Origin of the sequence: Actinomyces johnsonii, assembly GCF_006546835.1 — a bacterium.
Taxonomy (GTDB): Bacteria; Actinomycetota; Actinomycetes; order Actinomycetales; family Actinomycetaceae; genus Actinomyces; species Actinomyces johnsonii.
This window is the reverse complement of sequence record NZ_VICB01000005.1, coordinates 172,565-228,511: the sequence shown is the minus strand read 5'-3', so window position 1 is coordinate 228,511 and position 55,947 is coordinate 172,565. Positions and strand designations below refer to the sequence as shown.

52 protein-coding genes (2 of these 52 only partly in view) are annotated in these 55,947 nt (G+C 68.6%); 17 read left to right on the top strand and 35 right to left on the bottom strand.

Going from position 1 to position 55,947, the window contains the following annotated elements; translation table 11 throughout:
• A protein-coding gene (locus FK256_RS05770) for a hypothetical protein (RefSeq protein WP_141424031.1) crosses the window boundary here: on the bottom strand, positions 1 to 392 show its 5' portion. It extends 52 nt beyond the left edge of the window; 392 of the gene's 444 nt are visible here — the first part of the coding sequence; its start codon is at positions 390 to 392; the stop codon falls past the left edge of the window.
• Between the two features lie 180 nt (positions 393 to 572).
• On the opposite strand from FK256_RS05770, the gene FK256_RS05765 reads away from it, so the two are divergent.
• Complete coding sequence (locus FK256_RS05765; RefSeq protein ID WP_141424030.1) at positions 573 to 1,196, top strand: superoxide dismutase; 624 nt, start codon at positions 573 to 575, stop codon at positions 1,194 to 1,196.
• A gap of 99 nt (positions 1,197 to 1,295) precedes the next feature.
• Here FK256_RS05765 and FK256_RS05760 read toward each other — a convergent pair whose 3' ends face one another.
• From FK256_RS05760 to FK256_RS05745, 4 genes are all read right to left on the bottom strand, one after another.
• Positions 1,296 to 2,330: an FKBP-type peptidyl-prolyl cis-trans isomerase gene (locus tag FK256_RS05760; protein ID WP_141424028.1), complete on the bottom strand. Its 1,035-nt coding sequence runs from the start codon at positions 2,328 to 2,330 to the stop codon at positions 1,296 to 1,298.
• Between the two features lie 50 nt (positions 2,331 to 2,380).
• Positions 2,381 to 2,773 carry a HesB/IscA family protein gene (locus FK256_RS05755; RefSeq protein WP_009233880.1) on the bottom strand — a complete coding sequence of 131 codons (393 nt, stop codon included), beginning with the start codon at positions 2,771 to 2,773 and terminating at the stop codon, positions 2,381 to 2,383.
• A gap of 279 nt (positions 2,774 to 3,052) precedes the next feature.
• The gene (locus tag FK256_RS05750) at positions 3,053 to 4,711 is read right to left on the bottom strand and encodes an ABC-F family ATP-binding cassette domain-containing protein (protein WP_211343529.1); all 1,659 of its coding nucleotides are present in this window, start codon (positions 4,709 to 4,711) and stop codon (positions 3,053 to 3,055) included.
• A gap of 48 nt (positions 4,712 to 4,759) precedes the next feature.
• Positions 4,760 to 5,416, bottom strand: a complete 657-nt coding sequence (locus FK256_RS05745; RefSeq protein WP_141424026.1) for a hypothetical protein — start codon at positions 5,414 to 5,416, stop codon at positions 4,760 to 4,762.
• A gap of 442 nt (positions 5,417 to 5,858) precedes the next feature.
• Here FK256_RS05745 and FK256_RS05740 point away from each other — a divergent pair, with 442 nt between their 5' ends.
• Complete coding sequence (locus FK256_RS05740; protein ID WP_141424025.1) at positions 5,859 to 7,988, top strand: glucose PTS transporter subunit IIA; 2,130 nt, start codon at positions 5,859 to 5,861, stop codon at positions 7,986 to 7,988.
• Positions 7,989 to 8,102: 114 nt separating this feature from the next.
• On the opposite strand, the gene FK256_RS05735 is transcribed toward FK256_RS05740, so the two are convergent.
• From FK256_RS05735 to FK256_RS05720, 4 genes are all read right to left on the bottom strand, one after another.
• Complete coding sequence (locus FK256_RS05735; protein ID WP_141424024.1) at positions 8,103 to 8,975, bottom strand: TrmH family RNA methyltransferase; 873 nt, start codon at positions 8,973 to 8,975, stop codon at positions 8,103 to 8,105.
• 144 nt (positions 8,976 to 9,119) lie between these two features.
• Positions 9,120 to 10,433, bottom strand: a complete 1,314-nt coding sequence (locus FK256_RS05730; RefSeq protein ID WP_141424023.1) for an SPFH domain-containing protein — start codon at positions 10,431 to 10,433, stop codon at positions 9,120 to 9,122.
• A gap of 170 nt (positions 10,434 to 10,603) precedes the next feature.
• Complete coding sequence (locus FK256_RS05725; RefSeq protein ID WP_021605197.1) at positions 10,604 to 11,068, bottom strand: NfeD family protein; 465 nt, start codon at positions 11,066 to 11,068, stop codon at positions 10,604 to 10,606.
• Positions 11,069 to 11,160: 92 nt separating this feature from the next.
• Positions 11,161 to 11,982 carry an ABC transporter ATP-binding protein gene (locus tag FK256_RS05720; RefSeq protein WP_141424022.1) on the bottom strand — a complete coding sequence of 274 codons (822 nt, stop codon included), beginning with the start codon at positions 11,980 to 11,982 and terminating at the stop codon, positions 11,161 to 11,163.
• 115 nt (positions 11,983 to 12,097) lie between these two features.
• Here FK256_RS05720 and FK256_RS05715 point away from each other — a divergent pair, with 115 nt between their 5' ends.
• Entirely contained in the window at positions 12,098 to 12,832 is a 735-nt protein-coding gene (locus FK256_RS05715) for a hypothetical protein (protein ID WP_141424021.1), read from the top strand.
• Positions 12,833 to 12,878: 46 nt separating this feature from the next.
• On the opposite strand, the gene glgA is transcribed toward FK256_RS05715, so the two are convergent.
• Entirely contained in the window at positions 12,879 to 14,108 is a 1,230-nt protein-coding gene (glgA, locus tag FK256_RS05710; protein ID WP_141424020.1) for a glycogen synthase, read from the bottom strand.
• A gap of 395 nt (positions 14,109 to 14,503) precedes the next feature.
• Here glgA and glgC point away from each other — a divergent pair, with 395 nt between their 5' ends.
• Together glgC and serB are read left to right on the top strand one after the other, a co-directional pair.
• Positions 14,504 to 15,748 carry a glucose-1-phosphate adenylyltransferase gene (gene glgC / locus FK256_RS05705; RefSeq protein ID WP_009233890.1) on the top strand — a complete coding sequence of 415 codons (1,245 nt, stop codon included), beginning with the start codon at positions 14,504 to 14,506 and terminating at the stop codon, positions 15,746 to 15,748.
• 99 nt (positions 15,749 to 15,847) lie between these two features.
• On the top strand, positions 15,848 to 16,552 hold the full coding sequence (gene serB / locus FK256_RS05700) for a phosphoserine phosphatase SerB (RefSeq protein WP_141424019.1): 705 nt from the start codon (positions 15,848 to 15,850) through the stop codon (positions 16,550 to 16,552).
• Positions 16,553 to 16,621: 69 nt separating this feature from the next.
• Here serB and FK256_RS05695 read toward each other — a convergent pair whose 3' ends face one another.
• From FK256_RS05695 to FK256_RS05685, 3 genes are all read right to left on the bottom strand, one after another.
• Entirely contained in the window at positions 16,622 to 17,122 is a 501-nt protein-coding gene (locus tag FK256_RS05695; protein ID WP_141424140.1) for a SixA phosphatase family protein, read from the bottom strand.
• An 89-nt stretch (positions 17,123 to 17,211) separates the two neighbouring features.
• Entirely contained in the window at positions 17,212 to 18,039 is an 828-nt protein-coding gene (locus tag FK256_RS05690) for an SDR family oxidoreductase (RefSeq protein WP_141424018.1), read from the bottom strand.
• A 29-nt stretch (positions 18,040 to 18,068) separates the two neighbouring features.
• Complete coding sequence (locus FK256_RS05685; protein WP_211343528.1) at positions 18,069 to 18,797, bottom strand: SDR family oxidoreductase; 729 nt, start codon at positions 18,795 to 18,797, stop codon at positions 18,069 to 18,071.
• Positions 18,798 to 18,972: 175 nt separating this feature from the next.
• On the opposite strand from FK256_RS05685, the gene dusB reads away from it, so the two are divergent.
• Positions 18,973 to 20,277 carry a tRNA dihydrouridine synthase DusB gene (gene dusB, locus FK256_RS05680; RefSeq protein ID WP_244936181.1) on the top strand — a complete coding sequence of 435 codons (1,305 nt, stop codon included), beginning with the start codon at positions 18,973 to 18,975 and terminating at the stop codon, positions 20,275 to 20,277.
• A 52-nt stretch (positions 20,278 to 20,329) separates the two neighbouring features.
• On the opposite strand, the gene FK256_RS05675 is transcribed toward dusB, so the two are convergent.
• Together FK256_RS05675 and FK256_RS05670 are read right to left on the bottom strand one after the other, a co-directional pair.
• Positions 20,330 to 21,655, bottom strand: coding sequence for a YibE/F family protein (locus tag FK256_RS05675; RefSeq protein WP_141424015.1), 1,326 nt, complete (start codon positions 21,653 to 21,655; stop codon positions 20,330 to 20,332).
• A 192-nt stretch (positions 21,656 to 21,847) separates the two neighbouring features.
• Positions 21,848 to 23,239: a glycine--tRNA ligase gene (locus tag FK256_RS05670; RefSeq protein WP_141424014.1), complete on the bottom strand. Its 1,392-nt coding sequence runs from the start codon at positions 23,237 to 23,239 to the stop codon at positions 21,848 to 21,850.
• A gap of 218 nt (positions 23,240 to 23,457) precedes the next feature.
• On the opposite strand from FK256_RS05670, the gene FK256_RS05665 reads away from it, so the two are divergent.
• The 4 genes from FK256_RS05665 to FK256_RS05650 all read left to right on the top strand — a co-directional run bounded on the left by FK256_RS05665 (position 23,458) and on the right by FK256_RS05650 (position 26,806).
• A complete protein-coding gene (locus tag FK256_RS05665; RefSeq protein ID WP_170197915.1) occupies positions 23,458 to 24,519 on the top strand; it encodes a metal ABC transporter substrate-binding protein in 1,062 nt (353 codons plus the stop codon).
• 69 nt (positions 24,520 to 24,588) lie between these two features.
• Entirely contained in the window at positions 24,589 to 25,503 is a 915-nt protein-coding gene (locus FK256_RS05660) for a metal ABC transporter ATP-binding protein (protein WP_141424012.1), read from the top strand.
• Positions 25,500 to 26,390 carry a metal ABC transporter permease gene (locus FK256_RS05655; RefSeq protein ID WP_009233901.1) on the top strand — a complete coding sequence of 297 codons (891 nt, stop codon included), beginning with the start codon at positions 25,500 to 25,502 and terminating at the stop codon, positions 26,388 to 26,390. Before FK256_RS05660 ends, FK256_RS05655 begins: the two co-directional genes overlap by 4 nt.
• The gene (locus FK256_RS05650; protein WP_009233902.1) at positions 26,387 to 26,806 is read left to right on the top strand and encodes a Fur family transcriptional regulator; all 420 of its coding nucleotides are present in this window, start codon (positions 26,387 to 26,389) and stop codon (positions 26,804 to 26,806) included. Before FK256_RS05655 ends, FK256_RS05650 begins: the two co-directional genes overlap by 4 nt.
• Before the next feature lie 65 nt (positions 26,807 to 26,871).
• Here FK256_RS05650 and uppS read toward each other — a convergent pair whose 3' ends face one another.
• The 3 genes from uppS to leuA are packed head-to-tail and all read right to left on the bottom strand — an operon-like array spanning position 26,872 to position 30,294.
• A complete protein-coding gene (uppS, locus tag FK256_RS05645) occupies positions 26,872 to 27,693 on the bottom strand; it encodes a polyprenyl diphosphate synthase (protein WP_244936179.1) in 822 nt (273 codons plus the stop codon).
• Between the two features lie 47 nt (positions 27,694 to 27,740).
• Positions 27,741 to 28,490, bottom strand: coding sequence for a DNA repair protein RecO (recO, locus tag FK256_RS05640; protein WP_141424010.1), 750 nt, complete (start codon positions 28,488 to 28,490; stop codon positions 27,741 to 27,743).
• A 22-nt stretch (positions 28,491 to 28,512) separates the two neighbouring features.
• Entirely contained in the window at positions 28,513 to 30,294 is a 1,782-nt protein-coding gene (leuA, locus tag FK256_RS05635; protein ID WP_141424009.1) for a 2-isopropylmalate synthase, read from the bottom strand.
• A 396-nt stretch (positions 30,295 to 30,690) separates the two neighbouring features.
• On the opposite strand from leuA, the gene FK256_RS05630 reads away from it, so the two are divergent.
• Genes FK256_RS05630 through FK256_RS05620 form a run of 3 tightly spaced genes read left to right on the top strand, consistent with a single transcriptional unit; the run spans position 30,691 to position 32,602 of the window.
• On the top strand, positions 30,691 to 31,542 hold the full coding sequence (locus tag FK256_RS05630; RefSeq protein ID WP_141424008.1) for an ABC transporter ATP-binding protein: 852 nt from the start codon (positions 30,691 to 30,693) through the stop codon (positions 31,540 to 31,542).
• Positions 31,539 to 32,375: an ABC transporter permease gene (locus FK256_RS05625; RefSeq protein ID WP_141424007.1), complete on the top strand. Its 837-nt coding sequence runs from the start codon at positions 31,539 to 31,541 to the stop codon at positions 32,373 to 32,375. Before FK256_RS05630 ends, FK256_RS05625 begins: the two co-directional genes overlap by 4 nt.
• Before the next feature lie 2 nt (positions 32,376 to 32,377).
• Positions 32,378 to 32,602: a helix-turn-helix transcriptional regulator gene (locus FK256_RS05620; RefSeq protein WP_009233909.1), complete on the top strand. Its 225-nt coding sequence runs from the start codon at positions 32,378 to 32,380 to the stop codon at positions 32,600 to 32,602.
• A 23-nt stretch (positions 32,603 to 32,625) separates the two neighbouring features.
• Here FK256_RS05620 and FK256_RS05615 read toward each other — a convergent pair whose 3' ends face one another.
• Positions 32,626 to 33,375, bottom strand: coding sequence for a TetR/AcrR family transcriptional regulator (locus FK256_RS05615; protein ID WP_141424006.1), 750 nt, complete (start codon positions 33,373 to 33,375; stop codon positions 32,626 to 32,628).
• A gap of 114 nt (positions 33,376 to 33,489) precedes the next feature.
• On the opposite strand from FK256_RS05615, the gene FK256_RS05610 reads away from it, so the two are divergent.
• On the top strand, positions 33,490 to 34,926 hold the full coding sequence (locus tag FK256_RS05610) for an MFS transporter (RefSeq protein ID WP_141424005.1): 1,437 nt from the start codon (positions 33,490 to 33,492) through the stop codon (positions 34,924 to 34,926).
• Positions 34,927 to 35,062: 136 nt separating this feature from the next.
• On the opposite strand, the gene FK256_RS05605 is transcribed toward FK256_RS05610, so the two are convergent.
• The 5 genes from FK256_RS05605 to FK256_RS05585 form a co-directional block, all read right to left on the bottom strand.
• Positions 35,063 to 38,647 (bottom strand): proline dehydrogenase family protein, encoded by a 3,585-nt coding sequence (locus FK256_RS05605; protein ID WP_141424004.1) that lies wholly within the window; start codon positions 38,645 to 38,647, stop codon positions 35,063 to 35,065.
• A 218-nt stretch (positions 38,648 to 38,865) separates the two neighbouring features.
• Positions 38,866 to 40,158 carry a GTPase Era gene (gene era, locus FK256_RS05600; protein WP_141424003.1) on the bottom strand — a complete coding sequence of 431 codons (1,293 nt, stop codon included), beginning with the start codon at positions 40,156 to 40,158 and terminating at the stop codon, positions 38,866 to 38,868.
• A complete protein-coding gene (locus FK256_RS05595; protein WP_141424002.1) occupies positions 40,151 to 41,437 on the bottom strand; it encodes a hemolysin family protein in 1,287 nt (428 codons plus the stop codon). The genes era and FK256_RS05595 overlap by 8 nt, the downstream gene beginning before the upstream one ends.
• A gap of 7 nt (positions 41,438 to 41,444) precedes the next feature.
• On the bottom strand, positions 41,445 to 41,903 hold the full coding sequence (ybeY, locus tag FK256_RS05590) for an rRNA maturation RNase YbeY (RefSeq protein ID WP_021607846.1): 459 nt from the start codon (positions 41,901 to 41,903) through the stop codon (positions 41,445 to 41,447).
• Positions 41,893 to 43,110, bottom strand: a complete 1,218-nt coding sequence (locus FK256_RS05585; protein WP_211343527.1) for a PhoH family protein — start codon at positions 43,108 to 43,110, stop codon at positions 41,893 to 41,895. The genes ybeY and FK256_RS05585 overlap by 11 nt, the downstream gene beginning before the upstream one ends.
• A 146-nt stretch (positions 43,111 to 43,256) precedes the next feature.
• On the opposite strand from FK256_RS05585, the gene FK256_RS05580 reads away from it, so the two are divergent.
• Positions 43,257 to 44,822 carry a pentapeptide repeat-containing protein gene (locus FK256_RS05580; protein ID WP_141424001.1) on the top strand — a complete coding sequence of 522 codons (1,566 nt, stop codon included), beginning with the start codon at positions 43,257 to 43,259 and terminating at the stop codon, positions 44,820 to 44,822.
• Positions 44,823 to 45,494: 672 nt separating this feature from the next.
• Here the strand turns inward: FK256_RS05580 and FK256_RS05575 are convergent.
• The 7 genes from FK256_RS05575 to FK256_RS05545 form a co-directional block, all read right to left on the bottom strand.
• Positions 45,495 to 46,367: an EamA family transporter gene (locus tag FK256_RS05575; protein ID WP_141424000.1), complete on the bottom strand. Its 873-nt coding sequence runs from the start codon at positions 46,365 to 46,367 to the stop codon at positions 45,495 to 45,497.
• A gap of 87 nt (positions 46,368 to 46,454) precedes the next feature.
• Complete coding sequence (locus FK256_RS05570) at positions 46,455 to 47,201, bottom strand: ABC transporter permease (RefSeq protein ID WP_141423999.1); 747 nt, start codon at positions 47,199 to 47,201, stop codon at positions 46,455 to 46,457.
• Positions 47,201 to 48,034, bottom strand: a complete 834-nt coding sequence (locus FK256_RS05565) for an ABC transporter ATP-binding protein (protein ID WP_244936177.1) — start codon at positions 48,032 to 48,034, stop codon at positions 47,201 to 47,203. The genes FK256_RS05570 and FK256_RS05565 overlap by 1 nt, the downstream gene beginning before the upstream one ends.
• Before the next feature lie 209 nt (positions 48,035 to 48,243).
• Positions 48,244 to 48,861, bottom strand: a complete 618-nt coding sequence (locus FK256_RS05560; RefSeq protein WP_141423997.1) for a TetR/AcrR family transcriptional regulator — start codon at positions 48,859 to 48,861, stop codon at positions 48,244 to 48,246.
• Between the two features lie 147 nt (positions 48,862 to 49,008).
• Positions 49,009 to 49,353 carry a type II toxin-antitoxin system PemK/MazF family toxin gene (locus FK256_RS05555; RefSeq protein WP_231681138.1) on the bottom strand — a complete coding sequence of 115 codons (345 nt, stop codon included), beginning with the start codon at positions 49,351 to 49,353 and terminating at the stop codon, positions 49,009 to 49,011.
• A complete protein-coding gene (locus FK256_RS05550) occupies positions 49,344 to 49,568 on the bottom strand; it encodes a hypothetical protein (RefSeq protein WP_021605979.1) in 225 nt (74 codons plus the stop codon). The genes FK256_RS05555 and FK256_RS05550 overlap by 10 nt, the downstream gene beginning before the upstream one ends.
• Before the next feature lie 86 nt (positions 49,569 to 49,654).
• On the bottom strand, positions 49,655 to 50,467 hold the full coding sequence (locus FK256_RS05545) for a 16S rRNA (uracil(1498)-N(3))-methyltransferase (protein ID WP_141423996.1): 813 nt from the start codon (positions 50,465 to 50,467) through the stop codon (positions 49,655 to 49,657).
• A 60-nt stretch (positions 50,468 to 50,527) separates the two neighbouring features.
• Between FK256_RS05545 and FK256_RS05540 the strand changes: the two genes are divergently transcribed.
• Entirely contained in the window at positions 50,528 to 51,337 is an 810-nt protein-coding gene (locus tag FK256_RS05540) for a YggS family pyridoxal phosphate-dependent enzyme (RefSeq protein WP_141423995.1), read from the top strand.
• Positions 51,338 to 51,371: 34 nt separating this feature from the next.
• Here FK256_RS05540 and dnaJ read toward each other — a convergent pair whose 3' ends face one another.
• The gene (dnaJ, locus tag FK256_RS05535) at positions 51,372 to 52,496 is read right to left on the bottom strand and encodes a molecular chaperone DnaJ (RefSeq protein ID WP_021605975.1); all 1,125 of its coding nucleotides are present in this window, start codon (positions 52,494 to 52,496) and stop codon (positions 51,372 to 51,374) included.
• A gap of 104 nt (positions 52,497 to 52,600) precedes the next feature.
• Positions 52,601 to 53,683 (bottom strand): heat-inducible transcriptional repressor HrcA, encoded by a 1,083-nt coding sequence (gene hrcA, locus FK256_RS05530; RefSeq protein WP_021605974.1) that lies wholly within the window; start codon positions 53,681 to 53,683, stop codon positions 52,601 to 52,603.
• A gap of 182 nt (positions 53,684 to 53,865) precedes the next feature.
• On the opposite strand from hrcA, the gene FK256_RS05525 reads away from it, so the two are divergent.
• Positions 53,866 to 54,963, top strand: coding sequence for a DUF3097 domain-containing protein (locus tag FK256_RS05525; RefSeq protein ID WP_141423994.1), 1,098 nt, complete (start codon positions 53,866 to 53,868; stop codon positions 54,961 to 54,963).
• Between the two features lie 41 nt (positions 54,964 to 55,004).
• Here the strand turns inward: FK256_RS05525 and FK256_RS05520 are convergent, their stop codons facing one another.
• Positions 55,005 to 55,619, bottom strand: a complete 615-nt coding sequence (locus FK256_RS05520) for a VOC family protein (RefSeq protein ID WP_141423993.1) — start codon at positions 55,617 to 55,619, stop codon at positions 55,005 to 55,007.
• Between the two features lie 77 nt (positions 55,620 to 55,696).
• A protein-coding gene (locus FK256_RS05515; protein ID WP_141423992.1) for a sodium:proton antiporter crosses the window boundary here: on the bottom strand, positions 55,697 to 55,947 show its 3' portion. Its footprint extends 1,171 nt past the window's final position; the window shows 251 of its 1,422 coding nt (coding positions 1,172-1,422); the start codon falls outside the window, past its right edge — the gene reads right to left on this strand; the stop codon is at positions 55,697 to 55,699.

The following is a 55,947-nucleotide window of genomic DNA, read 5'->3' as shown; positions in this document are numbered from 1 at the left end:
CCCTCCTGGAGGCTCAGCGGGTCCAGGGGGCGGGGCACGACGACCTCGGCCTTGGCCCAGGCGGCCAGCCAGTCGTCCTGGGGTCGGGCAGTCAGCAGCACAACGGCGGGGCGCTCGTTGAGCTCGATGAACAGCTCGTGGGCCAGGCCCATACCGCCGAGCTTCTTGGCCTCGGCGTCCAGGACGAGCGCGTCGAAGGGGGGCTGGTCCTTCTTCTCGCGGTCCTTGATGGCCATGCGCACGCCCTCGGCGGTGGCCGCCTCGGTCCAGGTCACCAGCGGCAGGCCCTTGGCCGGTCGGCGCCCGACGCCGTCGATGACCTCCCGGCGCACGGAAGCGTCGTCGGAGAAGACAAGGAGCTCGAGGCGGGTGGAAGCAGCCTGGTCGGTCATGGCGAATCCTTCGTGGACGAGTGCGGACGGCAGTGTTTCCGCGGTCAGTGTAATCACACAGAGGCTCACTACCCCTCTTCCAGCCCTCGCGTCTAGCATGAACCGCGTTCAGGACTTCAGTCCTATGAGCCCTGCTAAGTCGGGACTGGAGCCATGTCACCCACCGAAAGGCAGTCCTTGATGGCCGTGTACACCCTTCCCGAGCTCCCCTACGACTACGCCGCCCTGGAGCCCCACATCTCGGGCAAGATCATGGAGCTCCACCACGACAAGCACCACGCCGCCTACGTCGCCGGCGCCAACGCCGCTCTGGAGGCCCTGACCGCCGCCCGTGAGGCCGGCAACCTGGGCGCGATCAACCTGTGGGAGAAGAACCTCGCCTTCAACCTGGGCGGTCACACCAACCACTCCGTCTTCTGGAAGAACCTCTCCCCGGCCGGCGGCGGCCGGCCCGAGGGCGAGCTCGCCGAGGCCATCAAGGACGCCTTCGGCTCCTTCGAGAAGTTCCAGGCCCAGTTCACCGCCACCGCGCTGGGCATCCAGGGCTCGGGCTGGGCCGTGCTCGCCTACGACTCGATCTCCGGCGGGCTCGTCATCTTCCAGCTCTTCGACCAGCAGGGCAACGTGCCCGTGGGCACCATCCCGCTGTTCATGGTGGACATGTGGGAGCACGCCTTCTACCTCGACTACCTCAACGTCAAGGCCGACTACGTCAAGGCCGTCTGGAACATCGCCAACTGGCAGGACGTCGCCGAGCGCCTGGCCGATGCCGTCGCCAGGACCCAGGGACTCATCGTCCGCTGACGCTCGTCTTCGGCAGCGCATCGTACGGACTGTGGCCCGCCCCCTTCACGGGGTGCGGGCCACAGTTGTGTTGTCTGGCGGACGCCTGCGCGGATCGTGCTAGAGGACTTTCTCCACGTCCATGACGTAGGCCGACGCTGGTGTCCCCTGCTGCTGGCCTGTTGCCTGAGTCGGAGGTAGGAGGACCACGATCCGGGATCCCTCCGGGATGCCGATCAGTCCCGGCAGCGTCTGCTGCGCCTGGGCCATGCTGATCGTCTCGGCGGTCTGCTGTTCCCAGGTGTTGGAGGGGCGGGAGCCGTCCCAGAAGTTTCCGGCCACGTTCATCATGATCGTGGAGGACTCCGTGATGGCGGGACCGGAGCCGCGGGCCAGCACGATGATCTCGGACTGGGTCGGCTGGGCGGCATCGGCGCCGATGGAGATCGTCGCCGGCTGACCGAGCTCCCCGCTGATCGTCATGCCGCGCTGGCTGACGGCCTCCTCGCCCTCCATCGTGGCCGTGGCCGAGGAGCCGGAGATCTTGCTGCTGGCGCCGTCGACGATCTCGACGACGAACACGAGCGTCCCGGCCGGGTTGTTCTGCCGCTTCCGTGCGCCACCTGCCTGGGCGGCCTGAGCATCCTGGGCCGCTTTGTTGCCGTAGGCGAGCTCAGGAGGGATCGACATGACCACCCGGTCGCCCACGTGATGCCCGGCCAGGCCGCACTTCCAACCCTGAATGACGTTCTCAAGGGGGAAGGCGACCGGGGCGCCGGTCTTGAAGGAGGTGTCGAAGGGCTCTGCGCCGTCCCACTGCCAGCCCGTGTAGTGGGCCTTGACCGCGCCGGCGGCGTCGATCTCGGCTCCCGTGCCTTGCGTCAGTGTCTTGACGGTAAGGTTCTTGGGCGCCTGGGCGCCCTTCTTCCAGGTCACGGTGGGCTGTGCGCCGGCGTCGCCGCCGATGGTCGGCAGCGACTCGGAGTCGGAGTCGATCGTCAAGGTCGAGCAGTCCACGGGCGTCGTCGCCGCCGGAATCGGGGTCTCGGAGGCGGATGCCTTGGAGGCCGACGACGAGGACGACCCCGAGCATCCGGCCAGCGCGAGGCAGGCGGCCATGGCCAGGGCGGTCAGACTGAGGGATGTGCGACGCACATGAGCTCCTTGTTTGAGGGAGGGTCTGCTCGGGAAGGATCGAGAAGGATTCAGTGGAAGGACTCGCCGCAGGCGCAGCTTCCGGCGGCGTTGGGGTTGTCGATGGTGAAGCCCTGCTTCTCGATGGTGTCGGCGAAGTCGATGGTGGCGCCCGACAGATAGGGCACGCTCATGCGATCGACGACGACCTCGACGCTATCCATCTCACCGCCCGCTGTGGGGAAGGCGCGCACGGCGTCGCCGTCCAGGAGCCGCTCGTCGAAGTAGAGCTGGTAGACCAGGCCGGAGCAGCCGCCGGGCTGGACGGCCACGCGCAGGCGCAGGTCGTCGCGTCCCTCCTGGATCAGGAGGCTGGCGACCTTTGCGGCGGCGGTCTCGGTGAGGACGACTTCGTGCTCCGGGGCCTCGGTGTCAGTGGGGTTGGTCAGGGCGGTCTCTGCCATGGTCATCTCCTGGTCATCTCGTGGTCGTGGTGTGTCTGCTTTTGTCTATGGTGTTCGCGTTGGCCGCAGCACCTCGTGCGGCGCTACCCGCGTAGTGATGGTCCGCCGCCGGTTCTCCGGGCGAGGGCTACCGATCTCCACCGGAGCCAACGCTCCAGTTAGACGCCTTGTTCCTGGTGACAACCCTACGCGGTTCCCACGCCGGGACTTCAGTGACGGGACTCACTGTGTCCGACAGCGTCCAATCATCCGAAACGGGCGAGGCGGACATCGCCCGTCTCAGGCCAGGGCCACCAGCTCCAGGTACTCCGGCCCCCACAGGTCCTCATCGCCGTCGGGCAGCAGGAGGACCCGGTCGGGACCCAGGGCTTCGACGGCGCCCTCATCGTGGGTGACCAGGACGACCGCTCCGGCGAAGGTGCCAAGGGCTCCCAGGATTTCCTCGCGGCTGGCGGGATCGAGGTTGTTCGTGGGCTCATCGAGCAGGAGGACGTTGGCGCTGGAGACCACGAGCATCGCCAGGGCGAGGCGGGTCTTCTCCCCGCCGGAGAGGACCCGGGCGGGCTTGTCGGCGTCCGCCCCGGAGAAGAGGAAGGAGCCCAGGACGCTGCGCACCTGGGTGTCGTCCATGCCGGGGGCGGCGCGGCGCAGGTTCTCCACGACGGTGGCCTCGGTGTCGATGGTCTCGTGCTCCTGGGCGTAGTAGCCGATCTTGAGGCCGTGGCCGGGGATGACCTCGCCGGAGTCGGGCTCCTCCACTCCGCCGAGCAGGCGCAGGAGCGTCGTCTTGCCGGCGCCGTTGAGGCCCAGGACCACGACCCGGCTGCCGCGGTCGATGGCCAGGTCCACCCCGGCGAAGACCTCCAGAGAGCCATAGGCCTTCGACAGGCCCGCGGCGCGCAGAGGGGTCTTGCCGCAGGGTGCGGGGTCGGGGAAGCGCAGGTGGGCGACCTTCTCCACCGCGGCCTCGTCCTCCAGGTCCGCCATGAGGCGCTCGGCCCGTTTGAGCATCTGCTGGGCGGCCACGGCCTTGGTGGCCTTGGCCCTCATCTTCTCCCCCTGGGCGCGCAGGGCCGCGGCCTTCTTCTCGGCGTTGGCGCGCTCGCGACGCCGTCGGTGCTCGTCGTCGGAGCGCTGCTTGAGGTAGGCGTCCCAACCCAGGTGGTAGACGTCGAGGACCCCGCGCCCGGCGTCGAGGTACATGACCTGGTTGACGGTGTCGCGCAGGAGTTCGACGTCGTGGCTGATGACGATGAAGCCCCCGGCGTAGGTGCGCAGGTGGTCACGCAGCCACAGGATCGAGTCGTGGTCGAGGTGGTTGGTGGGCTCGTCGAGCAGGAGCGTGTCGGGCTGCTGGAACAGGACCCGGGAGAGCTCGACCCGACGGCGCTGGCCGCCCGAGAGCGTCCCGATGGGCTGGTCAAGGACGCGGTCGGGCAGGCCCAGGGCGGCGCTGATGCGGGCGGCCTCCGAGGCGGCCGCGTAGCCGCCGGCCATGGTGAACTCGTGGTCCAGGCGCGTGTAGCGGTCCAGGGCTTTGGCCTGGGCCTCGCCCTCGGTGATGGCGATGCGCTCCTCGGCTTTGCGGATGCGGGCCAGGAGCGCATCGATGCCGCGGGCGGACAGGATGCGGTCGCGGGCGATCTCGCTCAAGTCACCGACCTTGGTGTCCTGGGGCAGGTAGCCCACCGAGCTCGTGCAGGTGATCGTGCCCTCGTGCTCGACGGCTTCCAGCCCGTGGCGCTCATCGGCGTCGTTGACGGCGCGTCCGGCCCCCTGCTCCACGGAGGCGGCGGCGAGCAGCTTGGTCATGGTCGTCTTGCCGGCGCCGTTACGGCCCACGAGGCCGATGCGCATCCCCTTGTCGACCCTGAAGCCGGCGTGGGCGACGAGTTGGCGGGCACCGATACGCAGGGTGAGGTCCTGGACATTGATCACGCGCGCCATCGTACGGGTCCACCGCTACCGCCCACCGCAACGGACCTATCAGTCCCACCACATCCACCAACCGACCCCGCCGCCAGCCCACTCGGGGCGGGTGCGCACGATGTCGTCCGGAAGGTACCGAGCGTCGAGATCGTATCGCTCCTTGACCCGCTCCCACAGGGCGGAGCACTGACAGGCGCGACTGTGCTCGGCGAAGACCTCATAGCCCTGCAGGTCGGGGTCGGCAATCCACAGGGCCTCGGCGCTCAGACGCTCGTCGTCGCGCTGGGGGCCGATCCCGTATCCGGACAGGCGCACCCGCCCGTCGGCACGAGCGCAAGCGGTCAGCATCGACTCCAGGCTCGGGGAGAGGTTCTGCCGGTCGGCCAGTGCCGGGACCGGGAGGCGAGCGAGCAGGTCGGCCGCCGTGGCGGCATCCATCCCGCGGAAGGGCACGTAGTCGCTCGTCGGGGCGCCGACGGCGTCCACGCGCAGCGCCGTCTCCCCCGGCAAGCGGCGCGGAGCGTCGAGCCAGGGCTCCAGCAGGTGCCACAGGCCGATGCGCACAGTCCAGCCCGGTGGGCCGTACAGGCGCTCTGAACCGGTCGCACCCGTCGGGGGCGGAACGGGAGGCGGAGTCGCGGCGGGCGGGCGGACGGGAATGGTCGATGCGATCGCGGGTGCTGGCGACGATGCCAGGGACGTCTGTGCGCTCATGTCGAGCTCCTTCGCTTGAGACGGGTCGTGCTCCCAGCGTGCGAATACCGTTGAGTCGGCGCACCCGCTGGCCCGGGCGGCTGTGCCTAAAGGAAGCCTCATCTGCACGAACTGACCTCAGTGGACCCGCGGGTGCCGCGGGCTCACGAGCGTTGATCATCTCGGGGCGGGGCAGGCCATTGGCTCGAGGTGCTCATCCCCAACCGGCCGAGAGCGCCTCGAACCGGCGTCGCGCCGGAGACTGGCACCTACTGGACGGATTCTCGCCTTTCAGTTCTGGGCCTTAAGGCAGTAGCCTCTTCCCCAAGCACCTCCGCTGCACCTGCGTAGCACTGAAGGTGACAGATCCCCCCACCACCGAGAGCGAGCCCATCGAGGACCCGGAGCGCACCGGCGTGCATCCACCGTCGTCGTCCACCTCGCTCAGTAGGAAAGGGCCCGAATGGCAACCACGACCTCAACCCCTGAGGCAATCCTCGACGCCGTCGGCGGCGCCGAGAACATCATCCATTTCACCCACTGCGCCACCCGACTGCGCTTCGAGCTCAAGGACGCCTCCAGCATCGACAAGGCGACCGTCGAGGCCATCCCGGGCGTCATGGGCGCTGTCCCCCAGTCCGGAGACCGCTACCAGATCGTCATCGGTGGTGCCGTACAGAGCGTGTACGACGAGATCAACAACCTCCCGGCAATGAAGAGCCAGGGCGGTTCCTCGAGCTCGGGACAGTCCGACGCCGACGTCAAGGCGGCCGCTCGGGCCAAGGCCCGTGGCAAGAACGCACTGGTCGACGCCTTCTTCGAGTACCTCTCGGACTCCTTCCGCCCCCTGCTGCCGGCGCTGCTGGGCGCCTCGCTCATCATCGCGGGCGAGGCCATCTGTGAGGCCTTCCACCTCATCAACACCCACGCGGACGATGCGGACAAGCCGGCCATGCTGCTGTTCGTCGACGCCATGTTCCGCAGCGTCTTCTACTTCCTGCCGATCATGGTGGCCTACAACGCCTCCAAGAAGCTCAAGATCGACCCTTGGGTCGGTACCGCGATCATGGCTGCACTGCTCACGCCCGAGTTCCTCAAACTAGAGACGCACCCAAGCACCACCTGCGTCCAGAACGCTACGCTGAACTCGAAACTGTGCACGGCTCATATCGCCGGACTGCCCATGCAGCTCAACGGCTACGGTGGTCAGGTCTTCGTCCCCCTCATGATGGTGGCCATCCTGGCCCTGGTCTACAAGGGACTGGTCAAGATCGTTCCGTCCAACGTGCAGATGGTCTTCGTGCCCTTCCTGTCCTTTGTCATCATGATGCCGGTAACGGCCTTCCTCATCGGCCCCCTGGGCGTGTGGATCGGTACCGCCCTGGGCACGGGCCTGTTCTGGCTCAATTCTCACGCCCCGATCATCTTCGCGATCCTCATCCCCATGGTCTACCCCTTCCTGGTGCCGCTGGGCCTGCACTGGCCGCTCAACGCCCTCATGCTGGCCAATATCGCCTCGGACGCCACACACCACACCGATTTCATCCAGGGCCCCATGGGCGCATGGAACTTCGCCTGCTTCGGCGCCACCGCCGCCGTCCTCGTGTGGTCCGTCCGAGACAGGGACAACGAAATGCGCCAGACCGCCACCGGTGCCCTCTTCGCCGGTCTGCTCGGCGGAATCTCCGAGCCCAGTCTCTACGGTATCCACCTGCGCTTCAAGCGCATCTACCCGTTCATGCTCGTCGGCTGTGCCGTCGGCGGCCTCGTCGAGGGCATCGGCAGCATGATCGGAGGCATCGAAGGCGTCACAACCAAGACCTTCGCCTTCACCTCGCTGCTGACCATTCCGGTCTTCAACCCCATGGCTCTGTACGGCATCGCCGTCGCTGCGGCCTTCGCCACCTCTTTCTTCCTCATCGTCACCTTCGGATACCGCACCAAGGAGGAGCGGGCCGAGGCACTCGCCGCAGCGGGCGTCGTCGAGGCCAGCGAGGCCACCGTCTCCGCCCCGGCTGAAGCCGCTGAGGAGCCCAAGGTCGGCAGCACCACCTCGACTGCTACTACTGAGGAGGGCGACCGGACCGCCAAGGCCCCCACGCCCAAGCCGGCCCTCGTTCCCGGCGCGGTCACCGAGATCGCCTCGCCGCTCAAGGCCACGACCATGGAGCTGGACAAGGTTCCCGACCCGGTGTTCTCCTCGGGCGCCGTCGGCCAGGGCGTCGGTCTGGAGCCCGAGGGCGACATCGTCGTCACGGCTCCAGCCGATGGCACCGTCGTCGTCGCCCCCTCCTCAGGGCACGCCTTCGGCATCACCCTGGACAATGGCGTGGAGATCCTCATCCACGTGGGTCTGGACACCGTCAACCTGGAGGGCAAGGGCTTCGATGTCAAGGTCTCCCAGGGCGACCGCGTCAGCGAGGGCCAGGAGCTAGTGCGTGTGGACCGCTCCGTCATCGAGCAGGCCGGCTACCCGCTGACCACGCCGGTGCTCATCACCAACACCGCCTCCTTCGCCTCCGTCGAGGTCGTCGGTGGCGACTCGGTGGAGCCCGGTGACGCTCTCATCAAGGTCACCGCGCCCGAGGCCTGAGCCTTCAACGCCGCCGGTCTGATCGGCCGCTGATACGACGTCGGGGCCGGATCCGTCAACGTACGGATCCGGCCCCGACGCGTCGCCTCCGCCCGTCACCGGCAGCGCAGCAGGTCAAGTGCCAGGTCGTGGCAACCGCAGCGCCCAGAAGGCCACGGCCGCGGCGGCCGCCACGTTGAGGGAGTCCACTCCCCCGGCCATCGGGATGCGCACCACCTCGTCGGCCGCCGCGATCGTCCGGCGGGACAGGCCATCGCCCTCCGTGCCCAGGACGACGGCGACCCGTGAGTCCGGGGCCGTACAGGCCGGTGAGGCCGCGAATTCGTCCAGAGCCACCGACTTCTCCGACAGCGCCAGGGCCGCCACGGTGAAGCCCTGCGCGTGGAGCTCGTCCATGGCGGGCCAGCGCTCGATCCGGGTCCAGGGGACCTGGAAGACGGTACCCATGGAGACGCGCACGCTGCGCCGGTAGAGCGGGTCCGCGCAGCGCGGGGTGACCAGGACGGCGTCGATCCCCAGGGCCGCCGCGCTGCGGAAGGCGGCCCCCACATTCGTGTGGTCCACCAGGTCTTCCAGGATGGCGACCCGTCTGGCACCCGCTCCCCCGCGGGCGGCCGACAGCAGCTCGGGGACGGCGGCGAGCTCGGGCCGGTTCATGGCGGCCAGCGCCCCGCGGTGCAAATGGAATCCGGTGATGGACTCCAACACCTCCTCGGAGGCGACGAAGACGGGCACCTCCCCGCCGTCGTCATGTCCTCCGCAGCCAACTGCGGAAGCGATGACCGGGCGCATCTCATCGAGGTGGCGCGGGGCCATGAGGAAGGAGCGCGGGGCGTGCCCGACGGCGACGGCCCGCGTGATGACCTTGGAGGACTCGGCCATGTACAGGCCGCGCCGGGTTTCCAGCCGGCGGCGCAGCGCCACGTCCGTCAGCCGGGTGTAGTCCGCCAGGCGCTCATCGGCGCCATCGGCCAGCTCAATGATCATCGCCCGTCACCTTCTGGGGCTTTCCCCGCTCAGCACAGCAGTACGGCGGGAAGAATAGGCCGATCCGCCTGGATCACCTAGTCTTCCCGCCGCAGCGTGCCGTGAGGCTCACCTGAGGCCGGTGGCCGACGTCAGGGATGTGTCTCAGGCCCCGTAGGGTCCCTGGGGCGCACCGGGAGGCGTGCCGTAACCGGGCTGGGCCTGGATCCCGTAGCCGCCGCCCCTCGGGGGCACGGTGCCGGGTTGACCGGACTGCTCAGCGGGTCCGGCCGCGTGGCTACCGTGTGCGGAGTGATTCCCCTCGACGCCGTCGGAGGTCGGGACGGTCACCGTCGCCCCGTCGTCCACGTCGTCGGCGGGAGGCTTCGGAGCGGCATTCCCCTTGGGAGCGGGCTCCTCACTGGCCTCCTGGGAGGCCGACTCGACCTCGCCGCGAGCCTGGGCAAGGGCCTCCTCGGGGGCCTGGAGGCTGGTGCTGGCCAGGTCCGAGGCGATGCCCAAGTCGAGTTCGCTGCCCGAGAGGTCGACACCGGCACTGGAGTCGTCATCGCCGTCGGAGCCGCTCGGGCCGCCACCGGGACCGCCGTCCTTGCCACCGCCGAGGGCGCCGGCAATCCCGTCGAGGGCCGCGGTGAACTCGGTGGGCACGATCCACATCTTGGAGGAGGAGCCGTTGGCGATCTTGGGCAGGGTCTGGAGGTACTGGTAGGCCAGCAGCTTGGAGTCGGCGTTACCGCGGTGGATGGCGTCGAAGACCTGGAGGATGGCGCGGGACTCACCCTGGGCCTTGAGGATCGCGGACTGCGCCTGACCCTCGGCGCGCAGGATCGCAGACTGCTTGTCACCCTCGGCAGTGAGGATCTGGGACTGCTTGACACCCTCGGCCGTCAGGATCGCGGCGCGGCGATCGCGCTCGGCGCGCATCTGCTGCTCCATGGAGCCCTGGATGGAGGCGGGCGGGTCGATGGATTTCAGCTCGACGCTGTTGACGCGGATGCCCCAGCGGCCGGTGGCCTGGTCCAGGACGCCGCGCAGCTGACCGTTGATCTGGTCGCGGCTGGTCAGCGTCTGCTCCAGGTCCATGGAGCCGACGACGTTACGCAGCGTGGTGACCGTCAGCTGCTCGATGGCCTGCAGGTAGTTGGAGATCTCGTAAGTGGCGCGCGTCGGGTCGGTGATCTGGTAGTAGACCACCGAGTCGATGCTCACGACGAGGTTGTCGGAGGTGATGACCGGCTGGGGCGGGAAGGAGACGACCTGCTCGCGCATGTCCATGACGTTGCGCACCCGGTCGACGAAAGGCACCAGGAAGTGGAGCCCTGCAGTGTAGGCCGCCTGGAAGCGTCCCAGGCGCTCAACGATGATCGCGGTGCTCTGCTTGACGATCCGCACCGCCCGGAAAATGATGACGATGACCAGTACAGCCAGGAGAAGCAAGATGAAGGAGATGACGGGCACGAGTTTCCTCCTGCGGGGTTGAACGGGTGGTCAGGGCGGCTGCGAGCCGTCCACAGTAATTGAGAACTAGTAGGGTACGGGCGCACGGATGTGACGCCATCGATGCCAACACAGTAGGACACCGCCAGAGGGGTCGAAACCGCTTCGGACTTCTCGGGTGGATCCCGATGTCAGGACCCGGGGGCATCGGCGGGTGTAGTCGCCGGGGCGACGACGGCCACGGCCCCGTCGATCTGGGTGACGGTGACTCGGGCTCCGGCCTCCAGACGCCCTGTCCCCTGAGCGCTGGGGGCGAGGCGGGCGCTCCACTCCTCGCCTCCCAGGCGTACCCGCCCACCGCCGTCGTCCACTGCGGTGATGGTCGTGGCCGGCCGGCCGATGAGGGCATCGACGTTGGTCTTCATCTGGGGTGTGGTGGCCGCCAGACGCCGCTTGGCCCAAGGGCGCACGGCGAAGAGCAACAGGGTGGAGATGCACCCGAAGACCACCACCTGGGCCCACAAAGGACCGCCGAGGAAGGCCGTCAGTCCTCCTCCCAGGGCGCCACCAGCGATCATGAGGAAGGTGAGATCGGCGGTTACCGTCTCAACGACGACGAGGAGCAGGGCCCCTCCGATCCAGAACAGCCATTCCATGTGAGCCTCCTGATGAACGCGGTTGATGAGTCGTGGCCCGGTATGGGCGGAATTATGGTGCGCTCCGGCGCGGCCGATCGTGCTCGGTGACGTCAGCCCCGGGCCTCGGCGACGCGCCTGCCGTGACCGCGCCGCAGGCCTCGGGCGGTGTATCGGCCGCGGTCGTGGGTGACCTCCAGCGGCATGCCGAAGGTCGCACTGATCGTGTCCTCGGTGAGGACCTGCTCCAGTGGTCCGGAGCCCACGACCTTCCCCTCGCGCAGCGTGAGCGCGTGGGTGAAGCCCTCCGGGATCTCCTCGAGGTGATGGGTCACCAGGATCATGGAGGGCGAGTCCGGCGAGGAGATGATCTCCGTGAGCGCAGACAGGAGCTGCTCGCGGCCGGCCAGGTCCAGACCCGAGGCCGGCTCGTCGAGGAAGAGCATCTCCGGGTCCGGCATGAGGGCGCGGGCCAGCTCGACGCGCTTGCGCTCCCCGGAGGACAGCGTCCCCCAGACGCGGTCGGCCAGGTGCCCGGCGCCCAGGGCGCCCAGCAGGGCGTGGGCGCGCTCCAGGTCTAAGTCGTCGTATTCCTCGCGCCAGCGCCCAATGCGACCGTAGGAGGCCGACAGGACCACGCCCAGGACCCTTTCACCACCCTCGATACCGGCGGCCAACGCCGAGGATGACAGGCCAATGCGAGGATGGAGCTCAGAGACGTCCACGCGCCCGAGCCGCTCGGAGAGGATGTCCACCGTCCCGGAGGAGGGGAAGAGCCTGGCCGAGGCGATACTGGCGATCGTGGTCTTGCCCGCACCGTTGGGTCCCAGCAGCACCCAGTGCTGGCCCTCCTCAACGGTCCAGCCGACGTGACTGAGGATCTGGTTGCTGCCGCGGTGCAGCGAGACGTCGTCAAGGTGCAGGACACTGGTCATGAGTCGATCCTATCGTGCCACCGGCGTCACACCGGGCAGATGAGGGGCGGCCGAGCGGGACCGGTCCCCATTCGGATCCGAGCCGGAACGCCGCCATTCACTATGGTGGAGTTCCGTGGAGCCCCTCAACCTGCCCGTGAGCATCGTGCTGGCCCTGTGGGCACCGGTCCCCTCTTCTCACGGACTGTCGCTCGTTCAGGGACCCGACGGCGTCCATGACGTCATCGGCGCCACCTCCGACGGCATCGATGCGTCGATCGGTTCCGCAGACGATCCCGAGCGCGTCGGCCTGGAGCAGTGGCTCACCGGTGCCCGCCCGCTCACCCGGGTGACGGCGGTCCTCCCCTCCCCCGTCTCCAGCGCCGGCGCCTGGGGCATCGTCCCGGACATCGAAGAGGGCGTCGTCGTCGAGGGCGCGACCGGGCGGGTGCTGCTGGTGCCCGAGGGCTCCGGCGCCTCCGTGGCTTGGCGGGCCGAGCCGATGGCCAGCCCACTGCCGCCGTTGGATGCCGCCCATGCCCGCAGGCGGGTGCACGCCGCCACGGAGGAGGCGATCGACTCGCTCATCGAGCTCGACCTGGCCCGCGAGCGCCCGGAGATGGCTGATGCGCTCAACGATCTGCTCACGGCCGTGGTGGAGCCGAGTCTCATTCCTCCCTGGCTGTCTGGGCGCAACAGGGAGCTGCTGGAGCGCTCTTTGCGGCTGGCGGAGATCTGCGAACTGGCGCTGGGTGACGACGGAGCGGCCATGACGGCCCTCCAGGCGCAGCGGCGTTCCGGTGTCCTGCGCCCGCTGCTGGCGGTGGCTCGTCACGGCGCCGCGGCGGCCACCGAGTGGTGGGCCCGATAGAGGGGCCGTATTACTCGGTGGCGCGGCCGGGCGGGAACCGTCCCGTTCAGCCCTGGGCCAGGACCCAGTTGTAGACGTCCATGGTGCGATGAGCGATGGCTTCCCAGGCGAAGTGCTCCTCGACGCGGCGTCGGGCGGCCTTGCCCATGGTCTTGGCGGCCTCGGTGTCGGTGACCAGGGTGGTCAGGCGCTCGGCCAGGTCGGCCTCGAAGCGGGCCGGGTCGATGGGGGTGCCGGTGCCGTCCTGGACCTGCTCGATGGGGACCAGGAGGCCGGTCTCGCCGTCGACGATGACGTCGGGGATGCCGCCGGTGGCTGAGCCGACGACCGGCAGGCCCACGGCCATGGCCTCGAGGTTGACGATGCCCAGGGGCTCGTAGACCGAGGGGCACACGAAGACGTCGGAGGCGGCCAGCACGGCGATGAGCTCGGGGCGCGGCAGCATCTCCTCGATCCAGACCACGCCGGTGCGCTTCTCGCGCAGGCCGGCCACGAGGCCCTCGACCTCGGCCTTGATCTCGGGGGTGTCGGGGGCGCCGGCGCACAGGATGACCTGGACGTCGGCGGGCAGCTGCTCGCAGGCGCGCAGCAGGTGGGGAAGGCCCTTCTGGCGGGTGACGCGTCCGACGAAGACGACGGTGGGGCGGTCGGGGTCGATGCCGAGCCGCTTGAGGGTGGCGGCGGCCGCGGCGTCGGCCTCCTCGCCCTGCGGGTGCTTCCAGGCCTCGAGGTCGATGCCGTTGTGGACGACCTTGACGCGCTCGGGGTCGACGGCCGGGTAGGAGCGCAGGATGTCCTCGCGCATGCCGTTGGACACGGCGATGATGCCGGAGGCGGCCTCGTAGGCGGTCTTCTCCGCCCAGGAGGACAGGGCGTAGCCGCCGCCGAGCTGCTCGGCCTTCCAGGGGCGCAGGGGCTCCAGGGAGTGGGCGCTGATGACGTGGGGGACGCCGTGGAGCAGGCCGGACAGGTGACCGGCGAGGTTGGCGTACCAGGTGTGGGAGTGGACGAGGTCGGTTCCCTCGGTGCCCTGGGCCATCTCCAGGTCGACGCCGAAGGTGCGCAGGGCTGCATTGGCGCCGTCGAGCTCGGCGATCTCGGGGTAGCCGGTGACGCCGTCCTCGGCGCCCTCGGTGCCGGGCTCGCGGGGGCCGCCGAAGGCGTGGACGCGGACGTCGGCAAGGGGGCGCAGGACCTTGGCGAGCTCGTTGACGTGGACTCCGGCGCCGCCGTAGATGAAAGGTGGGTACTCCTTGGTCAGCAGGTCGACCCTCATGGGTGTGCCTCTCCTCTGTCTGCTGGATGGACTGACCGCGCCTTCCTCGGCGCAGGACGGGCGCCTGCGGTGGAGCGGGCGCCACATCCGACGGTATACGTACACCGGACCGGGTGGGACCGTTCGACGTCGGTGGTTTCCACCGAACTCTCGCGTATGGAGCCTTCGGAGGACTGAGACGGGGGCGGATCTAGATCGAAGGTCCGGGTTGAGGACCAGCCCCTCGTCCTCCTCCGAGGCTCTGTCAGGGTCGCCAGGCTCGGCTGTACCCGCCAAGACCGGCGAAGATGCGCCCCGCCCGCCCTCTCGGGCAGCGGCGGCGGCCGGCTCGGGATTGGTCCGAATTGTGATCTGTTTGTCCCCGTAAGTGCCCTAAGCAACGTAAGGTAGGCCACATGGCTCAACCTCGCGTACTAGCAATCGTCCTCGCCGGCGGTGAGGGCAAGCGTCTCATGCCCCTGACCGTCGACCGCGCGAAGCCCGCCGTTCCTTTTGGCGGCATCTACCGGCTCATCGACTTCTCGCTGTCCAACATGATCAACTCCGGCTTCCTCAAGGTCGTGGTGCTCACCCAGTACAAGTCTCACTCGCTGGACCGCCACATCTCCAAGACGTGGCGCATGTCCGACATGCTGGGCAACTACATCGCCCCGGTGCCGGCCCAGCAGCGCGTGGGCAAGCACTGGTTCCTGGGGAGTGCCGATGCGATCTACCAGTCCCTCAACCTGCTCGACGACGAGCGGCCCGACTACGTGGTCATCACCGGTGCGGACAACATCTACCGCATGGACTTCTCCCAGATGCTGGATCACCACATCGCCTCCGGGCTGCCCTGCACCGTGGCGGGTATCCGTCAGCCCCGGTCCCTGGCGGATCAGTTCGGCGTCATCGAGACCGACCCGTCCGACCGGGGCAAGATCAAGGCCTTCGTCGAGAAGCCCAAGGAGACCCCTGGCCTGCCGGACTCCCCCGATGAGGTTCTGGCCTCGATGGGTAACTACATCATGAATGCCGACGCGCTCCTTGAGGCCGTCACGGTGGACGCCGCCGACGAGTCCTCCAAGCACGACATGGGCGGCAGCATCGTGCCCTGGTTCGTGAACCAGGGTGCGGCGGGCGTCTACGACTTCAAGGATAACGACGTTCCCGGCTCCTCCGAGCGCGACCGCGACTACTGGCGCGACGTGGGGACCGTGGACGCCTTCTTCGAAGCGCATCAGGATCTCATCTCGGTGACGCCCGTGTTCAACCTATACAACGACCGCTGGCCGCTGTTCGCCGGGTACCAGGCGGCCATGCCTCCGGCCAAGTTCGTCTACGGGCACCACGAGCGCCTGGGGCACGCGGTCGACTCGATCGTCTCGCCGGGCGTCATCGTCTCCGGCGGTGAGGTGATCTCCTCGGTCCTGTCCCCCGGCGTGCGAGTCAACTCCTGGTCCTCGGTGCGCGAATCGGTCCTCATGGACGGCGCCGAGGTCGGCCGTAACACCGTGGTCAACCGCGCGATTCTGGACAAGTACGTCCGGGTCGAGGAGGGCGCCATGGTGGGTATCGATCCCGAGCACGACCGTGAGCGCGGCTTCACCGTGACCGAGTCCGGCATCACGGTGGTGGCCAAGGGGCAGGTCGTCACCCGCTGATCCGAGCGGCCTCCAGGCCCGTCTCCTCAAAGCAGCTGCGCCGTCTCCCGGTTCATCCCGGGGAGACGGCGCAGTCGCGTGCGCGGCTAGCATGACGCCATGAGCAGTACTTCCCCCACCCCTGCCGGTCCGTCGGTCAGCGGCGCGCTGACCGACGGACCGCTGATCACCGAGGGCCCCGGCCTGCTGGTCATGGACGTGGACTCCACCCTCATCGAGCAGGAGGTCATCGAGCTCATCGCCGAACGGGCCGGGACGCGTGAGCAGGTCGCCGAGGTCACGGCCCGGGCGATGCGCGGGGAGCTGGACTTCGCCGCCTCGTTGCGCGAGCGGGTGGCGACGCTGGCCGGGGTCTCCGACGGCGTCTTCGCCGACGTCCTCGCCGAAGTGCGCCCCACCGAGGGTGCGGCCGAACTCATCGAGGCGCTGCACGCGCGCGGCTGCCGGGTGGGAGTTGTCTCCGGCGGCTTCGAGGAGGTCGTGGCGCCCCTGGCCGAGCGGCTGGGGATCGACCATGTGGCGGCCAACCGCCTGGAGGTGGCCGGCGGCGTGCTCACCGGCCGGGTGCTGGGGAAGATCGTGGACCGTCAGGAGAAGGTCCGCTGCTTGCGCACCTGGGCCGAGCAGGACGGGGTGCCCATGGAGCGCACCATCGCCGTCGGGGACGGGGCCAATGACCTAGGGATGCTGGCGACCGCTGGGCTGGGAGTGGCGTTCTGCGCCAAGCCGGTCGTCGTCGAGCAGGCCGACGCCGCCGTGCACGTGCGCGACCTGCGGGCCGTCCTGCAACTGATCCAGAGCTGATCGGAGCCTGATCCGAACCCGGCCGAGGGACGGCGCTACCGGCCGATGGCCCACCGCGGGCCATCTGAATCAGCCGCGCCGGCGAGCGGTGAAGATCTCGCGGATACGGGCGCTACTGGGCCCCAGGTCGGTCCAGCGGCCGGGAACATCGATGATGACGGCGGTGGCCGTGGGCACGCCGAAGGAGATTTGGGAGGCCATGTCGTCGTCGGTGTCGTGGAGGATGTGGGCCAGCACGGAGATCGTGGGCTCGTGGCCGACGACGACCACCGTGCCCGCGTCTCCGCCGTCCTCGGACAGGACCCTCAGGATGCCGTTGGGACCCAGGTTGTAGATTTCCTCGCGCACCAGGGTGTCGGTAGGCTCGAGGCGGTCGCGCAGGGGGCGGGCGGTCTCGCGGGCGCGGGCGGCAGGGGAGACCAGGAGCAGGTCGGTGGCCTCCAGGCGCTTGCGCAGTTCCTTGGCCAGCAGGTCGGCCAGGGCGGCGCCCTTGGGCGTCAGAGGACGTTCCAGGTCGGTGACGGCGTCGTGGGAGGCCTTGGAGTGTCGGACGAGCACGAGCCGGCGCATGGGATCCGTTGTCACGGTCCTACCCTACGGCACGGCGGCGGTCCAGACATGGCTGTCGCGCATGGCTGTCGCGGCGCGCTCGAGTACGGTCAGCCGACGACGCACGCCCCGCCGTCGACGTGGATGGTCTGCCCGGTAGTGGCGGGCATCCAGGGGGACAGTAGGGCGACGGCGCTGCGGGCCACGGCGGTGGCATCGCCGGCGTCCCATCCCAGAGGGGCGGTGGCGTCCCAGCGCTGGGAGAGCTCCCCGAAGTCCGGGATGGCGCCCGCGGCGGTGGTCCTCAAGGGGCCCGACGAGATGGCATTGACCCTCACGCCACGTTCTCCAAGCTCGACGGCGAGGGCGCGCACTGCGGCCTCCAGCGCCGCTTTGAGGGGGCCCATCCAGCCGTAACCGGGCCAGGCGCGGGCGCTGTCGAAGGTCAGGGTCACGATGCTGCCGCCGCGGTCCAGCAGTGGGGAGGCGGCGTGGACGAGGGCGGGCAAAGAGGCCGCTGAGACGGTGAAGGCGCGTTCCAGGTTGCGCATTCTGCCCGCCTGCTCTGGTTGATCAGCGCTCTGCGGATCGGTGCCGGGGGGCTCGGGTGGGAGGACGGTTCCCAGCAGGTCGGGGTCTGCGCGGGCGATGGAGTGGACCAGACCGTCCAGGCGGGTGATGCCCAGTTCCCGTAAGGCGGGGGCCAGGGCGGCCAGTGAGTCGGCGTCGGCCACGTCCAGGGGCGTCACAGGGTCGGGCAGACCGAGGCCGCGAGCCACCGAGGCGGTGGCCGCCAGGGTGCGGGGGTGCCCCGTCAGCAGGACACGTGCGCCCTGCTGCGCGGCCACCTCTGCGACTCGGGTGGCGATCGAGCTGGGCCGTAGGACGCCGGTGACGAGCACTGTGCGGTCACTGAGCAGTCCCATGGGAGGGTTCATGCTCTCATCGTCCCACGCCTGCCGACTGTCTATCGCCCTATGCCCATGCCGCCGTCGACGCCGAGGATCGCGCCGGTGACGTAGGAGGCCGCCGGGGAGGCCAGGAACAGGACGGGGCCGGCGACGTCGGCGACCTCGGCGAAACGCCCCAGGGGGATCTGCTCGAGGTAGGCGGTGCGGATGTGGTCGGGCAGGGAGGAGGTCATGGTGGTGCGCACGAATCCGGGCGCCACCGCGTTGACGGTGATGCCGCGCGGCGCGAGCTCACGGGCCAGGGATCGGGTGAGGCCCTCCACCCCGCCCTTGGCGGCGCCGTAGGCGGACAGGCCCACGCCTCCGCGGGCGGCAATCACCGAGGAGACCAGGATGATGCGTCCCCGGCGGGCCCGCATCATGGCGGGGGTGACGGCACGCACCGTGTTGAAGGTGCCGGTCAGGTCGGCTGAGATGACCTCGTCCCACATCTGGGAGGAGGTGCGGGCGGCCAGGGACTCCCGGTTGATGCCGGCCGAGGCCACGAGGACCTCGATGGTGCCGTGCGCCTCGGTGGCGGCGCTGAGCGCTTGGGCCAGCGCCTCGGGGTCGGTGACATCGGCGGCCAGCCCCAGGACTCCCTCGGGGGCCTCACCGGAACGGGAGATACCTGCCACCCGGTCGCCCTGTGCGAGGAATGCCTTCGCGACTGCCTCCCCAATCCCCCGGGAGGCACCGGTCACGACGACGGAACGTGGTATTGACGGCTCGGTCTCTTCGTTCATCAGCACAAACACACAAGGTAACGCGCGCGAGCATTCATCATCAGTAGTTCGTCACGCAGCACCCTCGATTAACCTGTGTTATCTCTCCCACAGGTGGTCCATACCTGTGCCTGTGCGGGGCCGAACGGCACGGCGGGTCAACATCTTGACACCCGTCGTGTGTCAGCATGTCAGGGTGACCACGACCGAGACCATCTCCTCCTCCCACGGCGCCGACGCATCCGGTCGCGCACCCGCACCGCTGCGCATCGGCCCATTGGAGGTGTCCACCCCGGTCGAGCTCGCCCCCATGGCGGGCGTCACCAACGCCTCTTTCCGCCGACTGTGCCGCGAGATGGCTGAGGCGGCCCTGCCCGAGGCGCTTTCACCCGCCTCCCCAGGCCCGGTGGCGGCGCCGGGCGCTGGCCTGCTGGCCCCGGCGGGCCTGTACGTCACCGAGATGGTCACCACCCGGGCCCTGGTGGAGCGCAACGAGCGCACCCTGGCGATGGTGCGCACCGACCCGGCCGAGCGGGTGCGCTCCATCCAGCTCTACGGGGTCGATCCGGCCACGGTGGGCGCCGCGGTGCGGATCCTGGTGGAGGAGGATCTGGCCGACCACATCGATTTGAACTTCGGCTGTCCGGTGCCCAAGGTGACGCGCAAGGGCGGCGGGGCGGCGCTGCCCTGGAAGCGCGACCTGCTGGCGGCGATCCTCACCGAGGCCGTGCGTGCCAGCGAGGCGGCCGTCCGCGCCACCGGCCGGGCACGGGAGGTCCCGGTGACCATGAAGATGCGTCTGGGCATCGACGAGGAGCACGAGACCTTCCTCGATGCCGCTCGGGCCGCCGAGAACGCCGGGATCGCGGCCGTGGCCCTGCACGCCCGCAGCGCGCACCAGCACTACTCGGGCCAGGCCCGGTGGGAGGAGATCGCCCGACTCAAAGAGGCCACCGACCTACCGGTGCTCGGCAACGGGGACATCTGGCTTGGCGACGACGCGGTGCGCATGATGGAGGCCACCGGCTGCGACGGCGTCGTCGTGGGGCGCGGCTGCCAGGGGCGGCCCTGGTTGTTCGCCGACATCGTGGCGGCCCTGCACGGCTCGGACGCGCGTACCCGCCCGGACCTGGATACCGTCATCGAGGTGATCCGCTGCCACGGGCGCATGCTGGCCGCCGAGATGGGCGAGGACCGGGGAGTGCGCGACCTGCGCAAGCACGTGGGCTGGTACCTCAAGGGCTACCCGGTCGGCGGCGCCGCGCGCGCCGATCTCATGGGGATCAGGACGCTGGCCGAGCTTGACGCCGGCCTGGAGCGGATGCGCTCGCGCCTGCCGGAGATCGTCGACTACCCCGGCGACATCGTCGAGGGCCCCCGGGGCCGGGCCGGCAGTCCCAAGACCCCGCGCCTGCCCGACGGGTGGCTGGACTCCCCCGTCCTGGATGAGGCCCACCGCGAGATGCTCAGCCAGGCCGAGTCCGACGTCTCCGGCGGCTGAGCGAGTCTGACTGCCGTCCTCCGGTCTGCCTCGTCAGTCAGTCGTCCGTCAGTTAATCGTCCACGACCGGGGTGACGCGGCATAGGGCCGCCGCGATCGCCGTTGTCGCCGGGATCGCTAGGACCAGGCCGATGGAGGAGATGAGGGTGCGCACGATCTCCTCGGCGATCTCGCCCGAGAGCATGGTGTCCAGCACCGCGCGGTCCATGAGGGCCGCGGCCAGGATGAGCGGCAGCGCCGTGCCGGCGTAGGCGAAGGCCAGGGTGTAGACGGTCGAGGCGATGTGGTCCCGGCCGATCCTCATCCCGCCGGTGAACAGGCGCGTGCGCGACAGCAGCGGGTTGGCGGCGTGCAGCTCCCACACCGAAGAGGCCTGGGTAATGGTGACGTCGTTGAGGACGCCGAGGCCGGCGATGACCATGCCGCAGGTCAGCAGCGTCTGCAGGTCAATGTGCGTGCGGGAGGCCAACAGGCGGGCGGTCTCGTCGACATCGCCGGTCAGGTGGGCGGCGTCGGTCCCCCACAGGGCGAGCAGGACGGTGAGCACGATACCGGCCACCGTTCCCAGCAGGGCCGTCGTGGTGCGGATGGACACGCCGTGGGCCACGTAGACAGCCGCCAGCATCATCGCCATCGAGCCGACCAGTGTCACCGCCAGCGGGTGGGAGCCGGACAGGAGGGCCGGGATCATGAAGAAGGCGAGCACGCCGGTAGCCACCAGCAGGCCCAGGACGCTCAAGACGCCCTTGCGCCCGGCCACCGCCACGACGAGCACGAGGTAGACGATCGTCAGGGCGCCGACCGGGAGCTGGCGATGGTAGTCGATGAAGGAGTAAGGGGAACCGGACAGGATCGCCTGGGGTGAGTAGAGGACGACGAGGCGATCGCCAACGTGGGCGAGCTTGCGGGGCTCACCCACCAGCTGGACCGGCATGATCAAGTCCTTGCCCTCACCCTCCGTGATGCGGGCGCACACGTGGCCCTTGGCGAAGGCGTCCTGCGTGACGCCGTTGACCTCCGTCAGGGCGCTGACGGCGCTCTGGCAGCTCGACAGGTCCAAGGAGGTGATGGTGGCCCGGCCCACCGAGCCGCCCTCGGCGGTGAAGGAGCGCGAGCCGATCAACGAGCTCTTGCCCGGCCACAGCATGAACAGCCCGACGACGGTGGCCAGCACCAGGGCGCCGACGATCACGCCGAGTACGATTCTCACCCGGCGGACCTCGCCCGCCTCCAGGTCCAGGGGCCCGGAGTGGGAGTGGCTGTGCCCGCTATGGCCGTGGCCACGGCTACGGTCGTGACCGGTTTCCTCGGCCGGCTGCCCGGGAGGGTCCTCTGAAGGGATGGTCTCATGGCTCGGGGAGGTTGAGTTGGTGCTCACCGTCCCATCATGCCCGCCCCGCGCCTCTGAGGTGAGCCAGGGACACGGGGCGGCTTGGGGGATGCCCTGCACCCCGTCCAGGGGTCTGGCCGCTGAGTGCCGGAGCTGGGAAGGCATCGCTGCCTCATGGTGCCTGAGGACGCTCCGCCGTCGGAGCCGGATCCGACGGCGGAGCGCAGAGTAGGACGGGCCTCAGCAGCCCACGAGCCGCTCGGCCAGGTAGCGCTCGACGCCCTCGAGCGGGATGCGCTCCTGGGTCATGGTGTCGCGCTCGCGCACGGTGACCGCGCCGTCCTCGGGCGAGTCGAAGTCGTAGGTGAGGCACAGGGGCGTGCCCACCTCGTCCTGGCGGCGGTAGCGGCGGCCCACCGCGCCGGCGTCGTCGTAGTCCACGTTCCAGGAGCGGCGCAGGCAGGAGGCCAGCTCCTTGGCCGGGCCGGTGAGCTCCTCCTTGCGGCTCAGCGGCAGGACGGCCGCCTTGACCGGGGCGATGCGCGGGTCGAGCCTGAGCACGATGCGCTTGTCCACCCCGCCCTTGGTGTTGGGGGCCTCATCCTCGGTGTAGGCCTCCACCAGGAAGGCCATGAGCGAGCGGGTCAGGCCGGCCGAGGGCTCGATGACGTAGGGGGTCCAGCGCTCGTTCCTGGTCTGGTCGAAGTAGGACAGGTCCTTGCCGGAGTGTTCGGCGTGGGTGGACAGGTCGAAGTCGGTGCGGTTGGCGATGCCCTCGAGCTCGCCCCACTCCGAACCGGCGAAGCCGAAGCGGTACTCCAGATCCACAGTGCGCTTGGAGTAGTGGGAGAGCTTCTCGGCGGGATGCTCGTACTCGCGCAGGTTAGCGGGGTCGATACCCAGGCCCACGTACCAGGCCTTGCGGTAGTCGATCCAGTACTGGTGCCACTCCTCGTCCGTACCCGGCTCGCAGAAGAACTCCAGCTCCATCTGCTCGAACTCACGAGTGCGGAAGATGAAGTTGCCGGGCGTGATCTCGTTGCGGAAAGACTTGCCGACCTGGCCGATGCCGAAGGGCGGCTTCTTGCGGGCCGCGCTCATGACGTTGGCGAAGTTGATGAAGATTCCCTGAGCGGTTTCGGGGCGCAGGTAGTGCAGGCCGGACTCGTCATCGACCGGCCCCAGGTAGGTCTTGAGCAGGCCAGAGAACTCGCGCGGCTCGGTCCAGGAGCCCGGCTGGCCGGTGACGGGGTCGGGCACCATGTCGAGGGTGACGGCCTCGGGTTCGAGGCCCTTGCGGGCGGCGTAGTCCTCAATGAGCTGATCGGCGCGGTAACGCTTGTGGGTGTGCAGGGACTCCACGAGCGGGTCGGTGAAGGCGCCGACGTGGCCGGAGGCGACCCAGGTCTCGCGCGGCAGGATGACCGAGGAGTCCAGCCCGACGACGTCGTCGCGGGAGCGGACCATGGACTGCCACCACTGGCGCTTGATGTTCTCCTTGAGCTCGACGCCCAGCGGCCCGTAGTCCCAGGCCGAGCGGGTTCCGCCGTAGATCTCGCCGCAGGGGAAGACGAATCCGCGACGCTTGGCGAGGTTGATGACGGCGTCAAGGCGTGAAGGGGTGGATGCCAACGGAGTGCTCCTTCAGGAGTAGTCGTGGTCCCGCCTGGTTGGTGGGGACGAGTGGGGACAGTCTAGGCCGAGGGCCGTCATGAGTCGGTGAGGGGCCCGTCGCACCGCGACCTCGCGGCGCAGATGCGCCGATTCCCCTGGCAAATCGGCTCTCAGCAGCGCACACGCATACTCGCCGTGGTTTGACGCACGAGATCAAGAGTATGAGAATGATTCGCATGAGTGTTTCACAGACTCGTTCTCATCACCTCCGTCGCATCGCGGCGTTCGGAGCGGCCCTGATCCTCGCTGCCGGCATGAGCGCGTGCAGCGCCCTGAAGAGCGAGAGTTCGTCGGCATCCTCCGCCCATACGATCGCACCGGGCAAGACCCTGACGGTCTCGACGTCCTTCTACCCGATCGCTTACCTGGCCGAGGCCATCGGCGGCCCACTCGTCAAGGTCTCCACCGTGACCCCTCCCAACGTCGAGCCGCACGACTTCGAGCTCTCCGGCAAGGAGACCGCCGAGCTGGGCAAGGCCGACCTCATCGCCTACGTCCCCGGCTTCCAGCCCTCCTTGGACAAGGCCGTCAAGGAGGTCGGCTCCGGGCCCACGGTGCTGGACCTGAGCAAACCCGCCAACCTCGTCCACCACGAGGGGGTCGAGGAGGAGCACGAGCACGGTGACGAGGCCGCAGACGGTGCTACCGCCGAGTCCAGCGGGACCAGCCATGACGAGCACGGGCATGACGAGCACGGCCACACCGAGGGCAAGGAGCACGGCAACGACCTCGACCCGCACTTCTGGCTCGACCCGCAGCGCATGATCGCGGTGGCCGAGACCATGGAGGCCTCCTTCGCCAAGATCGACCCGGCCAACGCCAACGACTACAAGGCCGGACTGGACAAGCTCAAGACGGCGCTGACCAACCTGGACACGCAGTACACCCAGGACCTGTCCAGCTGCCAGCGCACCACCTTCGTCACCTCCCACGCCGCCTTCGGCTACATGGCCGACCGCTACAAGCTGACCCAGGCCTCCATCTCCGGCATCGACCCCGAGACCGAGCCCAGCCCCGCCGAGCTGGCCAACATCAAGACGGTGGTCGAGAGCACGGGGACAACGACGATCTTCACCGAGGAGCTCGTCTCCCCCACCACGGCCCAGACGATCGCCGCGGAGACCGGGGCGCAGACCGATGTCCTCAGCCCCCTGGAGTCCAAGCCCGAGCAGGGTGACTACACCGACGCCATGACCACCAACCTGGGGCGGCTCAAGGCCGCCCTGGCCTGCCAGTAGAGTCGGGGCCGGCCGAGCCCGGCGACCCGAGCAGATGACATCCAACCAGATCGGCATGATCACTTAGGTATGACCTCCTCATCTCCTTCAGCAGCATCATCTCCGACGACGCCGTCCGGCTCGCCCCGGGCGGCGTCGTCCGCGCTCACCATCGTGGTGCGGGACCTCAGTGTCGTCCTGGGCGCCTCCCTCATCCTGGACGACGTGAGCCTTGCGGTGGGCGGCGGCGAGTCCGTGGCACTGCTGGGTGCCAACGGCTCGGGCAAATCCACACTCGTCAAAGCCATTCTGGGGCTGGTGCCCACGGCCAGCGGCCATATCGAGGTGCTGGGCACCCCCATCAGCCGGCGCCGCAGGGTCTCCTGGGAGCGCATCGGCTACGTCCCCCAGCGGATCGGTGCGGGCTCGGGCGTCCCGGCCACCGCTCTGGAGGTGGTGCGCTCCGGGCTCCTGGGGCCGCGCCGCCCCTGGGCGGACCGCGGCAGGACCGCCAAGCGGCGGGCGATGGCAGCGCTCGATGCCGTCGGGCTGGCCCACCGGGCCGGCGACCACGTCCAGGTCTTCTCCGGCGGGCAGGCCCAGCGGGTCCTCATCGCCCGGGCCCTGGTGCGCTCCCCCGAGCTGCTCATCCTCGATGAGCCCCTGGCCGGGATCGACCGCGCCAGCCGCGAGTCCCTGGCCGAGATCCTGCTGGGGCTGCGCGAGCGGGGACTGACCCTGGTGACGGTCCTGCACGAGATGGGCGAGCTGGCCGACGTCGTCCAGCGGGCGATCATGCTTCAGGACGGACGCCTCGTCGCCGACGGGCCGGCCGCCGAGGTGGCCCGCCTGCGCGACGGCAGGACCGGCGCCTCCATCAGAGGCGATGGTGACCACTGGGACCACCACCCGGATGCCGGCGGTCCCCCGGCGCACCACGCCCCCGTCCTCGACCACCGGCTGCCCAACGCGCGGCCCCGCACCGGCAGGAGCACCCGACCATGATCGAGTTCATCTCCGACATGCTCGCCAGCCCCCTCATGCAGCGGGCCTTCATCGTCGCGGTGCTCGTGGGACTGGCCGCGCCGGTGGTGGGCACCTACCTAGTTCAGCGAGGCCTGGCACTGCTGGGCGACGGGATCGGACACATCGCCTTAACCGGTATCGCCCTGGGCTGGCTGGCGGGGGCCGCCGCCAACGTCACGCCCCACGACGCCTGGGCCGTGCCCGGGGCGATCATCATCAGCGTGCTGGGCGCCGTGACGATCGAAGTCATCCGCGCCGGCGGCCGCACCCGCGGCGACGTCGCCCTGGCGATCCTGTTCTACGGGGGCATCGCCGGTGGCGTCATCCTCATCCGCCTGGCCGGGGGCACGACGACCAATCTCAACTCCTACCTGTTCGGCTCGATCTCCACGGTCTCGGTCTCGGATGCCTGGTTCACCATCGCCCTGGCGACCCTGGTGCTCCTGGTGGGGCTGGGGCTACGCGGGCCGTTGTTCGCCCTGTGCAACGATGAGGAGTTCGCCCGCGCCTGCGGCCTGCCCACCGGCGCCCTCAACGTGCTGGTGGCGGTGGTCGCGGCGCTGACGGTCTCGGTGTCCATGCGGGTGGTGGGCGCCCTGCTGGTCTCGGCCGTCATGATCGTGCCGGTGGCCATCGCCCAGCTCGTCTCGCACTCGTTCTCGCGCACCATGTACCTGGCGATGGGGCTGGGGGTGGTGGCCTGTGTGTCCGGGTTGACGATCACCTACCTGGTTGCGGCCTCCCCCGGCGCCATGATCGTGATACTCCTGGTAGGGGGGTACGCCGTCGTCGCCCTCTTCTCCGGCCTGTGGCAGCTCATCGGCCGCTCCCGACGGCACCGCATCACCTCAGGAGGTAGCTCATGAGCGCACGCAACACGGCGCAGCGACCCCGTGCCACGCGCCAGCGCGCCGCCGTCGCCGATATCCTGGCGCGCACCGACGAGTTCCGCTCGGCCCAGCAGATCCACTCCGCCTTGGAGGCGGAGGGCACCAAAGTGGGGCTGGCCACCGTCTACCGCAACCTGCAGACCCTAGCGGAGACCGGCGCCGTGGATCAGGTGCGCAGCGCCGAGGGAGAAGTCCTCTACCGGGCCTGCGAGAAGCAGGAGCACCATCACCACATCGTGTGCCGCCGCTGCGGGCACACCGTGGAGGTCGCCGGCGGCGAGCTGGAGGAGTGGATCCGGCGGGTCTCGGCCCAGCAGGGCTTCACCCAGATGGAGCACACCGCGGAGTTCTTCGGCCTGTGCACCAGCTGCTCGGCCCGGGAAACCGCCTGAGACGCTTCGCAGGACTGAGCCTGGGGCAGCCGGTGAGGCGGTCTCGCCGGGCCGTTACTGCTCCGTTACTGCTCGTCGTCCTGCGGATCCCCGGTGCCGCCGGGCTCCTCGTGCAGCACCTTGTCCACGGCTCCGCCGTAGCGGCGCTCGCGCCCGGCGTAGGTCTCGCAGGCCCTCCACAGCTCGGTGCGGTTGAAGTCGGGCCAGGGCAGGGGCGAGAAGTAGAGCTCGGCGTAGGAGGAGGACCACATGAGGAAGTTGGAGGTGCGCTGCTCGTCTCCGGTGCGGATGAATAGGTCCACGTCCCGCATGGTGGGCGAGTACAGGTAGCGCTGGATGGTCTTCTCGTTGATGGAGCCGGCCTTGAGACGGCCCGCGGCGACGTCCTCGGCAATGGCGCGAGTGGCGTCGGCGATTTCGGCGCGTCCGCCGTAGTTGATGCACAGGTTGAGGACCAGTCCCGTGTTGTGGGAGGTGAGGCGCTCAGCCTCGCGCAGCTCGTGCAGCACGGACTTCCACAGGCGCGGGGTGCGCCCAACCCAGCGCACCTTGACGTTCCAGGAGTGGAGGATGTCGCGCTGGGCGCGCAGGACCTTGCGGGCAAAGCCCATGATGAAGCGGACCTCGCCGGGTGAGCGCCGCCAGTTCTCGGTGGAGAAGGCGTAGGCGCTCAGCTCGCTCACGCCGATCTCGACGGCGCCGGCGACGACGTCGAGCAGGTTGGCCTCCCCCACCCGGTGCCCCTCGGTGCGGGGCAGGCCGCGGGCGTTGGCCCAGCGCCCATTGCCGTCCATGACGACGGCGACGTGCTGGGGCAGGGAGGTCGGCGACAGCACCGGCGGGGTCAGGCCCGGGCGGTGCAGGGGCGGGGCCTCCTCAATCGTCATGTCCCGAGTCGCACCTGCGGCCGCATCTCTCGTACCGTCTGTCATGGTTATGCCCTTTCCACCAGTGCGAGGGAGCGCAGGCGCCGCTCCAGGTACCAGGTCGTGTAGGCCGAGACGAGGCCGGAGGCCTGCGAGCGCTCGCGCCGGCCGGAGGCGTCGGCTACGGCCCAGTCGCCGGAGAGCAGGGCGCCCAGGAGCACCATCGTGGCCGGCTCGACCTCGACGGCGCCGGCCGAGCGACAGGACTCGCACACCGCGCCGCCGACCTGCACGTGGAAGGCCCGGTGCGGTCCGGGCGCGCCGCACCGGGCGCAGTCGTAGCACGAGGGCGCCCAGCCGCCCAGGGCCAGGGCGCGCAGCAGGTAGGAGTCCAGGATGAGTCCGGGCGCGTGCCGCCGGTGCGACATGGCGGCCAGGGCCCCGGCCAGCAGCAGGTACTGCTGGGGGCTGGCCTCGGTGCCGAGGTCCCCGTCGTCGGCGCTGAGGCGCTCGGCGGTCTCCACCATGGTCGAGGCGCAGGTGAACATGGCGTAGTCGGCGCAGATGGGCCGGCCGAAGGGGTCGATGATCTCGGCCTGGGTGACGACGTCGAGGTTGCGTCCGGCGTGGAGCTGGACGTCGATCATGGAGAAGGGCTCCAGGCGTGCACCGAAGCGGGAGCCGGTGCGGCGCACGCCCTTGGCGACGGCGCGCACCTGCCCGTGGTGGCGGGTGAGCAGCACGATGATGCGGTCGGCCTCGCCCAGCTTGTAGGTGCGCAGGACGATCGCCTCGTCCCGGTACAGCCTGCTCATCACGGAGGCAGTCTCTCACGCCCCCTCAGCGCAGGGCGCGATTGAGGGCGGAGATGACGGCCTTGAAGGAGGAGGTCGTGATGGAGGGGTCGATGCCCACGCCCCACAGGATCTGGCCGTCGATCTCGCACTCGACGTAGCTGGCGGCCTTCGCGTCGCGGCCCTCGCTCAGGGCGTGCTCGACGTAGTCCAGGATCCGCACGCTCAGGCCCGTGCTCTCTAGAGCGGTGACGAAGGCGTCCAGGGGGCCGTTGCCGGCGGCGGCCAGGTGCTTCTCCTGGCCGTCGTCGACGAGGGTGATGGTGAGGGTGGAGTCCTGGTCGTCGCCGGTGGAGGTCAGGGTGGCCCCCCGCAGCTCGAAGCGGCCCCAACGGCTGAGCTCGACCTCAGGGGCGGCCGCGGCCGGCAGGTACTCGTCGGCGAAGATCGACCACAGGCGGGCGCCGTCGACCTCGCCGCCGTAGGTGTCGGTGTGGCGCTGGACGATGCGGGAGAACTCGATCTGGAGGCGGCGCGGCAGCTCGAGCTTGCGGGTGGTGCCCAGCAGGTAGGCGACCCCGCCCTTGCCGGACTGGGAGTTGACGCGCACGACCGCCTCGTAGGAGCGGCCCACATCGTGGGGGTCGATGGGCAGGTAGGGCATGGACCACGGCACGGCGGTCTCGGCGTCGGCACTGGGGAGTCCCTCGGCCTTCTTGGCGTCGACCTGCTTGGCGCGCGCGGCGAAACCCTTCTTGATGGCGTCCTGGTGGGAGCCGGAGAAGGAGGTGTAGACGAGCTCGCCGGCGTAGGGGGTGCGCGGGGGCACGTCCATGCCGGTGGCCCGCTCGACGATGCGGCGGACCTCGTCGATGTCTGACAGGTCGAGCATGGGGTCGACGCCCTGGCTGAAGAGGTTGAGGGCCAGGGTCACCAGGTCCACGTTGCCGGTGCGCTCGCCGTGGCCGAACAGGCAGCCCTCGACGCGCTCGGCGCCGGCCATGAGGCCGAACTCGGCGGCGGCCACGCCCGAGCCGCGGTCGTTGTGGTTGTGCAGGGACAGGCACACGGACTCGCGGTGGGGCAGGTGGCGGCTCATCCACTCGATCTGGTCGGCGTAGATGTTGGGGGTGGCACGCTCGACGGTGGCGGGCAGGTTGAGGATGATCTCGCGGTCCCCCTCGGGCTCCCAGGCGTCCATGACGGCCCGGCAGACCTCGAGGCTGTACTCCAGCTCGGTGTCCACGAAGATCTCCGGGGAGTACTCGAAGCCGAAGATCGTGTCCTCATCCAGGACCTTCTCGGCGCGGGCCATGATCTGGCGGGTGCCGTCGACGGCGAGCTCGCGGATCTGGTCGCGGTCCATACGGAAGACGACGTTGCGGAACAGGGGCGACAGGGCGTTGTAGAGGTGGACGGTGGCCCGCGGGATGCCGATGCAGGCGTCCAGGGTGCGGTCGATGAGCTCGCCGCGCGACTGGGTGAGCACGGAGATGGTGACGTCTTCGGGGATCGCGCCGTCGTCCACCAGGGAGCGCACGAAGTCGAAGTCGGTCTGGGAGGCGGCGGGGAAGCCGATCTCGATCTCCTTGAAGCCCATGTTCACCAGGAGATCGAAGATGGCGCGCTTGGCCTGGGGGCCCATGGGCTCGATGAGGGACTGGTTGCCGTCGCGCAGGTCGGTGCTCAGCCAGCGGGGGGCCTGGGTGATGCGCTTGTCCGGCCAGGTGCGGTCGGGCAGGTCGATGCTGACGATGTCGAGGAAGGGCCGGTACTTGGCAAACGGCATACCGGAGGGCTGCTGGGGGGCGGGGCGGGCGTTACGCATCGGGGGTTCTCCTGGATTCAGGTGCTTCGTGGTTCCGACGACGGTTCCGGCGAGAGCCCGTGAGGACTCCGGGGAAGCAAAGGGGAACGGTCGGGAACGTGGCCGAGCAGGACGAGTCAGCCGCGGTCGGGGTGCCGGCCTGTCAGGCCCCGCCGCGGCGACTAAGCAGGAGGCTTGCCCGCTGCCAGGCCTGAGGCCGTGGAGTCGCTCGCACGACGTAGACCCTACCCCGATGACGCCCCGTCGTCAGGTAAGGCGACCACGCGGGACCGCAGTATGAGACAAACTCCGAGGCGATCAACCACGCAGCACGTTCCTCGATCTACCGAACACCAACACCATAATGTAGTATGTCTACTACATTCAGTTGCTGTTCTACTGAGGAAGGTTTGTGCGATGCCTCCAGTCATCACGACGGAGAACCTCGAGTTCTCCTACGGGGACGCCCCGGTCCTGCGTGGCATCGACCTGTCGGTCGAGGTCGGCGAGGTGGTCTGCCTGCTCGGCCCCAACGGCGTGGGCAAGACGACCCTCGTGGAGAACCTGCTGGGTTCGCTGACGCCGACGAGCGGCTGGGTCCGTGTGCTCGGCACCGATCCGCGCCGGGCGGGCGCCGACTTCTGGGCGCGGGTCGGGCTGGTGCAGCAGAGTTGGACCGACCATGCCAAGTGGCGGGTGAGGGATCAGCTGGAGTGGATCCGCTCGGTCCAACTGACGGCGACGAACCGGGTGAGCGGCGTCGAGGAGGTGCTCGACGCCGTCGGGCTCAGCGAGAAGGCCAACTCCCGACTTTCTCGGCTCTCCGGCGGGCAGCGACGCACCATCGACTTCGCGGCCGCCCTCATAGCCGCGCCCGAGCTCCTCGTCCTGGATGAGCCGACCACGGGCCTGGACCCAGCCTCGAAGGCGCGTCTGCACGATCTCATCCTGGCCCGGGTCGACGACGACGCCACCATCGTCATGACCACCCACGACCTGGCCGAGGCCGAGCACCTGGCCTCACGCGTGCTCATCATGAACGAGGGGCGGATCATCGCCGACGGCACGGTCACGGCGCTGCGCGAGCGCCTCGACCGCGGCGCCGAGGTCACCTGGATCCAGGACGGCGCCCACCACGTCCACACCACCCACTGCCCCGAACGCTTCGTCAAGGAGCTCGACCTCGACGCCATCACCGGGCTGACCATCACCCGCCCCACCCTGGAAGAGACCTACCTCTCCCTCGTCAGTGAGGAGACCCACGCATGACCGCCCACACCATCCAAGCCGTCCTGCGCGCGGCCTGTCGCCAGGCCGCCGCGGACCTGCGAGCGGGCCTTGTCGGAACGAGCATCGCGCTGCTGGCATCCGTGAGCGCCATCGTGCTGGCCAGCAGGAGCACCCAGGCGACCGCCGAGGCCCACGCGACCTTCGGCCCCATGTTCCTCGCCAGCAGCATCGGCACGATCAGCTGCTTCATCACCTTCCAGATCGCCAGCGAGACCTACTCCGACCGCATCGGCGGCGCCCTGCTGCGGGTGCGCATTCTCCCCCACGGCCCACTGACGTGGGCGATCGGTAAGACGATGTCCTCGATCACTCAGACCGTCGCGTTCCAGGGAGCCATTCTTCTCGGCGGGGCTCTGTTCGTCGAAGCCCTGCCTCTGAGCCCGCCCCAGGTACTGGCCTGTCTGCCGCTCATGGTGCTGTCAGCCGTTGCGACGGCCCCACTGGGCTTCCTCGTGGGCACCTTCGTCCGCGGCGTCTACAGCTTCATGGTCTCCTACCTGCCCATCTTCGCCCTCGTCGGAACGAGCGGTTTCTTCATGCCCATGGACCGACTCCCCTTCTGGGTACAGGCGGTTCAGCTGGCGCTGCCCACGTACTGGTCGGGGCACCTGACGCGGTGGGCGCTGGTGGGCGATCCCTCGTGGGAGGTGGGGCGAGCCTTCTCCCCGGCGCTCGCCGTCGGGGTCCTGGCGGCCTGGACAGTTCTCGGCTTCGCAGGGGCCTCGTTCGTCGTGCGGCACAGCTTCCGCAAGGAGACGATCGGTACTCTGGCGCGCATGCAGTCCACCATCCGTTCCCAGACCGGCCTGTGACGATGTCCGACGACGTCGTCCACAACCGGATCGCGGTCCTGCGCGCCGACCGCCGGGTGAGCCGCCGCGGGCTCGCCGAGGCACTCGGCGTCCACTACCAGACGGTGGGCTACCTCGAGCGCGGCGAGTATGCGCCCTCGCTGCACCTGGCCCTGCGCATCGCCCGCTACTTCGACGTGCCCGTGGAGTCGGTTTTCTCCCTTGAGGAGTTCCCCCGACTGACGTGAGGCACCGCCCCCACCCTCACGCTCTACCCCGCGGACCGGCCGTTACCTGAGGTGCTATCGGCCTCGATTCCAGCGATGATCCGATCGAGGCCGTAGTCGAGCTCGTACCCCTGCCCATCATCGAGAGCTCCGGCCTTGAGCACCTGCGCCATGGTGGCCAGGCCGTCGGCTTCGAGGCGGGTCAGGAGCCAGTTCGCGGATGCACCGCGGCGCGCATCGTGCACCGCGGTCGCCAGAGAGCGCTTCAGCGCGGCGACGGTGCGCACATGTCCGTCGATAAGCAGCGCAGCATTGAGCCGCTCCTGCAGATCGAGCCCCGCACCGGCGAGCACCCGAAGGACTACTTCCATCCATCGCAGACGATGCGGCCCGGTTGGCATGCCGTGGACCGGGGCGTCCAGGAGCCAGGGGTGCGCGTCATAGCGGGCGTAGACGGCCAGCGCCCAGCGGCGCAGTCCGCCCGACCAGTCCTCAGAAAGATCCGAAAGGGCCGGAGGCGGTCCGAAGGCGACATCGACCATGGCGGCGATGACCTCGTCCCGGGAGCTGATGTGCCGATACGCCGCCATCGTGCTCACGCCCAGACGCTGGGCGAGCTTGCGCACCGACACGCCTTCCAGACCTTCATCGTCCGCGAGCGCGACACCCGCACGGACGATCTTGCCGATGTCCAGCCCTTTGCCCCCCTCCCGTTCTTCCGCCGCTTCGGATGCATTGACTTCCCAGAGCCACCGCACCCACTTGGGCGGGGCGTCCGGATCGGTGTGCGCCACTTTCCCTCCTCGTCCACTGGGGATCGGATTGCTCCGACCACAACACATGCGTACAGTGTACTCATGATCAACGTGTACGGCGTACATATTTCAGAGTCATGAGAGGACAACAGCATGAAGAACGAGGAAAGCTCCCCGGACCGAGGCGCCACAAGGTCACGCGCCGTCGCCACTACCGTGCTCATGGTGGCCACGTTCATGGATCTGATGGACTCGACGATCACCAACGTCGCACTGCCCACGATCGGCAAGGACCTCCATGCGACACCGGAACAGCTGGAGTGGACTCTCGCCGGTTACGTCATCGCGTTCGCGACGCTGCTTCTCACGGGCGGACGGCTGGGCGATATCTTCGGGCACCGGCGCATCTTCGTGATCGGGATCGTGGGATTCACCCTCGCCTCCCTCGGGGCGGCGCTGTCGCAGACAGGCGACCTGCTCGTCGCGGCCCGCGTGCTCCAGGGCGGGTTCGCCGGGATCATGGTGCCCCAGGTGCTCTCCAGCGTGCAGGTGATGTTCGCGCCGGAGGAGCGCGCCCCCGTCCTGGGCATCATTGGAGCGCTGAGCTCGCTGGGGGCCATCGGGGGACTGATCCTCGGCGGCTGGCTCGTCACGGCCGACCTTCTTGGTATGGGCTGGCGCAGCATCTTCCTCGTCAACGTGCCGGTCGGAGTCGTGCTTGTCGCTGCGGCGCTCCTGTTCGTACCGAGGAGTCGTTCGGAACATCCGCTCAAGCCCGATCTGGTCGGGGTGCTGCTGGGCGGTCTCGGCGTCTTCCTGGTCGTCTTCCCGCTCACCGACGGCCGCGCCGCGGGGTGGGCATGGTGGATCTGGGCCATGCTGACAGCGGCTCCCCTCGTCATCGCCGCATTCGCGTGGCAGCAGAGGCGCATGCTCAAGGCTCACGGATCCCCGCTGCTGCCGCTCCCACTGTTTCGCGATCGAGGCTTTGCGAGCGGACAACTGGTGCAGGTGCTCTCGTCGATCGGCAACGGCGGGTACGTGCTCATCCTGCTGTACTACGTTCAGAGCGCACTCGGCTTCACCGCATTGGCGGCAGGGCTCACGCTTCTGCCTTTCGCACTGGGCTCCATGGTGGCCACGCCCTTGGCGATCCTCGCCACGAGGCGGATCGGCAAGTGGGCCGTGTTGCTCGGCGGGCTAGTGCAAGCAGCTGCGCTGACCTGGGTCTTGTGGACGATCTGGACCGCCGGAGCGTCCCTGACGGGCTGGGACCTCACCGCCCCGCTGGCGCTGACGGGAGCCGGGCTGATGACCCTCATCATGCCGCTGACGAGTATCACGCTTGAGTCGGTGCCCACCCAGGACGCCGGAGCGGCATCCGGCACCCTGACCACCTTCGGTCAGATCGGTATGGTGCTCGGAGTCGCTCTTGCCGGGGCAGTGTTCTTCGGAATCCTTCAGGACACGGCCGACGCCCGCGACGCCGTCACAACCGCTCTGCGGGTGCCTATCGTGGCATACGGACTCGCCGGCATCGCCTCGGTGACGATGCCCGATCCAGCCAAGGCGTTACCGCAGGACGCCTGAGTCCTGTCTCCGTCCCGTCCCCCCTGATCCCTTGCGATATGGAAGCCGTGTGGAGCCCTCCCCGGAACGGGGAGGGCACCACACGGTGACCGGCTCTACCACTCGGTCCCGATCCGGCGCCGCGGCGCCGGCCGGCCTACAGGAGGCCTTCGGCCAGGTCGAGAGGGGTGCCGAAGCGGTGGTTGGTGATGGCCACCGCCTGCTCGCGCAGGAAGGGCAGCAGCTCGGAGTGCGGGCAGGCCGTCACGGCGCCCGTGTACAGGGCGATATCGGGGCTCCCACCGGTGATCCGGCTGGCGTGGCTCCAGCGGGCGGCTGAGGTCTGCTCACGCGGACCTATGACGCGCACGCGCGTACCCAGTCCGCCGGAGGCGGACAGCTCGGCCAGGCGGGCGTCCCAGGCACCCTGATCCTCGACCGCCACCTGGACGCCTGCGGCCAGCAGCGCGTTCTGCAACGGCTGGGGCAACCGGTCCGCAACCGACAGGCTGATGAAGCCGCTGGCGCGCACCCCGGCCGCCATGACGCGTACGAGGTCGGCCAGGGCGGTTCCCTGCCCGGCGCGCACGACGACGTCGACTGCCCGGTAGCGCAGGATGTTTCGTTCGCAGGCCAGGCCCGTCACGTCGCGGTTGGCGCCGTAACCGGCTCTCCAGGCGGAGGCGTCGGCCACCATGGCGCGGCGCAGCTCAGCCAGATCGGCGGCGTCCAGCTGACCGCTGACGGCGTCGCAGAGGCTGGCCACACGCGGGTCGAGGGCAGAGGTCCCCTGGTCGCCCGGGCCACCGGGCTCCCCCTTGTCCTTGCCGCGGGCGGGCTCGACCTCCCCCAGCCCCAGCAGGTAGGAGGGGCCGCCCGCCTTGGTGGTGGAGCCGATGGCCGAGCGCTTCCAGCCGCCGAAGGGCTGGCGGCGCACGATCGCCCCGGTGATCCCGCGGTTGACGTAGAGGTTGCCGGCCTGGACTCCCTCGAGCCAGATCGCCAGCTCGGTGGCGTCCAAGGTCTGCAGCCCGGAGGTGAGCCCGTAGTCGACGGCATTGACCGCCTCGATGGCCTCCTGAAGCGTGTCCACGCGCATGACGCCGATGACGGGGGCGAAGTACTCGGTGAGGTGGAACTCGCTGCCGGGCACGACCCCGGCCCGAATGCCGGGCGTCCATAGCCCGTCCCCCAGGTAGCGGGGCTTGAGGACCCAGTGCTCGCCCGATCCCAGGGTGGTCAGGCCGCGCACGGCCTTCTCGTCGTCGGGCACGACGACGGGCCCCATCTGGGAGTCCAGGGACAGCGGCAGGCGCACCCGCAGGGAGGCGGTGGCGTCCACGAGCTGGCGGGCGATGCGCTCGGAGGTGCTGGCCGAGGAGACCAGGACCAGCAGGGAGGAGGCCGAGCACTTCTGACCGGCGTGGGCGAAGGCCGAGTAGACGGCGTCGCGCACGGCGATATCGGGGTCGGCCGAGGGGGTGACGATGATGGCGTTCTTGCCGCTGGTCTCCCCCAGCAGGTGCATATCCGGCTTCCAGGAGCGGAAGAGGCGGGCGGTGTCGTAGGAGCCGGTGAGAACCACGCGGTCGACATCCTTGTGGGTCACCAGGTGGCGCGAGACGTCGCCGTCCTCCAGCGGGGCGAGCACCACGAGGTCCTCGGGGATCCCGGCGTCATGGAAAGCGCTCACGAGCTCGGCCGCGCAGCGCCTCGCGGGCGGGGCGGGCTTGAGGATGACGGCGCTGCCTGCCGCCAGGGCCGCGGCCACGCCCCCGGTGGGGATGGCCAGCGGGAAGTTCCAAGGGGAGGCCACCACGGTGACGTCCACCGGGGCGAAGCGCGCCCCGACCATGTGCTCGCTATCGTGCAGGAGCAAAGAGGACTCGGCGTAGTGGTGACAGAAGTCGATGGCCTCGCTGACCTCCGGGTCGGACTGGTCGATGGTCTTGCCGGCCTCGGAGCCGGCGACCTCGATGAGCTCGGCGCGCCGGGCGGCCAGGACGTCGCCGACCCGGTGCAGGGCCGCGGCCCGCTCGGCCGGGTCCAGGGACTGCCAGACGCCGGCAGCCTCGGCCGTGGCGGCCACGAGGGTGTCCACCGCGGCGTTCGTGGCCAGGCGGGCGGCTCCGGCCTCCACCTCGGCCATGCCCCGCGTGGAGTCCGGGATAGCGGCGGCGATGTCCCGGGCCCACTGGCGGTTGGCGGCCAGGGCGGGGTCGGAGTCCGGCTCGGAGACGAAGCGGCGGTGTGCGCGCTCCTCCAGGGTGCCGGTTTCCTCGGGCACGCCGGCCTCCCGCTCGGCCAGGCGGTCCTGGCGGCGGTTGGGCTCGGGCACCGGGGCGTCCGGGTCGAGATCGGCCAGGGCGGCCAGGAAGCGGTCGCGCTCGCGGTCGAAGACCGCCTCGTCAGCGGCCAGGTCGAAGACGCCGGACATGAAGTTCTCGGGTGCTGCGTTTTCCTCCAGGCGGCGCACCAGGTAGGAGATGGCGACGTCGAACTCGTGGGGGTCGACGACGGGCACGTAGAGCAGCAGGTGGCCGGTGTCGCGGCGCACGACCTCTTGCAGACCGGTGGCCATCCCGGAGAGCATCTCGAACTCGACGCTGTCCTCGACACCGCGCGCGGCGCGCAGCTCGTAGGCGAAGGCGATGTCGAACAGGTTCTGGCCTGCCACCCCCAGGCGGATCGCGCGGGTGCGCTCGGGCGTCATCGCCCAGGAGAGCATGCGCTTGTAGTTGGTGTCGGTGGCCTGTTTGGAGGGCCAGGTGGTCAGCTCCCAGCCGTGGATCTCTGCGTCGACCTTCTCCATAGACAAGTTGGCGCCCTTGACAACGCGGACCTTGATGCGCGAACCGCCCGCGGCCACGCGCCGGGAGGCCCACTCCTGGAGGCGCTGCATGGCACCCAGGGAGTCGGGCAGGTAGGCCTGCAGGACGATGCCGGCCTCGTAGCCGCGCATGTCCTCCTGGTCGAGGATCGCGGTGAACACGGCGATCGTCAGGTCCAGGTCCTTGTAGTCCTCCATGTCCAGGTTGAGGAAGGTGCCATGGTCGCGGGCCAGGCGGTAGAGGGGCAGGAAGGCCTGGACACCGTGGGCGACAACCTCCTCGAAGCCCCATGGATTGTGCGGTCCGGTGACGGCGGAGACCTTGACCGAGACGTAGTCGACGTCGTCGCGGGTCACCAGGCGGGAGACCTCGGCCAGGCGGCGGGCGGCCTCCTTCTCCCCCAGGACGGCTTCGCCCAGGAGGTTGACGTTGAGGCGGTTGCCGCCCTTGCGCAGGCGGGCGAGCGCCGGGCCCAGTCTCTTGTCGGTAGCGTCGACGACGAGGTCGCCGACGATCTCCCGGAAGACCCTCCGAGCGATGGCCGTGACCGTGCGCGGGGCGAGGCGGGAGGCCGTCGACCCCATGCCCATGGCCCCGGCCAGGGCGGGAGGCAGGAAGTCTGTGCGGCCTGCGGACAGGCGCTTGAGGGCGTCGCCGGCGACGTCGAGATCCGTCGGGCGCACGACGTCGTCGACAAAGCGGGTGGTGAAGGTCAGGCCGTCGGGGTCGGCGAGGATACGGGACAGGAGCTTGGCCGAGCGGGGTGTGGGCTCGGAGGCCGACTCGTCAGCCCATCGGCGCGCTCGGGCGACGGCCTTCTCCCCGAGTTGCCACAGGTCATCGGGGCAGCGGCGCCTTTCAGTGGGCGCGTCAGTGCGTTGGGGCGGGCTGGGAACGGCGGTGTTCGGCATGCGTGGGCCTCCAGACTCGGATCGGTATCAGACACTCATAGTGTGCGGTACAACACCCTTTGTGCGCGACCGATTCGCAACACGAGCCGCTGGCATTCCGCAAGACACTTAAGTCCTAAGCAAGCGTTAGACGGGTCCTATGGCGGTCCGTCGTCGCCCACGGTGTTCCCGCAGGAGCGGCGGCGGGTCTCGGCCTCCCCTGTGGGAAACCGGGAATCCTAGAACCCGAGGCGGGCCAGGGCCTTGGGGTCGGACTGCCAGTCCTTGGCGGTGCGCACGTGCAGGTCGAGGTAGACCTTGCGGCCCAGCAGCTTCTCGATGCCCTTACGGGCGTTGACGCCCACCTCCTTGAGACGCCGGCCGCCCTTGCCGATGACGATGGCCTTCTGGGAGTCGCGCTCGACGACGAGGCTCACGCGCACCTGGAGGCGCCCGCCCACCCCCTTGATGCGGCCGACCTCGCGTTCATCGTCGGGGTCGGCGATCTCGTCGACGATGACGGCCAGGGAGTGGGGCAGTTCGTCGCGCACGCCCTCCAGGGCGGCCTCGCGCACGAGCTCGGCGATCATGACCTGCTGAGGTTCGTCGGTGATCTCGCCCGTGGGGTACAGCGGCGGGGACAGCGGCATGTGCCCCAGCAGGACCTCCTCCAGGACGTCGATCTGCTCGTCGCGCTTGGCCGAGACCGGGACGATGTCGGCCCACTCCCCCAGCTGGTCGACGGCCAGGAGCTGGGCGGCCAGGGCCTCTCGGGTAACGGTGTCGGCCTTGGTGACCACGGCGACCACGGGGGTGCGCAGTTCGGCGAGGTCGCGGGTGATGAAGCGGTCGCCCGGGCCGATCTTCTCGTTGGCGGGGATGCAGAAGACGACGACGTCGACGTCGGTGAGGGTCTCGCGCACCAGGTCGTTGAGGCGCTTGCCCAGCAGGGTGCGGGGTCGGTGGAGGCCGGGGGTGTCGACCAGGACGATCTGCGCTTTCTCCTTGTGGATGACGCCGCGCACGTTGTGGCGGGTGGTCTGGGGGCGCCCGGAGGTGATGGCGATCTTGGTGCCGACCATGGCGTTGGTGAGGGTGGATTTGCCGGCGTTGGGGCGTCCCACGATGCAGGCGAAGCCGGCGCGGAAGTCCTCCGGGAAGTCGGGGACGACGATCTCGCCCCGGGTCGATTCGGCCGGGTCGAGCGCGGAGTCGGCGTCCTCGTCGTCCAGGATCGGGAAGCCGTCTGCGTCCAGCCGGGCGGCGACGTCGGAGTCGTCGGGCTCGCCCTCAGTCTCGTCTCCGGTCTCGTCCTCGTCGTCGACGTCGTCCTCGTCGGGATCAGTGAGGGGGTTGGGGCCGTCCATGAGCTCGGCATCCGTGGGGAAGCGGAAGCCGGCCGGGGCGGGGCCGGGCTCGGGCATCTCGAGGGGCTCGGCTAAGAGCGCCTCGGCGGCTTCCTCGGGCGCCTGGGGCTGGTCGTCGCGGGCTGCGGGGGCGGTGTGTTCGGTGCGATCGGCGGTGTCAGTCATCGGTGTCCTCTTCGGGGGCGGGTGTGCGGGAGGCGAGAATGGTGGCCACCTGGCGGCGGCGCCCGGCGGTCTCCTCGGCCAGGAGGTGGACGCCCTGGATGTCTCCGGCGGCGCCGGGCAGGGGGACGCGGCCGATGGCCTTGGTGAGCAGGCCGCCGGCGGTGTCGACGTCGTCGTCGTCGATCTCGAGGTCGAAGAGCTCGCCGAGCTCGTCCAGGGCGAGGCGGGCGGGGACACGGTAGGTGCCGGGGACGACCTCGACGACCTCGGGCAGCTCGGGGTCGTGCTCATCGGTGAGTTCGCCGACGACCTCCTCCAGGAGGTCCTCCATGGTGACGAGCCCGGCGGTGCCGCCGTACTCGTCGACGGCCAGGGCCATGTGGAAGCGGCCGGTCTGCATCTCGCGCAGGAGGTCGTCGGCGGGTTTCATCTCGGGGACGTACTCGGCCTCCCGGACGAATCCGGCCACGGCGAGGGCCTCGTGCTCGGGGTGGGCGGCCAGGCGGCGCAGGACGTCCTTGAGGTAGAGGATGCCGCGCACGTCGTCGGCGTCCTCCCCGATGACCGGCACGCGTGAGTAGCCGGAGCGGATGAATAGGCGCATGGCGGCGGAGGCGGGCTTGTGGGCGTCGATGGTGACCATGTCGGTGCGCGGGACCATGACCTCGCGCACGAGGGTCTGGCCGAGCTCGACGACCGAGCGCATCATCTCGCGGTCCTCGTCCTCGATGGTGTCGGTCTCGCCGATCTCGTCGATCATCTCGCGCAGGTCTTCGTTGACGGCCTCGCGGGTCTCGGCATCGGTGGGAGCGGACTCGGGGCGGCGGGTGCGCGAGAGGAGGCGGCGCTGCGGGACGGCCAGGACGTCGACCCAGGTGAGCAGGCCGCCCAAGGCAAGCAGGGTACCGGCGGGGTTGCGCCGGCCGTAGGTACGTGGGGAGAAGCCGACGACGACGCCCAGCAGGATGATGTTGGCCAGCAGGGCCAGGGCCAGGACCTGCCACCAGGCGCGCACGAGCCCGGAGGCGGCCAGGGTGATGAGGACGGCGGCGAGCATGTCGACGGCGACGCGGGCGACGCTGAGTGAGGCCAGGACCCGGGTGCGGTGCTCGGCGAGGTGGCGCACACGGGCGGCTCCGCGGCGGCCCTCCTCGACGAGGTCGTCGGCGGCGGCGCGGGTGAAGCGCAGGAGGGCGGACTCGCCGGCTGACAGGAGGGCACCCAGGGCCAGGACGATGACCGCGCAGGCGATGAGAGCGGCGGTGGGGATTCCGGTCACGCGGGTCTCACTTGCCGCGCTCGGCCAGGAAGGTCAGCAGGAGGCGGCGCTGGAGGTCGAACATCTCCTTCTTCTCCTCGGGCTCGGCGTGGTCGTAGCCCAGGAGGTGGAGGATGCCGTGGACGGTGAGCAGGAGCATCTCCTCGACGGCCGAGTGCCCGGCGGCCAGGGCCTGCTTGGCGGCGACCTGCGGGCACAGGACGATGTCGCCCAGGGTCCCGGCGGGGGTGGGCGAGTCGGCTGAGCCAGGGCGTAGCTCGTCCATGGGGAAGCTCATGACGTCGGTGGGGCCGGGCAGGTCGAGCCAGCGCACGTGGAGCTCTTCCATGGGCTCGGGGTCGATGAACATGATGTTGAGTTCGGCGGCGGGGCTGACGTGCATGGAGGTCAGGACGTGGTCGGCGAGGTCCGCGAACTCGGCGGCGTCGATGACGGTGGTGGTCTCGTTGATGACCTCAGTGGTCATGCGGGTTCCTCTCCGAGTAAGGCCGGGCGGGGCGGTTGCTGCTCCCCCGACGGTACTGGCTGTTGCGGCCGCTACGGCCAGGCGATCCGGCGGGTCGGGTGGCGGCGGCCTGGGCGGCGGACTCGGCGTCGTGGCGGGCGTAGGCCTCGATGATGCGGCCCACGAGGCGGTGGCGCACGACGTCGGCCGATCCGAGCTCGCAGAAGCTGATGCCCTCGACGCCGGCGAGGATCTTGCGCACGACGATGAGGCCGGACTCGCGTCCGCCGGGCAGGTCGACCTGGGAGATGTCTCCGGTGACGACCATGCGCGAGCCGAAGCCGAGGCGGGTGAGGAACATCTTCATCTGCTCGGGGCTGGTGTTCTGGGCCTCGTCGAGGATGACGAAGGCGTCGTTGAGGGTGCGTCCGCGCATGTAGGCCAGGGGCGCGACCTCGATGGTGCCGGCGGCCATGAGGCGGGGCAGGGCCTCGGGCTCGAGCATGTCGTGGAGGGCGTCGTAGAGGGGCCGCAGGTAGGGGTCGATCTTGTCGGTGAGGCTGCCGGGCAGGAAGCCGAGGTTCTCGCCGGCCTCGACGGCGGGGCGGGTCAGGATGATGCGCGAGACGCGCTTGCGGGCCAGGGCGTCGACGGCCTTGGCCATGGCGAGGTAGGTCTTGCCGGTTCCGGCCGGGCCGATACCGAAGGTGATCGTGGATTCCTCGATGGCGTCGGTGTAGGCCTTCTGGCCGAGGGACTTGGGGCGGATGGTGCGGCCGTGAGAGGTGAGGATGTCGTCGGTGAGGACCTCGGTGGGGCGAGCGGAGGTCTCCAGCAGGCCGACGGCGCGCTCAACGGCGTCCGCGGTCAGGGGCGTGCCGGTGCGGGCGACGTCGATGAGCTCGGAGAGCAGGACGACGACCGTGTCGACGCGGGCGGCGGGGCCGGAGACGGTGACGGCGGTGCCGCGCACGTGGATGTCGACGTCGGTGAAGCCCTTCTCGATGGCGCGCAGGACCTCGTCCCGGGCGCCCAGGAGGGTCACCGGAGCGACGTCCTCGGGCAGGGTAAGGGTGCGCGTGACGTCCGCCGGTTCGGCGGATGTGGGCTGGGCTGGAGCACCGAGCGGCCGGGACGTCAGCGTCGTAGAGGGAGCCGCGGATGTGCCAGAGACGGCAGGGTCCTGGCCGGCAAGCGGCTCGGTGGGCGTGGTGTAAGCGTCTGTCATCGTGCCCTGATTGTACTGGGTCAACCAACGCGACAGCCCATTGAGGCCATAAGGACTTAGTTGTCTGGTAGCCTCTATACACCACCTAATTCAGCACGACTTACCTATCAGTTTCCACCAACTCTACACAAAGCAGTCGCACACAGATGCCTCACAAACCCCACATACCACCCCAAGCAACACGAGAGGCAAAAATGACAAAAATTGAACATTTTCTGGAAAGATCGAAAAAATGGGTCGACTCACACCCTTATCTCACCGACACAATAATTATTGTAACGATCCCTACGGTCATACTTGCATCCATCTATTATTTTGGGCCGACCAGCGGATGGCGAGAGAGAAACGCATGGGTCGCGGCATCCTACTTCAGCACCCTCGCTACTGTCACATCCCTCCTCTCTTTAAGACACAAGAAGTCTTTGTTCCTAGCCATTGCGTTTTGGACCCTTCTAAGCATCGCCTGTTACACAGCACTGAGTTGGCTATGGGGAGGGCGGTTTCTTGCCGGCTGGACGAACGAAAAATCGCTAACCTTCAAAGAACTACTATCAACCACACTCGCAGCAGTCGGCGGAATTGGGGCAGTTGGATACCTTGTCATCAAGTATCGCGAACAAGCCAGCACTGAACGAGAAGAAGCCCGCCAGAACGAAGGGGCAGCCGACAAACAACTGACTGCTGCTGTCAAACAATTAGGATCCAAATCACCCCAGGTTCGCATAGCAGGAATCTATGCGCTGGCCGATGTTGCCGATACCTACGGAAGCGAAAAGCATGGAGTCAACTACGATAAACGCGTTGTCGAAATTCTATGCGGATACTTGCGAACTTATCGCTTAACAAACGGCGCACTAGATTACGCCACTGAATCAACAATTTGGGATGTAGTATCCAGCCACACGAGAACGCCTTACACAAGCAGCCCGGGCCGATGGTCTCCCCTTGATCTAGACATTCATAAAACTGTGCTCGTTGAAGAGGTTAAGTTAGGGGGAGCGCATATCAATTCAATTCATTTCCAAGGAACGACCCTAAAGTCAAGATGCAGCCTTACAGGTCTCTCTACCATAGGGGAGGCTGATTTTAATGGAGCTACATTTTCCGAGACCGCCGACTTCTCGTTCACTAAGTTGGGGTATGCAAACTTCAATAACGCTCACTTCGAGAGTTACGCCTATTTTTCGTCCTCAGAATTCAAAAGAGCCCCCTGGATGGAGCACCTACTTCGCAGCACCCACTTCGCAGAGGAGGCCGAATTTCGCGAAACCACCTTTTATTGCGACATAAGGTTCACAGGATCCGTTTTCGATAAACGAGTTAGTTTCGGCTGCTTATTTTGCACTCCAGGGGAATGTGAATCTCCCAACAATGATTCACATGGAGGAGCATCCTTTATTGGGGAGGCAGACTTCTCTAGCGTGAGATTTGTTGGAGCGGTAGACTTCTCTAATGTGACGTTTGCTGGAGCAGTAAATTTCTCTGGCGCAACGTTTAAGGGAGGAGCTAACTTTAATGGATCTGCATTTAACATAGATCTCAAGGATCAAGGGAAGATTTCGTTCCCTCAAGGTTTTGACTTGAGCGAAGAAGGTCTTCCTAAAGGGGCGAAATGGGCAAAGTTTGACAACAAAGGAAAACCTCTACCGCCCAACATAATACTAATACTACCGACACCTCCTACTGGCCCCCTCACTCAGGACGAGGACTGAAAAGATGCCGGCGACAAGCACGCTTAACTTGTTTATGAGGATCACCTCGCTGACCCGACTATTTTTGATAGGACAGCAATAACACAATCATGAATCACACGTCACACCCCCAATGGTCGGAAACAAACCGAGTTTTCAACTTGACACGGTACGACCTTCATGAGCCTTCCGGGTGACGGCAACCGTCATCGAAGCCACCATCAGAACGCCTACAGAACACATTGCCGTCTCTAGATTGGACTGCGCCCCCATAATACCAGTCTTGTCGAGGAGCGCAGAGAGCGCAGCGAAGATGACTGAACCGAGCACGCAACGCAGTCGGCCTCGTCATCATCTCACTACTGACACTAGCCAGCATGCCCGCCATGCGTCGGCGTTCTCGTCGACCGTATGAGGAGGCGCTCAGGCAAGCGGTTGCCCAAATCGCCGACTACGTCGATTCACTAAGTCAACGCTCACATCACTAAGTTGGGTCACTGAGTCACCAAGTCGAGTCACTAAGTCGGTTTGTCAAGGCGCCAAACTAGGCACTAGGACGCCGAACCGGAGCACTAAGTCACTAAGTCAGGGCACCAAGACGAAGCACTAAGAATCCAAGTGGAGACGCCAAGCACGAACGTCCTACTGAGTAGTCCAGGTGCGTCGGACACCATGCCGTCTGGTGAGCAGCGCTCAGGAGACCAGCATGGCAAGAGTCCCGCCGACGAGGAGCGCCAGACCGATGAGGTACCGCCTGCTGACGGCTTCGCGCAGGACGAGGGCGGAGAAGAGGACGGTGACCAGGACGCTCAGCTTGTCGATGGGGACGACCACGCTGGCCGGGCCGTCCTGAAGTGCCCGGTAGTAGCAGAGCCAGGAGGCACAGGTCGCAGCCCCGGAGGCCAGGACGAAGCCTAGTTCCCCACGCGGAACAGTACGGACCTCCCGGAGCTTGCCGGTGACGGCCACCATCACCCAGGCCATCACCAGGACCACCCCGGTGCGGATCGCGGTACCGAGGTTGGACTCCACTCCCCTAATGCCGGCCTTTCCGAGGATCGCGGTGAGCGCGGCGAAGAAGGCTGAGCCGAGTGCGTAGAGCAGCCAGCCCCCGCCGTCGCGCACGGCCCGGGGCAGGCCGCGCAGGTCATCGGCGTCGAGCATCAACAACGTCCCGACAGCGATCAGAGCCACTCCGAGCGCACCAATGAGGCTCACCCGCTCCCCCAGGAAGATGAGGGCCAGCAGCACTGTCAGCACTGTGCTCAGCTTGTCGATCGGCACCACTTTGCTGACGCTGCCGAGCTGGAGCGCCTTGAAGTAGCACAGCCAGGAGGCCCCGGTTGCCAGCCCCGAGAGCACCAGCAAGCCGGTGCTGCGGGCATCGAGGTGGGCCAGTTCGGCCTGCGAGCCGACGATGAACACCATGCCCCAGGCACCCGCCAGCACCACAATAGTGCGCAGCGCCGTCGCCACGGTCGAGTCCGTGGTGCGGATCCCCTCCTTGGCCAGGACGGCGGTGATGCCGGCAAAAAGCGCTGAGCCGCAGGCGAAGACAATCCACATAAGGCAACCCTAACCCCACCCGGTACCACCGCACGGCGGGCGCGACAGTCCTCACCCTCGCGCCCGCCGTTGCTGACCCCTCCCGGTTCAGCGGGTCTTGCGCGGCACGGTGGAGGCCGCCACTCCCAGCACCAACAGGCCGAAGCAGACCAGATAGGCCAGGTATCGGAAGAAATCGTCGGAGGGTTCGCTGGCCGTCGTGAGCTCGGTGACGGCGTCGACCGCCCAGCTCATGGGCAGGGCATCGCCGACCACCTCCAGGGCGCGCGGCAGCTGGTCGCGGCTGACCAGGAGCCCGCACAGGAACAGCTGGGGCGCGATGACCACCGGCATGAACTGGACGGCCTGGAACTCGGTGCGTGCGAAAGCCGAGACCAGCAGCCCCAAGGACACCCCGACGAAGGCGTCGACCAGGGCGGTGAGCACCACCCACCCCCAGGCGGCGGAGATGTCCACGTCCAGGCCCCAGGCGGCCACAGCGCACAGGATGAGGGACTGGATGACGGCGGTCAGCGCGAAGGCGGTGGCGTATCCGAACAGGAGGTCGGCCCGGTGGATCGGGGTGGTCCACAGCCGCTCCAGGGTGCCGCTCACGCGTTCGCGCAGCATGGCGACGCTGGTGACCAGGAACATGACCGTTGTCGGCAGGATCGCCATCATGGAGACGGCGATGTGGTTGAACAGCAGGTCCGCACCGGGGTAGTCGCGGTAGACGAAGTACAGCAGGGTCAGCAGCGCCGCCGGCACGATCGCGATGAGGCCGACCGTGCGCCGGTCGGCGCGCAGCTGGGTGAGGATGCGGCGGGTGGTGGCCAGGTAGGTGCGCAGACGCATCAGCGCTGCCCTCCTTTCTGCTCAGGCCGGCTCTCGGAGTCGGCGATGACGGCCAGGAAGGCGGCGTCGACGGTGTCCGCTCCGGTGCTGTCCAGGAGGTCCTTGGCCGTGGTGGTGGCCAGGATGCGGCCCTGGCGCATGAGGAGGACCTGATCGCAGCGGAAGGCCTCGTCCATGACGTGGCTGGAGACCAGGAGGGTGGCGCCGCGCTCGGCCAGGGCGTGGAAGGTGACCCACAACTCCTCGCGGGTGACCGGGTCCAGGCCGACGGTGGGTTCATCCATGACGAGCAGGTCGGGGTCGGCCACGAGCGCGCAGGCCAGGCTCACGCGCCCGGCCTCGCCACCGGAGTAGGTGGACACGGCCCGGTCCGCCAGGGCGGTGAGCCCGACAACGTCAAGGACCTCGTCCAGGTCGCGGGCCCGGCTGCCGGCCAGGGAGGCGAAGTAGCGCAGGTTTTGGCGGGCCGTCAGGTCGGTGTAGACGGCCTGGTCCTGGGTGACGTAGCCAACCCGACCGCGCACGGCGCCGGCGCCCGGTGCGTGCCCGAGGACCTCGACCTGTCCGCGGTAGCGCTGGACGCCGACGATGGTGCGCATGAGGGTGGTCTTGCCGCAGCCCGAGGGGCCGAGCAGGCCGGTGATGGTACCGGACTCCAGGTTCAGGTCCAGGCCGTGGAGGATCTCCTTGCGCCCGCGGTTCACGCGCAGGTCCTTCGCAGTGACGGCCAAAGACGTTGAGCCGGTTGCAGCTGCGGAGTTTGAGCCTGAGTCGTGCGATCGGCTGCTGACCCCCGACTCCCGGGGCGCGTCTCCTTCATCGCTTTTCATCATGTGATGAATATAGGTCGACAGCGACCCGCTGTCCAGAGCCTGGAGCTGGAAAACTGTCCGTATGGGACGACTTTGAACACCTCTTCAGCCAGGACAGTTCACATCTGTGCAGGTCAGAGTGGCTTAGCTTGGTTCCAAGCCGGAAACGCGGCTTCAAAGTCGTCCCATATGGACAAAACTCGGCTGGAGACCTCAACCGATCTCAGCGATCAGGCTGGATTGGCGACGTCCGGTAGGTCGTCGAAGGCGTAGCGCTGGATGGTGGGGGCCACGAGCGCAACAACGGCTTCAACATCGAGGCTGGCGATGTGGTCCATGCGGGCGACCCAGCGAGCCAGGCCGAGCCCGATGATCTGGCTGGCGATGAGCTGGGCGCGCAGCTGGGGGCGGTCGGGGCAGAAGTGGGTGACGATCGGAGAAAGAACCCCTGTGGCGATGAAGTCGCGGAAGGGCTCGACATCGCTCCCCTGGCCGAGCGCGGCATGGATGACTGCGGTGAAGCGGTCCGCACCCGCGTCATCCCACAGGCCGATGAAGGCACGCACGATCCCCTCCCCCAGCTGTTCGGGCTCGAGCTCAGTGATGGAGGCCGCCCGGTGCATGAGGTTGGCGTCGACCCCGGCGGTCGACTCGATGACGGCCTTGGCGAAGAGCGTGGCCCGGTCCGGGAAGTAGTGGTGGACCAGGGCCGGGTCAACGCCGGCGTCGCGCGCGATGCCACGCAGGGAGGTCTGGTAGCCGTCGCGGGCGAAGGCGGTGCGGGCCGCCGCCAGGATGGCCTCGCGCGTGTCCGGGCTCCCCGCTGGCCGCCGCCCCCTCGGGCTCATCGCTCACTCGTCTCGCTCATAGTCAGAGCATGCCCGTAAGCCGCGCCGTTGGGAAGCAGCCGCTCTACGCCTCCCATCCGCCGCGCGGCCCTCCGCACGCAGACGGGTGCCGCCAACTTCATTATTCCTGCGACCTCTCAGCGCGTGCTATCTGATGTAGTCGACCAGCCATTCGCGCACGTTCTGAAGGACGGACTCCTCCACGACTCCGATCTTCTTGGTGAGACGCTGACGTGAGATCGTGCGAACCTGTTCGGTCATGGCAAACGACCGCTGTTTCATTCCTGCTCCCGCATTGAGCTCCACGTGATTCGGCCAGCCCCGATCCTTCGTTGTCACAGGAACCACAACGACAAGCGTCGTCACCGTTCGATGGAATCGTTCATTCGACACAATGAGAACTGGGCGACGCCCGGATTGCTCTCGCCCGACAGCAGGATCGGGAAGTGCCCACCATGCCTCGCCCGCGTCAACCGAGGCATCTAGCTCCATGCTTCCGACTCCCACTCACGGAGCTCCTTGAGATAGGTCTCGTCCGGCGGATGAGCCTCCATTGCACGCCGCACCTCGGCGAAGCGCCGGTCACGTGCCGCCTCCTCAAGCAGCTCCTTGAGCGCGGCATCCATGGTCACCCCGCGCTCTGACGCCAGGGCCCGCAAGCCGTCCCTCGTGCTGCGCTCCACCTTGATCGTCGTCATGCTATTCATACTTACAGTATGTATGCCAGTCATACTCTTGTGAAGACGGCTTACTCCATTCCTTGGTCAGGACTCGAGCAACGCACTCGCTCGTCTCACTCCCACAGCCCGCTGGTGTGGGCGAGGACGGCCAGGGCGACGGGGCCGGCTGAGGCGGTGCGCATGACGTGGGGGCCCAGCCGCACCGTCATCGCCCCGGCAGCCTCCAGGGCCGCCGTCTCCTCGGGGCTGATACCGCCCTCGGGGCCAACAACGACGGCCAGCACCAGCGGCGCCGCCCCCGGGGCGGGCAGGCGCATGGACTCCATCGCGGTGCTGATCGGTGTGCCCGCCTCCTCGTGCAGGACCAGCACCACTCCCCCGTTCTGGACCGTCTTCCCTACCCAGTCGACCAGCGCCCGGGTGTCCCGGACCTCCTCGACCTCGGGAACGCGGGCGCGCCGGGCTTGCTTGGCGGCCTGGAGCGCCGTGGCCTGCCAGCGCTGGCGCCCCTTGGCCTGCTTGACCCCCTGCCACACGGACACGCAGCGCTCGGACTGCCAGGGAAGAACCAGCTCCGCCCCGACCTCGGTGGCGGTCTCGACGGCCTGCTCATCGCGCCCGCCCTTGGCCAGAGCCTGGACGAGGGTGAGCCGCAGCGGAGGCGCCGGCTCCTCGATCCGTTGCAGGACCCGCACGGCCAGACGATCCTTGGCCCCGCCGACGCCGGCCCCGGTCACCTCGCACATCAAGCGTAGGCCGGTTCCGTCAACGAGGTCCACGTGTTCCTCGGAGCGCAGGCGCCGCACGGTTACGGCGTGGCGGGCCTCGGGTCCGGTGAGCATGAGAATGGTCCCGGGCTGGGCCGACGCGGGGGCGTCGGCGGGTTCGATGGTCTTGGGGGTGAAGAGGAAGACGGGTGCGGTCACGCCCCCAGCCTACGGGCGGTGTCGAACCGGCGGCCGCTGCCGGTGCTAGCGTCGGATAACATGACCGATCCCTCAGCCGCCTCCCGCTGCCCGCAGTCCCCGCCCACCACTTCGGCACCCGCATATACCACCGCCGTCACGGTGGAGGACTTCCACCGCAATCTGGCCGCCATCCGCGCCCGGATCGACGCCGCCGCCGAGCGCGCCGGCCGGGATGCCGCCGAGATCCGTCTGCTGCCGGTCTCCAAGACGGTCCCCGAGGAGCGCCTGCGCACTGCCTTCACCGCGGGCATCACCCAGATGGGGGAGAACAAGGTCCAAGAAGCCCAGCGCAAAAGCGAGAACCTGGCGGATCTGGGCATCTCCTGGTCGGTCATCGGCCACCTGCAGACCAACAAGGCCAAGAACGTGGCCGCCTTCGCCGACGAGTTCCAGGCACTGGACTCCCTGCGCCTGGCCGAGACCCTCGACCGCCGTCTCCAGGCGAATGGGCGAAGCCTGGACGTCTACGTGCAGGTCAACTCCTCGGGCGAGCCCAGCAAGTTCGGGCTGGAACCGGCCGACGTCGCCGCCTTCCTCGCCGCGCTGCCGTCCTACTCCTCGCTGCGGGTGCGCGGGCTCATGACGCTCGCCGCCCACACCGACGACGCGGCGCGGGTGCGCGAGTGCTTCCGCATCATGCGCCAGCTGCGCGACGCCGCCCTCCAGGCCGGCACCGTCGGCGACGGGCTGCTGTCCATGGGGATGAGCGGCGACTTCGAGGCCGCCATCGAGGGCGGCTCCACCTGCGTGCGCGTGGGGCAGGCGATCTTCGGGGCCCGGGCCACCCCGGACTCCCACTACTGGCCCGAGTCCCCTCAGACCAAGTAGCCGCAGGCAGGAAACCGGGCTGCGGGCCGTGTCCTCAGCGCCCGGAGAAGCGCTCCTTGAGCTTGCCCATAACGCTGGAGTCGCGCACGGGCTCGACGTCATCCTCCCCGCGCAGGCGGGCCAGCTCGGCCAGCAGCTCGCGCTGACGGTCGTCCAGGCGCGTGGGGGTCTCCACGACGATGGACACGTGCAGGTCCCCGCGGCCCTTGCGGCGCAGACGCCCCACGCCCAGACCGTCGAGCACGACCTCATCCCCGGGCTGGCTGCCGGCCTTGACGGTGACGTTCTGCTCGCCGTCGAGTGTCTGCAGGGGGAATACGGCGCCCAGGGCGGCCGCGGTCATGGGCACGCGCAGCTCGGTGTAGAGGTCGTCACCGTCGCGCTCGAGGAACTCGTGCGGCTTCTCGTGGATCTCCAGGTAGAGGTCGCCGTTGGGGCCGCCGGCCGGGCCGGCCTCGCCGCGCCCGGACATGCGGATGCGGGTTCCGGTGGACACCCCGGCCGGGATGGAGACCTCCAGGTCCTGGCGCACGCGGGTGCGGCCCTCGCCGGAGCAGTCCTTGCAGGGGGTGACGATGACGGTGCCGTAGCCTTGGCAGCCCGGGCACGGCGAGGAGGTCATTACCTGCCCCAGCAGGGTGCGGGTCATGCGCTGGACGTTGCCGACGCCGTTGCACTGCGAGCAGGTGACCGGCTCGGTGCCGGGCGCACAGCACGAGCCCCCGCAAGCGGTGCAGGTGGCGTAGGTATCGATCGGGATGGAGCGGGTCGCCCCGAACGCGACGTCGGAGAGCTCCACGTCCACGGCCACGAGGGAGTCCTGGCCGCGCCGGGCCCGGGAGGCCGGTCCGCGGCTGGCCGCTCCCCCGCCGAAGAAGGATTGGAAGATGCCGCCCAGGTCGCCGAAGTCGGCGCCGGCGAACCCTCCGCCGAAGCCTCCCCCGCCACGCACCGCGTCCTCGCCGCCCAGGTCGTACATCTGGCGCTTGTCGGCGTCGGAGAGGACCTCGTAGGCGGTGGAGACCTCCTTGAACTCATCCTCGTGGCCGGGACCGGCGACGTCGGGATGCAACTGGCGGGCCTTCTTGCGGTAGGCCCTCTTGATCTCCTCGGAGGTGGCGTCGCGGCTGACGCCGAGGACCTCGTAGTAGTTGCTCACTGCGTTCTTCCTTTACGGCTACGACTTTTGCGGTGGATGTCTGGGAATGTGTGGTGAAGCGCCTGACTGAATGACTCCGCCGGCGGGTTCGCTCCGACCGGCCCTCACGTCTCCGGTGGTGACAGGAACCTGGACAGGTAGCGGGCCACGGCCCTCACAGCGGTCATGGTGGCCGGGTAGTCCATGCGGGTGGGGCCGATGACGCCGAGGTGGGCGACGGCCTCGCCGCTCCCCGGCCCGTAGGTGGTGGTGACGACGGAGGCCTCGGCCAGGGCGTCATCGTTGTTCTCCGAGCCGATGCTCACGCGCATCCGGTTCTCACCGGTCGGGGCGTCATCGGCGGTGAACAGCCGCAACAGCACCACCTGTTCCTCGATGGCGTCCAGGAGCGGCCCCAGGGAGGAGAAGTCCGGGGTGGAGCGGGCCAGGTTCGCGGTTCCGGCGACGACGAGCCGCTCCTCGGCGTCGGGGCGCAGCGCGGCGATGAGTTCGTCGGCCACGGCATCGAGTAGGTGGCGTTCGTCGGCGGTGGCCTGCTCGGCCAGGGCGGCCAGGATGGGGCCGACGTCAGCGGCCCGATTGCCCACGAGGGCTCCATTGAGGCGGGTGCGCAGGCGTTCCAGGACGAGGGGGTCGACGACGTCGGTGACGTCGAAACCCCCGTCGCGGCGGTTACCCGCGGCGGTCCGGGTCCTGAGGGTCACGGTGCGCTGGTCGACGCGTCCGGTATCAGTGATGATGACCAGCAGGATGCGCTCGGGTCCCAGGGCGACGAGCTCGAGGTGCTGGAGGGCAGCGTATCTGAGGCTGGGGTACTCGACGACGGCGAGCTGGCCGGTCAGCTGGGCCAGGGCCCGCACCGTGCGGGCCACGACTTGCTCCAGGTCGACCGCTCCGGACAGGAGCGCGGTGATGGCGGCGCGCTCGGGGGCGGACAGGGGCTTGATGCGGGCGACCTCGTCGACGAAGAGCCGGTAGCCCTTCTGGGTGGGCACGCGTCCGGCCGACGTGTGCGGCTGATGGATGTAGCCCTCATCCTCCAGGGCGGCCATGTCGTTGCGGATGGTGGCAGGGGACACACCCAGGCGGTAGCGCTCCACGAGGGCCTTGGAACCCACGGGCTCGCGGGTGCGCACGTAGTCGGTGACGATGGCGGACAGGACCTTGAGACGTCGGTCGTTGGCCATGGGTCCTCCTCTCCCTCGTCAGTGCCGGGACACGATCGATGCCGCTGCGGGCGCGGTGCTGGTGCACTGCCGCCCGCACGCCGGTGCGAGCCGGCGAGCGATTAGCACTCACCCCGCGTGAGTGCCATCCTACGCCGTGGTCCGGCGGGTCCAACGCCGCAAGGCCGTGAGTTTCCCCTACCGTGCCGAGGGTGAACACGCCCGCCCCGTACCGCTCCCCCGTTCCCGGTTCGACCGCCGCCCGCCGCGCCGCTCTGAGGGCGCGTGCCGAGGCCGAGCAGCGGCAGCAGGCGCAGGACGCCCCGGCCGGCTCGCGCTCCCGCATGGCGCCTGTGGCTCGCGGTGCGGCTGTGAATGGGACCGGGCCTGCTGCCCGGCGGCCCTCGTCGAGCGACCGCTACGGCGGGGACGTCCTGTCGGTGAACCCGCACCGCACGGGCCCCAGCGCCGTGCGCCCGGAGTCAGTGCATGTGCCTGTGACGCCGGGCCTGGTGGTCGAGGACCGGCAGACCGGTTTCGTCGGCGCCGCGGTGGCGGTGGAGAAGTCCGGTGGCCAGCACGTCGTGGTCCTGGAGGACCGTCACGGCACGCGACGCGGTTTCGCCCTGGGACCCGGGTTCTGGATCGATGGCCGCCCCGTCATCCTGGATCCGCCCGTGGCGCGCAAGCGCGAGCCCGCCGGCCCGGTCAGCGCCGCAGGGAGACGGTTGACGGCGTCGGGCTCCTACGCCGTCGAGGGCGAGCGGGCAAAAGTGGCGCGCGCCTCACGCATCTGGGTGGAGGGCAAGCACGACGCCGAGCTGGTGGAGAAGGTGTGGGGCGACGACCTGCGCCACGAGGGCGTCGTGGTCCTCATGCTCGACGGCGTCGACAACCTCGAGGAGGTCATGGCCGACTTCGGCCCGGGACCCGAACGGCGAGCGGGAGTCCTGGTGGACCACCTGGTGGCCGGTTCCAAGGAGTCGCGGATCGCCCAGCGGGTGGCCGAAATGCCCGGCGGGGAGAACGTGCTGGTCCTGGGGCACCCGTACGTGGACGTGTGGCAGGCGGTCAAGCCAGCCCGGGTGGGCCTGGAGCACTGGCCGGAGGTTCCGCGGGGCATCGATATCAAGCACGGGACGCTGGAGGCCCTGGGCTGGCCGCACGCCACGCAGGCCGACGTCGCCCGGGGCTGGCAGCGCATCCTGGCCACGGTTCGCTCCTACAAGGACCTCGAGCCGAGCCTGCTGGGCCGCATGGAGGAGCTCATCGATTTCGTCACCGCCCCGGGCACGCGCTGAGGCCCTTCAAGACTCTGACCGCAGTCCACTCACAGGGGTTTTCATAGGACGCTGTCGTCGTCGAAGGTCACCTTGATAGCCTGACCGGGCTCCACGAGCTCGAGCTGCTGGTCGTCGCCCAGCCTGAGGACGGTGCCCCGCTTGTGCACGGGCAGCGGATAGGCGACGCGGGCGATGGAGCCGATCCCGTTGGGGTGGGTGAACTCCTGAGGCCTGGGCTCGGTGCTGAAGTGGCTCATGAGGAACGGCAGGTCGACGTCGTGGGGAAAGAAGACCTCATAGCGCAACTCCCGCCCACGGGGGTCCACACGCTTGGTCTTGATGCGCAGGCCTTTGCCGTTCAGCAGAGCCATCCCCTCCTCCAGCTCGGAGTTGTCGCCCTCCAGGCACAGGCCGCACAAGCCCTCGGGGCCGCGATCCCAGGACAGGAAGCGGCGGGCGACTCCCCCGCGCGGTCCCAGCGAGAGCAGGCGCCCCAGGAGCGGCGGCATTCCCGTGCGCGCCAGAAGTTCCAGATAGGGGCCGTGGGAGAAGTAGATGAGCGCGTTGTACGGCCTCTTGACGGTGCCGTACTCGACGGCGAAGCCCTTGGCCTCGAAATCGGCCACGGCCTGAGAGAGGTCGTTGACCTTGTAGATCACATGTCCCAGCTGCACGCGCTCAGGCTACGCATGCGCAAGGCGCGAGGAAACCCGTCTCGCGCAGGCCATAAGACAGTAGGCAGGCAGCCGGGTCAGTCGCCGCCGCCTTCGGGCTGGTCGGCCAGGACAAGGCGTCTGGACTGGGACAGCAGGCGGGCATCGAGCCCCAGGATCGCCGCGGTGAGCGCCCCTCCCAGGACCTTCCACAAGATGCCCGGGGCGATGAAGAGCAGGACCATGGCGGCGATGACCGGCACCAGGTGCTTCATGGCGCGGCCCACGTAGCCGCCGAAGCTGGGCATCTCAACGCCGTCGGACTCGGCCACGGACTTGACCATGAAGT

What these genes read in the sequence shown, in the direction of transcription:
- FK256_RS05765 (WP_141424030.1), top strand. Translation starts at nt 573, where the DNA reads ATGGCCGTGTACACCCTTCCCGAGCTCCCCTACGACTACGCCGCCCTG.
- FK256_RS05755 (WP_009233880.1), bottom strand. Translation starts at nt 2,773, where the DNA reads ATGGCAGAGACCGCCCTGACCAACCCCACTGACACCGAGGCCCCGGAG.
- FK256_RS05745 (WP_141424026.1), bottom strand. Translation starts at nt 5,416, where the DNA reads ATGAGCGCACAGACGTCCCTGGCATCGTCGCCAGCACCCGCGATCGCA.
- FK256_RS05740 (WP_141424025.1), top strand. Translation starts at nt 5,859, where the DNA reads ATGGCAACCACGACCTCAACCCCTGAGGCAATCCTCGACGCCGTCGGC.
- FK256_RS05735 (WP_141424024.1), bottom strand. Translation starts at nt 8,975, where the DNA reads ATGATCATTGAGCTGGCCGATGGCGCCGATGAGCGCCTGGCGGACTAC.
- FK256_RS05725 (WP_021605197.1), bottom strand. Translation starts at nt 11,068, where the DNA reads ATGGAATGGCTGTTCTGGATCGGAGGGGCCCTGCTCCTCGTCGTCGTT.
- FK256_RS05720 (WP_141424022.1), bottom strand. Translation starts at nt 11,982, where the DNA reads ATGACCAGTGTCCTGCACCTTGACGACGTCTCGCTGCACCGCGGCAGC.
- glgA (WP_141424020.1), bottom strand. Translation starts at nt 14,108, where the DNA reads ATGAGGGTCGACCTGCTGACCAAGGAGTACCCACCTTTCATCTACGGC.
- glgC (WP_009233890.1), top strand. Translation starts at nt 14,504, where the DNA reads ATGGCTCAACCTCGCGTACTAGCAATCGTCCTCGCCGGCGGTGAGGGC.
- serB (WP_141424019.1), top strand. Translation starts at nt 15,848, where the DNA reads ATGAGCAGTACTTCCCCCACCCCTGCCGGTCCGTCGGTCAGCGGCGCG.
- FK256_RS05695 (WP_141424140.1), bottom strand. Translation starts at nt 17,122, where the DNA reads ATGCGCCGGCTCGTGCTCGTCCGACACTCCAAGGCCTCCCACGACGCC.
- FK256_RS05690 (WP_141424018.1), bottom strand. Translation starts at nt 18,039, where the DNA reads ATGAACCCTCCCATGGGACTGCTCAGTGACCGCACAGTGCTCGTCACC.
- FK256_RS05685 (WP_211343528.1), bottom strand. Translation starts at nt 18,797, where the DNA reads ATGAACGAAGAGACCGAGCCGTCAATACCACGTTCCGTCGTCGTGACC.
- FK256_RS05665 (WP_170197915.1), top strand. Translation starts at nt 23,458, where the DNA reads ATGAGTGTTTCACAGACTCGTTCTCATCACCTCCGTCGCATCGCGGCG.
- FK256_RS05660 (WP_141424012.1), top strand. Translation starts at nt 24,589, where the DNA reads ATGACCTCCTCATCTCCTTCAGCAGCATCATCTCCGACGACGCCGTCC.
- FK256_RS05655 (WP_009233901.1), top strand. Translation starts at nt 25,500, where the DNA reads ATGATCGAGTTCATCTCCGACATGCTCGCCAGCCCCCTCATGCAGCGG.
- FK256_RS05650 (WP_009233902.1), top strand. Translation starts at nt 26,387, where the DNA reads ATGAGCGCACGCAACACGGCGCAGCGACCCCGTGCCACGCGCCAGCGC.
- uppS (WP_244936179.1), bottom strand. Translation starts at nt 27,693, where the DNA reads ATGACGATTGAGGAGGCCCCGCCCCTGCACCGCCCGGGCCTGACCCCG.
- leuA (WP_141424009.1), bottom strand. Translation starts at nt 30,294, where the DNA reads ATGCGTAACGCCCGCCCCGCCCCCCAGCAGCCCTCCGGTATGCCGTTT.
- FK256_RS05630 (WP_141424008.1), top strand. Translation starts at nt 30,691, where the DNA reads ATGCCTCCAGTCATCACGACGGAGAACCTCGAGTTCTCCTACGGGGAC.
- FK256_RS05625 (WP_141424007.1), top strand. Translation starts at nt 31,539, where the DNA reads ATGACCGCCCACACCATCCAAGCCGTCCTGCGCGCGGCCTGTCGCCAG.
- FK256_RS05620 (WP_009233909.1), top strand. Translation starts at nt 32,378, where the DNA reads ATGTCCGACGACGTCGTCCACAACCGGATCGCGGTCCTGCGCGCCGAC.
- FK256_RS05610 (WP_141424005.1), top strand. Translation starts at nt 33,490, where the DNA reads ATGAAGAACGAGGAAAGCTCCCCGGACCGAGGCGCCACAAGGTCACGC.
- FK256_RS05605 (WP_141424004.1), bottom strand. Translation starts at nt 38,647, where the DNA reads ATGCCGAACACCGCCGTTCCCAGCCCGCCCCAACGCACTGACGCGCCC.
- era (WP_141424003.1), bottom strand. Translation starts at nt 40,158, where the DNA reads ATGACTGACACCGCCGATCGCACCGAACACACCGCCCCCGCAGCCCGC.
- ybeY (WP_021607846.1), bottom strand. Translation starts at nt 41,903, where the DNA reads ATGACCACTGAGGTCATCAACGAGACCACCACCGTCATCGACGCCGCC.
- FK256_RS05585 (WP_211343527.1), bottom strand. Translation starts at nt 43,110, where the DNA reads ATGACAGACGCTTACACCACGCCCACCGAGCCGCTTGCCGGCCAGGAC.
- FK256_RS05580 (WP_141424001.1), top strand. Translation starts at nt 43,257, where the DNA reads ATGCCTCACAAACCCCACATACCACCCCAAGCAACACGAGAGGCAAAA.
- FK256_RS05575 (WP_141424000.1), bottom strand. Translation starts at nt 46,367, where the DNA reads ATGTGGATTGTCTTCGCCTGCGGCTCAGCGCTTTTTGCCGGCATCACC.
- FK256_RS05570 (WP_141423999.1), bottom strand. Translation starts at nt 47,201, where the DNA reads ATGCGTCTGCGCACCTACCTGGCCACCACCCGCCGCATCCTCACCCAG.
- FK256_RS05565 (WP_244936177.1), bottom strand. Translation starts at nt 48,034, where the DNA reads ATGATGAAAAGCGATGAAGGAGACGCGCCCCGGGAGTCGGGGGTCAGC.
- FK256_RS05560 (WP_141423997.1), bottom strand. Translation starts at nt 48,861, where the DNA reads ATGAGCCCGAGGGGGCGGCGGCCAGCGGGGAGCCCGGACACGCGCGAG.
- FK256_RS05555 (WP_231681138.1), bottom strand. Translation starts at nt 49,353, where the DNA reads ATGGAGCTAGATGCCTCGGTTGACGCGGGCGAGGCATGGTGGGCACTT.
- FK256_RS05550 (WP_021605979.1), bottom strand. Translation starts at nt 49,568, where the DNA reads ATGAATAGCATGACGACGATCAAGGTGGAGCGCAGCACGAGGGACGGC.
- FK256_RS05540 (WP_141423995.1), top strand. Translation starts at nt 50,528, where the DNA reads ATGACCGATCCCTCAGCCGCCTCCCGCTGCCCGCAGTCCCCGCCCACC.
- hrcA (WP_021605974.1), bottom strand. Translation starts at nt 53,683, where the DNA reads ATGGCCAACGACCGACGTCTCAAGGTCCTGTCCGCCATCGTCACCGAC.